The sequence below is a fragment of the candidate division WOR-3 bacterium genome (assembly GCA_039801245.1).
Classification (GTDB): domain Bacteria; phylum Hydrothermota; class Tepidihabitantia; order Tepidihabitantales; family Tepidihabitantaceae; genus JAOABP01.
In genome coordinates this window covers 1-44,558 of sequence record JBDRUF010000009.1, presented here as the reverse complement: position 1 = coordinate 44,558, position 44,558 = coordinate 1, and the positions used below count along the sequence as shown (strand labels likewise).

Here is a 44,558-nt window from a genome sequence, read left to right as displayed (position 1 = left end):
CTATCTCGCCCTGCCTTTTTCCCCTGCTTTAACACAGGGATGGTGATAGATTGCAAGTATCAAAAGTGGGATGCCCCCGGTCCTCGGTCTCCGGTCTTCGGTCTTGTGCAGGCAGAAAGGCAAACAGATTAAGCCGTTCATTCTGACCTTTCTTTCTGTCATTTCGACCGCAGCGGAGAAATCTTTATAACCAGTGATCTCAGGTCAGATTTCAGACCCCAGCCGGCACAAAACGGCATCACCTGCCAAATAGAATCTAACCCATTTTGTACAATTTATCTGGAATAGGTTTTAGTCGCAGAATATATAATTTGACAGGGCTAGGTCTTCTGGTATCCTCAAGGTTATTAGTTGGATAATGAGTGGTCTGATTTTCTGGCTTTTCTCAATTGCGCCGCCGGAGTCGGTGATTGTCAGGGATAATCCCAATGACCAGGGGCAGGCGGTTGTTATCACCTGGAGCCATCCCCAACCTAAATCGGTTCTGGGCTATCGGCTTTTTCGCTCGGATGAACCTGATAAAGATTTTGCCCCTATCACAAGCGAACTCTTAACCAAGAATGACTATCTTGATACCGACTCCCTTTTGCGGAATGGCAAAGAATATTACTATTTTGTCCGTGCCTATTCCCTTTCTGACTCTGCCGATTCGCCGGTTTCTGGTCCAGTTGTGCCTCAGGCTCAGTGGTTCAACACCGGCAGGGTAAATGTCTTGATTCTTACCATCTTTATCAGCGCCATCTTTATCTATTACATCCTGTTGGCGCGGAGAGGGAAAATGATGTTCATCCGCAAAATCAGCGGTCTGGATGCGATTGATGACGCTCTGGGCAGGGCAACCGAGATGGGTAAGCCGATTCTATTCAGTTTTGGTCTTGGGTATATTACCGATATGGTGGTGATTGCCGCCCTGCCGCTTCTGCGCCGGATTGCGCGCAAGGCTGCCGAATATGCGGTCAGGCTGATTGTTCCCAATTCCGACCCGATTGTGATGACCGCAGCCCAGGAGACGGTGAAAGAGGCATATACCGAGGCGGGCAGACCCGACCTTTACAACCAGGACAACATCTCTTTTCTGACATCAGACCAGTTCGGCTATGCGGCTGGTGTTGATGGCATCATCCTTCGGGAAAAGCCCGGGGCAATCTTCTGGCTGGGATATTTCTATGCCGAATCGCTGATTATGGCAGAGACCGGTCATACAACCGGCGCAATCCAGCTTGCCGGCACTACCGAGACGACCCAGTTGCCCTTCTTTGTTGCTGCGTGTGACTATACGATGATTGGTGAGGAAATCTATGCCGCCTCCTGCTATCTCAAGCCCGAGCCGGTGATGCTGGGCACAATCAAGGGTGAGGACTTCATCAAACTCGTCCTGATTGTCCTCATCACCGCATTTGTCCTTTTGGGCACAGCCGGGGCAAAAATCCCGGTGTTTGAGCGGGTTTTTACCGCAATTGTCAACTGGTTCACACCGCCAACCTAAACTATGCTTAAACGCAACATCCCGCTTTTGATTGTCCTCTTTACAGCGCTTTTACTCATCGTCGCCTTCTTTATTCCGCACAAGCCCTTTGGCGACCTTGAGTCCCGCTTCCTCAACTGGTATGCCATCATCTCCGGTTTCACATTCCTTTTGGGTCTTGACTCCTTGACTAGGCATCATCTCTTAAAGGTCATCCGTAAGGAAAAGGGCTGGTTTTACAGCCTGCTTCTGGTTTTGAGCCTATTTGCCACCCTCGGTCTTGGTCTTTACTCCTGGGTCAGGTTTGCGAGCCCCTTTGCCCTGCGCGCGCCGTTTATGTGGCTTTACAAGTATATGATTATCCCTTTGCAGGCGACGATGTTTGCCACCCTTGCCTTTTTCATCTTCTCCGCGGCGTATCGGGCGTTTCGGATTCGTAACCTTGGTGCGAGTCTGCTGTTGATTGCCGCCTGCCTGGTGATGCTGGGCAATGTGCCTTTGGGTAGTTCCATCTGGCAGGGAATTAGCCAGTTCATCCACCTAATCTTCCCTAAAACCGACCCTGATGCGCTGAAAAGGGTGGAACTTTTTGCTCTGATAAAGGACTGGCTGATGGCGATTCCGCAGGCGGCCGCAGGCAGGGGGATTGGCATCGGTCTCGCCTTAGGTGGGATTGCGATGTCATTGCGCATCATCTTAGGAATTGAGCGAACCTATCTCTCATCATAGATTATGAATTTCTGGGAAAGAATCTCAGCAATTGACCGCAGGATTCTCTACCTTCTCCTTGCCCTGGTGGTGCTTTTGCCTTTGATTGTCAAGCCGAAGATTTCTGTGAGGGTTTCCGAGCCGGTGCGGAACGCCTTTAATGCGGTTGAATCTCTGCCCGAGAACTCGGTGGTGATGATTTCCATTGACTTTGACCCCTCATCGGCACCTGAGGTGCAGCCGATGCTGATTGCGATTCTGCGCCACTGCTTTAAGAGAAATTTAAAGGTTATCCTGACCGGTCAGCTGGCGCTCGGTTTGCCCATTGGCGAGATCGCCTTAAATCAGGTGGCACCGGAATACGGCAAGGTTTATGGTAAGGATTATGTCAATATCGGTTACCGTCCCGGTTTTACCGCAATGATGGTCGGTATCGGCAGGGAGATTCGGGACTTTTTCAAGACCGACTATCGGGGGGTGCCCTTGGACTCTTTTGAGTTTATGCGCCGGGTACACAACTATCACGACATTGACCTTTTGGTCAGTCTGGCACATGGCGCGGTTGCCGATGCCTGGATTATGTATGCCGGTGCCCGATTTAATCAAAAGATAATTGTTGGCTGCACCGGTGTCAACGCGCCGGGGATGTTTCAGTATTACAGCGCGCATCAGATTGAGGGCATCATCGGCGGTCTGCAGGGTGCATCTGAATATGAGGCACTGGTGGAAAGGCCCGGGGCGGCAACATTGGGTATGCCGGCACAGTCAACCGCACACGCACTTTTAATCATCCTTTTAATCCTTGGTAACCTCGGGTTTATCATCGCGCGCAGAAGGGGCAGGAAGTAGATGATTCTTGACATCATCGGCACCTGGATTGCCGCCACCCTGACAATCGCCATCCTCTCATTTTTATACAAGGACAACCCGCTTTACCGTGCTGCCGAACACATCTATGTGGGCATCTCGGCGGGCTTTGCCGTTATCTATGCCTGGGCTTTTGATGTCTATCCGATGCTTGTTGACACCTTCAGAACCAACCTGAGCGCGCGCAACTACCTTGAGGCATATATTTTGATTCTGCCCGCGCTCTTGGGCATCATGATGCTTCTGCGCTCAATTCCGAAACTGGTCTGGCTCTCCCGCTGGCCAATCTCATTTACCATCGGCATCGGTGCTGGTCTTGGTCTCATCGCATCGGTTCAGGGCTATCTCTTGCCCCAGATATCAGACACATTAAGACCCTTGATTAACCTGAACAATGCGGTGATTTATATCGGTGTGATTACCACCCTTACCTACTTCTACTTCTCAAAGGAGCACAAGGGTCTTTTGGGTGTCCTGTCAAGAATCGGGATAGTTTTTATTATGGTTGCTTTTGGGGCATCGTTTGGCTACACGGTGATGGCGCGTGTCTCCCTTTTGATTGGCAGGTTTTATTTTCTCTTTCATGACTGGCTGCCAATCATCCGCTGAGGATAGGTTTATATAAAAATACACAAAACTCATTAAGGTTAAATTGATTTATCCTGCGCATTTTTAGCAAGTTAGCCAAATGACAATTTTTGCAGGTGATTATCCCCGGGTGATTTTGGACACAATCTTAAGTGTGTGTCCTTAGTGAGCGATGATAAAAGGATTAAAAAGTTATATGTTCACATTCTTGACTTTATCTTATGATGGCTATACTTATGTGCTGTGAGGATTTTGGTAACAAGTGCGCTGCCTTATGCCAATGGTGAGATTCACTTCGGTCACCTTGCCGGTGCTTATCTCCCTGCTGATATCTATGTAAAATATCACCGGCTCAATGGCTCAGATGTTTTATACATCTGTGGCTCTGATGAGCATGGCGTGCCCATAACGATTGCGGCGCAAAAGGAGGGGATAAGTCCAAAGGAGCTTGTTGACCGTTATCACCCCTCAATCAAAAGTTCGTTTGAACAGTTCGGGATTGAGTTTGATAACTATTCCCGGACCTCCTTGCCGCTTCATTACCAGACTGCGCAGGAGTTCTTTCTGAAGGTTTATCAGAAGGGGTTCATAATCCCCAAGACGACCAAGCAGCTCTATTGTCCAAATTGTAGAATGTTCCTTGCTGACCGGTATGTTGAAGGAATTTGCCCAAACTGCTCATCTCCTGGTGCCAGGGGAGACCAGTGCGAGGCGTGCGGGCGCTGGCTTGAGCCCTTTGAACTGATTGAACCCAAGTGCAAGACCTGCGGTGCGACACCAGAGATGAAGGAGAGCACCCACTGGTTTTTTACCCTTTCCCAGTTTGAAAAGAGGTTGCGGGAGTGGATTGATTCCAAGAACAACTGGAAGCCAAATGTCAAAAGGTTCTGTGAGGGCTGGTTCAAAAGGGGTCTTGCTGACCGTCCGATAACAAGGGACCTTTCCTGGGGGGTGCCGGTGCCCCTTCCTGAGGCAAAGGGCAAGGTGATGTATGTCTGGTTTGATGCGCCGATTGGTTACATATCATCAACAAGGGAATGGGCAGAGAAACAAGGTGATGCAGAGCGGTGGCGGGATTACTGGCTGGATCAAAGGACAAGGCTGGTACATTTTATCGGCAAGGACAATATTGTTTTTCATGCGATTGTCTGGCCGGCGATGCTGATGGCGCACGGTGATTATATCTTGCCGGCAGAGATTCCGGCAAATGAGTTTTTGAACCTTGAGGGTGCGAAGCTTTCCACATCGCGCAACTGGGCAATCTGGCTGCCGGATTATCTTAAACGGTTTCCCCCAGACCCGCTGCGTTACTGCCTGGCGCTGAATCTGCCTGAGAATCGGGATGTTGATTTTACCTGGGCAGATTTTCATGCCCGCAATAACAATGAACTGGCAGATGTGTTCGGCAACTTCGTTAACCGGGTGGCGGTTTTTATCAAAAAATATTATCGTGGCAAGGTGCCGGATGCTACTGCCGATGATGAGAAATCACTTGAGGTGTTAAAGACCATTACTGCCGCACCAAAAAAGATTGGCTCCCTGATTGATTCATTCCAAATCAAGGATGCGACAAGGGAGTTGATGAACCTTGCCGCCTTGGGCAATCGTTATTTTGATTATCAGGCGCCCTGGCGCTCGTTTCGGGAGGAAAAAAGGTCTTGCGACCGGACAATGAATGTGTGCCTTAGGCTGGTTTCGGCACTGGAGGTGCTTTCATATCCGTTTCTGCCTTTTACGAGTAAAAAGATAGGCAGAATGCTGGGTTTGGATAAGAGGCGTTGGGATGATGTGGCCAATCCCGCTCTTCCCAGCGAACTCGGGGAGGTGGAGATTCTGTTTGAGAAGCTTGATGAGAGAATCGTAGTTCAGGAAAGAGCAAGGTTAGGTAAGGTAGAGCAGGAAAAGGAGGAGACTCATATGATTACGATTGATGATTTCAAGAAGATTGAGTTGCGGACGGCGAAAATAAAATCAGCGGAACGGGTTTTAGGAACTGCGAAGTTAATCAAGATGGTGATTGATTTGGGGAACGAGGAGCGGCAGATTGTTGCTGGTATCGGTGACAACTATCAGCCTGAGGAGTTACTGGGAAAGGAGATTGTGGTGGTTACCAATCTTCAGCCGGCAAGACTGCGCGGGGTGGAATCAAACGGGATGCTTTTGGCTGCGGTTGATGGCGCAAAGGTTGTCTTGATAAGCCCGGAAAAGCCGGTAAGCCCTGGCTCACCAGTTTCTTGAATATGCCGAGAAGGAGTGCGGCTAACCCGGACGGTTTAAAAATATTTGACACCCATTGTCACTTAAATGACCGGCAGTTTGCCAATGATTTGAATGCGGTGATGAAACGGGCTTATCAGGCGGGCGTTAAGGAGATTTTGACAGTGAGCACAAGTGTGCCTGACAGCCAGGAGAATGTCATCTTGTGTCGCAAGTACCCTAACACCTATTGTGCGGTAGGGATTCACCCCCATGAGGCGGATTCGTTTCGTAGTTTTGATATTCAGACGTTGAAGGATATGTGTATTGAACCCCAGGTTAAGGCGATTGGCGAGACCGGTCTTGATTTCTTTCGCGGATTCTCTACAAAGGCGAATCAGGAAACCGCTTTCCGCGCCCAGATTGAACTGGCAAAGATGCTCAATCTGCCTTTGGTGATTCATATCCGAGATGCAGCACAACCGGCAATGGCAATTCTTGAGGAGCATGGCTATTTTAAGGGCATTTTGCACTGCTTTTCTGATGGCAGGAAGTTTGCCGAGTGGGCGGTTGAGAAGGGTTTTTACATCTCATTTGCTGGGAGTTTGACCTATGGTGAAAAACGATTGATTGAAGTTGCAAAGACGGTCCCTCAGGACAGGATACTTATCGAAACCGATGCCCCTTACTTGATACCTGAACCTGAAAGGGGACCAGGGAAAAGGAATGAACCGGCGTTTATCCGGTTAACTCTGCAATTTCTTGCCCAAGCGTTGAATTTCACGCCTGCGGAGGTGGCAGATCTTACCAGAGAGAATGCTCATCGCTGTTTGCAGATAACCTGATTTCATGCAAATTGACGATAAGACCGATTAAATCCTTAGGGCAGTCCTTTTTAATCCATGAACCAACAGCCGATGCTCTGATTGCGGCGCTGGAATTGAAGCCTGATGATACGGTAATCGAAATCGGACCAGGCAAAGGGATTCTCACCAAGCGGTTGATTCGGGCATGCAATAATGTGATTGCGGTTGAAATCGACTATCGGCTGGTGTGCTATCTTGAGGCAGAAATAGGAGAAAGTCCTAATTTAAAAATTGTGCATCAGGATTTTCTGAAATTTGACCTGAATAAATTTAATGATGCGAAGATAATCGGTAATCTGCCGTATAACATTTCCTCTCCGATTATTTTTAGGTTGTTAGACAACATCAGTTACTGGCAGAGGGCGGTTCTAACAGCACAGCGAGAGTTTGCGGAAAAGGTTTTACTTCCCGCAGGGACAAAAGGAAGTGGCGTTTTAACCGTTTTGTGTGAATACCTGTGCACAAGGAGGCGGCTGTTTAACATCCCTCCCAGATTCTTCAAACCCAGCCCCAAGGTAATTTCAACCGCGTTTACCCTGATGAAACGCCCCAGCCCGGCAGTAGCAATTTCTCACCCCGAATTTTTTTATAAATTGATTAATGCGGCTTTTACCCCGCAACCACGCAAGAGGCTAATAAACAACATTGCATTGAATCTTGGTATCAACAAGGAGATTTTAAAAAATATTTTTGTCCAGTTAAATTTGCCCCTTGATGCCCGAGCCAAGGATCTTACCCTGAATCAGTTTGCGCTAATCGCAGATGTCCTGTTTCCTTACAGCCAGTAACTCCTGATAATAATCAAGCGTTTTTTTTGCGATAATGGGCCAGGCGTAATCTCGGACCCTTTTTAAACCATTGGCAATCAGCCTGTTTCTCAGTTCTTCGTCTGTAAGAACCTTGACAATGCAATCCGCAAGCGCATTGATATCCCCCAGCGGGAAAAGGATTCCATCAATATTATCACGGATGGTTTCGTCATAACCAGGGATTTTTGACGCGACCACAGGAACACCGCATGCCATCGCCTCCAGCAAAACAACACCCTGAGTTTCACCGCCAAGAGCGGGTGAACAATACACATCAGCGCTACGGTAATATCCAGGTAATCTCTCCGCGTCTACCCCGCCGATAAACTCAACCACATCCTCCAGACCGAGCCGCTTTACCAATTGTCGGCACTCTCTTTCCCTCGCTCCTTTTCCGATGGCCACCAAACGCACATCAGCTACTCTCATTTTTACCAGCGGCAGCGCCTGAATTAAGACCTCCAATCCCTTCCTTTTGTCCAGACGACCGACAAAAAGAACAACCTTCTCTTTTGGTCGTTTTTTTAATACCGGCTGAACCTCGGGGTGGAACTTTCTTAGGTCGACACCGGAGGGAATGATGCGGTATTCCCCAGGCAAATAGGGCTCAATGGCTGCCTGCGCCCGTCGAGAAATTGCGATTTTACCGTGGATTTTATTAATCTCGTCGCGAAATAGGAAACGAAATATCCTGTCTCCCCTTTTATGAATTTTAAACCCAGCGGTAAGAAATGTGATCAAATTGGTTGCACGGCTATAGCGCAAAGCCCAGTAAGAGATCTCTGGCCAGAAAAGTCCATGGCAGTGAACTATATCAAACTGGTGGGTTTTGAAGAAATTGGCAACCTGGGCAGGTAGTCTTACTCCAAAAGGTAGCGTAGCATAGGAAAGGTTCATCGGAACAAGGAGTGCTTTTCCAAAACGATAGACATTTGCCGGCTCTGGGGATTTACTCTGCATCGGCTCAAAATGGGGGAATTTTGTGGTTAGGATGGTTATCTCCTGATTAAGTTCCTTAAGCGATTTTGCGAGATTGTAGACGTGTTCACTCACCCCTGAGGGGTAGGGGCGATAAGCAGCAGACACAAGGCAGATATGCAAGGGGTCTTTTTTCACGATAAAGCCTTTTCGTAGAGAGCCTCAATGTCTTGGGCTATTACCGGCCAAGCAAATCGAGTGACATGCCTCAATCCTTTTTGAATAAGGTGTTGGCAAAGTTCAGGAGAGTCTAACAGTTGATTTATAGCCTCGGCGAGTCTCTGAGCGTCTCCAGGAGGAACAAGAATTGCGGTTTCCTTATCGGTAACCACTTCATTATAACCGGAAATGGCAGATGCTATTACCGGCTTTCCCGAAGCCATAGCCTCCAAAAGAACGATTCCCATCGCCTCACCGCTCAGTGCTGGGGATACATATAAAGTGCATCCAGAATAATATCCTGGGAGTTCCTCCGGAGGCACATAGCCGGTAAAGATAACCGATTTTTCGATTCCCAATCGGATACAAAGTCTTTTCGCTTTTGATTCTAATGGGCCAGTTCCAACAACAACAAGGGTTGCTTCAGGATGTGATTTGAGGATAAAAGGAAGTGATCTTATGAGTACTAACACCCCTTTGCGCCAGTCAAGCCGACCAACATACAAGATGTAAGGTTTATCTTTCTCAAGACAATGGGCAGGGTGGGGATTGGTTCGGAAACGGGTGAGGTCAACGCCATTGGGGATAATATGATACTCCCCTAAAAACCAGGCTTGAAAAAAATTTTTGGCAGCTTGAGAGACCGCAATTTTCACTTTAATTTTACGGTTGAGGTCAGGGAAAAGGGCTTGGAAGCCTTTTCTTACAAAGATGGGGAGTTGTTTTCTTAAGGTGTGAAATGTTACCACAACGGGCGCAGAGCTATAGCGAATCGCCCAGTAAGAAATTTCTGGGGGGAAAACCCCGTGACAATGAACAATGTCAAATTGATTCTTGCAAAGGAACTCCCTAACCTGGAGGGGAAGTTTTAGCCCCACAGGGAGAACGAAATGGGAACGATTGGATGGGAGGATAAGGGCTTTGCCAATACGAGCAATGGGGAAAGGGGTTGAGGTTGAGGTGTTTAATTTGGTTTTGGGATGATAATTGGTTGTCAAAATATGGACTTTATGACCACGGCGGTGAAGTTCCATTGCCAGATGATGGACATGCTCACTGACCCCTGAAGGGAAAGGGCGATAGGATGCCGAAACCAAAAGGATGCGCATTTTTAACCTGTGTGACCAAACCCCCTTTCGCCTCGTTTTGTTTTGGAAAGGGTCTTAGACTCTTCAAATTTAACTGAAACTATCCGGGAAAAGACAATTTGGGCGATTCGCTCTCCTTGCCTAACGGTGAAATCTTTATCAGAGATGTTGAATAAGATTACCTTGATTTCTCCGCGATAATCAGGGTCAATTGTGCCTGGGCTGTTTAAGACACCGATGCCGTGATGAAAAGCCAGCCCCGAACGAGGACGAACCTGGGCTTCAATACCCGATGGTAATTCAATGGCGATACCTGTGCCAATTACGCCAAAACTGTGTGCCTTGATTGCCTTTGACTCGGCGGCATAGAGGTCGAAGCCCACAGCATCACTGGTTGCCTTATAAGGTAGGGGGATGTTTTTTTTCAATCGCAAAACCCGAATTTTGACCTGTCTCATTGCCAATTCGCATTAAAAACCAACCACTGGTCAGGATAGCGACGAATAAGTTCGTTGAGCCGGGAGGCGATGAGTAGCGTAAGGTTTTTGATGTCGTTATCCATATCACCAGTGGGATGGAATTCCAACGGAGCTTCAATTACCCCCAGATAGGGAGGGCGGTTTTTCTTTTGCTGTCTGACAAAGTAACCAATTACAATTGGGACATTATAACGCAAGGCGTAAACCGCGGGTCCTTTGGGAAATGAGCGGTGGGCATCAAATGCCGGGCAGAGAATCCCCCTGCCGGTGAGGTCTCGGTCAGCAACCAGTGCCAAAACCCTTTTCTTTTCTATCGCCCTCCTAATCCGCTCCCTTTCGGGAATCGGAATGGTTTCCATTGCACAGGCACGGCGATACCGGTTAAAGGTCTTGGTCCAGCCACGGGGAATGGGCTCAACCACCGCTGAAATCGGGTAAGCCAAAGCGGAGAGAAATACCCCGGCGAGGTCCCAGTTGCCCAGATGTCCTGTTACAAGAATTACCCCCCGTTTTTCTTGCATAACCCTGTCGATTGTTCTGCGGTCAAATTCACCAATCAGAGCGGTCCTTTTTTTCATTACCGGGACCCTCAAGAGGTCGGCATAAAAGACACAAAGATTTTTAAAAGCCCGACGAGCGGTCTTTTTTATTACCTCTTCAGGCGTGTTTTTCCCAAGGATATGGTAGTAGTTTTCCATCAAACGCCTGCGCTGACGGTGGTTAAATTGATAGACAATTACCCCTATAAATGTGGCAATTCTTACCACCACCCAGCGGGGCAGCATGAACTGAATTAAGGTGCCCAAAGGCATCAGCCAGGTTAGAGCCAAATTTGAACCGTCCCTGTTTTTCACAGGTCGCTGTTAACTGGTGTGGGAAGCCGACTTCGCCAGTCGGTCGCTTAGACGGTTTTCTGTGCGCGGCACAAGTCGAATAGTCACATTGGGGAGGAGAGAGAGCAACCGTTTTGCCTGGGCATGCAATTCCTTTAGTTGTTGATTGCGAACCTTGTACCGACCTTGGAGCTGATTGTAAAGCAATTCGGAATCGGTATGAATCACATAATTGTGCCTGCCGATGAGGCGGATCTCATTGAGGGCGGTAATTAGTGCCTCATACTCAGCCTGATTGTTGGTCCTTTTGCCGATGAAGCGGCTGATTTCCTTGACAACATTTCCTTCCGGGTCAATGATGCGGATGCCAATCCCCGCCGGACCCGGGTTGCAGCGGGATGAGCCGTCAATTTGAACGAGATAGGTTTCCTTGCCGTTCACTTATTTGCAGTGCGTTTTGGGTTTGGTGCCGGAAGTAAAATTCTGCCACAGGCTTCACACAGGTAAAGCCTGTTCTGGCGCTCAATCTCCAAAATCCGTTGGGGTGGGATTGGGCTGAGGCAACCGCTACACCGTTCGTTTTCGGTCGTGGCAACTGCGAGACCGCCTTTACTGGCACGGATGCGCTCGTAACGGCGTAAAATATCGGGTGGCAAAAGGCGGGCGACATCCTCACGGCGCTTTTCCCGCTCGGAGATTGCCTTTACCAACTCCTCCCTTTCCGCCTCAAGAACCTGCAGTTTGCTCTGTGTCTCCTTTTCGATTTCCGCAACCGATTTTTCCAGTTCCTTAATTTCCTTTTCCAGTTTATCAATCTCCTCCATCAGGGCAATCATTTTTTCCTCGATCTCGTCCTTCAGTTTCTTCTGCGTCTCAATCTCCTTGATGAATGCCTTGTATTGCTCATTGGTTTTTGCGGAATAAAGTTGCACCGAATAGGTGGCGATTTTTTCTTCAGTGGCGTGCAATTCGACCTCGGCAAGTTTATACCTTTTTCGCTGCTCGGGTAGAGCCTTTTTCTTTACCTCAAGTTCAACCTGAGCGTTTGTGACTGCCTTTTTCAATTCCTCAACCCGCCGGGGCAGGTCTGCTAATCGCTCCTGTAAATTTTTTAGTTCAGTATCAATCTCCTGCAATGCCCGCAGATTAATAAAATGCTCTTCCACTCTTTGTTCCTGATTGGGGCATTTGAATGGGCGATACCTGACTTGAACAGGTGACCTCTTGCATGTCAAGCAAGCGCTCTAACCAAAACTGAGCTAATCGCCCGATTGTGTTTGAACAGTTCAACTTAAATTAATAATATTAACTATTACCCCCCTGTCAAGAAAAGAAGCGTCGACTTGTTGAGTAAGGATAGTAATAAATACCTACACTAAATATAATGATAGAATATTTGGACAGGGTCGCAATTTTCTAAGTTTTTGAAAATTAGTGTTTTAGATAATAACAATCAATTCAGCATCACCATGAGGGGGCATGCCCCGGGCTCCCCCTATGGCAGTATTAAGGGTGGATGTTAAACTGGGGTTCGTCATCAGGGCGGTTCCCGAGTTGAATTTTTCCTTTCAGTCTGATTGACCGCTCGTTGGAGAAGGCTCTTGAAAGTGGGGTTGAGGAATAGGGGTTGGGTGGATGGGAAAAAATACCTTGATTGGAAAATTGTTTGGGGTATAATAAGTTGTATGCAGGCATTCTGCTTGAGTTGCAACGAACGCAAACCCAATCGCTTTTGTCCGGGGTTGGGTGGTATGATTTGTTCCCAGTGTTGCGGGCGGAGCCGGCATAGGAAAATAGCCTGTCCAGATGATTGTCATTTTTTATTAGAGAGGAGGCGGCTGGCATTGCCGAGACTGGTTAAACTGAGCGGTGATGTTGATTTTGAAATCGCCTGGTTTGAGGTGCTTCACAACCTGCGGCTGACACTAATAATGGTCAGGGAAAGAAACAAAATCAGCAATGATGAGGCGGTCACAGCGTTAGCCAACTTGATTGAGAGCAGACGCGTCCATTCCAAAGGAGTGATTTACGAGTTCCGCTCACCTAACCCCAATATTCAGGAGGCGACCGACGCCTTAAGGGCGATAGTTGAGGAGTACGAAAAGGGTAGGGGAGGGGGAAATGGGAGCTATTCCTCAAAGGAACTGGATGGGTGCCTGCGTTATCTCTATCGTCAGGCAAAAGCGGCGAAACAGAAGGGGATTGATTTCCTTGAACTTCTGTCCCTGACTGTCGGTAGCCGTTTGATCGGTCTCGCCGAGCCCTCTGGCTCAACCCCAGTCAAAGCAAATAGAGTTATCCCTGTTACGATGAAGGAACGATTGCTTGGAAAATGATGAGATTGGCTGAAAACTGAAGGAGGTGTTTTATGTGTGCAGAGAAGAGGAGGAATCTCGCGATTCTTATTACACTTTTGGTATTTTCCTCGGGCGGCAGGTCTCAAGAGGGTGTTTATTCTTTGCCCAGCCCTTTTGTTGCCGTTGCTGAACAGGTTTTGCCGAGCGTGGTCAACATCTCCGCCGAAAAGAAAATTCAGGTGCAGCAGCCCTCGCTGCCTTGGTTTGGCTGGCCGTTTGAGGATTTTTTCAAGGAGCTGCCGATACCAGAGCAAAATCTCCATTCCCTCGGTTCCGGGGTCATCATCAGCGAGGACGGTTATATTGTTACGAACAATCATGTGATTGCCGGTTACGAAAACATCGTTGTCAAATTAAATGACGGCAGCGAGTTTAAGGGTGATGATGTTAAGGTAGTGGGTACCGATCCTCAAACCGACCTGGCGGTCATCAAGATAAAAACCAAGGTAAGGCTGAAACCAATCAGGTACGCTGACCCAAAGAGTATCAAAGTTGGTGATTGGGCGATTGCTATTGGTAACCCTTATGGTCTGCAGGGGACGGTGACGGTGGGTGTGATTTCTGCCTTAGGAAGGTCGGGTATCCCACTGCCTGAAGGACCGAGCAGGCAGGACTTTATCCAAACCGATGCGGCAATCAATCCAGGAAATTCCGGCGGCCCTCTGGTGAACATTCGGGGTGAGTTGATTGGGGTCAATACGGCTCTGAGTTCGCCGGTGGGAGCAAATGTTGGGATAGGATTTGCGGTACCGGTCAGTTTTGTCAAGTCGGTAGCAGAACAGTTGATTCTTTACGGAAAGGTTATCAGGGGGTACCTTGGCATCAGGCCCCAGGAGGTCACGGAGAAAATCAGGGAGGCTTTGAAGCTGAAGGAGGGGACCGGGGTGCTGGTCAGCGAGGTTCTTGCCAATACCCCAGCAGAAAAGGCGGGTTTACAGGTCGGGGATGTGATTGTTGAGGTTGATGGCGAGCCGGTTAAAGGGGTTGAGGAGTTTCGTAACCGGATTGCAGGAATGAAACCTCAGACCGAGGTGGAACTGAAGATTGTTCGGGAAGGACGGACAATCGCAAAAAGGGTGGTGCTTGCTGAATTTCCAGAGGAGAGTCGGGCGCAGGTACCGGGTTCGGAAGATAAGCGAAAAGGGTGGTTGGGTGTTGAGGTTGCTGACCTGGGGGCTGAAGAACAGGTGAAAGCCAATGTCAGTGGAGGGGTAAAGGTTCTAAGAGTGGCAACGGGTAGTCCTGCTGACCAGGCCGGGATTCAGGTTGGGGATATCATTCTCAAGGTCGGGAACAAAAATATCAAAAACAAAGCAGATTTTCAGGAGTCAGCCAGCAGGTTTGCTGAAGCAAAAGAACCACTCCTTATTTATCTTAAACGTAATGGTGTGCCGATGTTTGTGGCTATTGAGCCAGGTGGTTAATGTTGACTTCCCATCGATTATCTGCCAAAATTTATCAGTGCGAAAAAGGAGGCGTTCCCGAATAATTTATCGTTTTGAATGACAAATCATCCTTGTGAGCGAAAGATAATTTTGCGACCGTCGCAAGTATCTCGTAAAGGGAAAGAAGGGATTTTATTGCTTTGGGAGGTAAAAGGTGAATAATCCCCTTATCCTTAATGGTAAAAGGGTGGCAAAAACCATCCGCAGTGAGTTGGCTGAACAGGTGAGTAATTTAAAATCAAGCGGTATAAATCCCCGGTTGGGGATAATTCTTGTAGGTAACCATCCACCTTCGCTATTATATGTTACCAGTAAGGAGAAGGCATGTACCGAAGTGGGAATAGATGTAAAAACCTTCCATTTACCAGAATCGGCTTCGAAAGAACAGGTGGCTGAAATTATTCATCAGCTTAACGAAGACAGGACCTTCCACGCACAGATATTGCAGTTGCCTTTACCTTCTCATCTGCCGAGCGAGGAGCTGATTGGGATGATTAGCCCCTTCAAGGATGTTGATGGGTTGACGCCAGTCAACTTGGGGCGGCTTGTTGCCGGTCGACCTCTTTATGTGCCAGCGACCCCTTTAGGTATTGTTGAACTGTTGGTGCGGTATTCAATCCCTATTTCCGGTAGGAGGATAGTGATAGTGGGCAGGGGGGAACTTGTAGGAAAACCCCTGGCGAACCTGTTGCTTTTACATGGGACCAGGGGGGATGCCACAGTAACGATTTGCCACAGTAAAACCACCAATTTGGCGCATTTCACCAAGGAGGCAGAAGTTCTTGTTGTTGCAGCAGGTAGGCCATCTCTGATAACAGGTGATATGGTAAGTGAAGGTGTTGTTGTCGTTGATGCCGGGATAAACCGAAGCGAACATGGTGTGGTTGGTGATGTTGATTTTAATAGTGTCGCGCCCAAGGCTCAGGCAATTACCCCCGTTCCTGGTGGCGTTGGTCCGATGACGGTTGCTATGCTCTTAAAAAATACCGTTCTGGCAACAAAGAAAAACGCTTCCCTTTTATGAATTTGCAAGAGACTATTGTTAAAGATAAGCGGTTAATAAATTATCACTTAAATCGTTACCTAAAATTTGGACCAGGAGTCCCATCTCGCTTGAAACAGGCAATACGCTATGCAGTTCTTGGCCCAGGTAAACGGTTGAGGCCGATTTTTGCTCTTGAGGCCTTTAAAGCCTGTGGCGGTAAAAACTTCTCGTGGATCATACCGGTTTGCTGTGGCGTTGAGATGATTCACAACTTTTCACTGATTCAGGATGACCTCCCCAGTATGGATAACGACGACTTTCGGCGCGGCAGGCTCTCCCTGCATAGGAGGTTTGATGAAGGCACGGCAATTTTAGCAGCCGATGCGCTATTGGCAAGGGCTTACGAGCTTTTTGCTTTAAGTCCAGCCCCTATGGACCGGAAAAACAGGGTGATTCTTTTAATCTCTCAGGCAATCGGAGCTGAGGGAATGGCAGGTGGACAGGTCCTCGATATCATGCCAAAAGGCGAGCAGGGGAAAAAAGCGGAATTGGAGTATTTCCACATTGCGCGTCTAAAGACTGCGGAATTGATAGGGGTCTCAATTTTGACAGGTGCGGTTATTGCTGGAGTTGCGCCCGCAATTGAGAAAAGGCTTTATCGGCTGGGTGTTGGTTTAGGCGTTCTTTTTCAAATAACAGATGACATCCTTGATTTTAAGCAAGACCAAAGACCAAGAGGCATAAATCGAATTCGAGAAGAGGCGGAGATTCTTGCACAAAATACCCAAAAAGGGTTTTCGGCTTTAGGAGGGAAATTTTGGTTCTTTTCAGAAATCGCTACTTATATAGTCAATAGAAAAAGGTAAATGGCAATTATTGAGCAAATAAATTCGCCGGCGGACATCAGAAAGCTTACGGTTCAGGATTTAAAAAAACTGGCGGAGGAAATAAGGGAGTTAATAATCAAGACCACCGCCAAAACTGGGGGGCATCTTGCCCCGAGTCTTGGTGTAGTGGAGCTGACCCTTGCGTTGCATTATGTGTTCAAAACGCCGACCGATAGGATTATTTGGGATGTGGGACATCAGTGTTACGCACATAAAATTATCACGGGCAGAAGGGAAAGGTTTTCTACCCTAAGACAGTATGGCGGGATTGCAGGTTTCCCCAAACGTTCTGAAAGTGAATATGATGTTTTTGACACCGGTCATTCCGGTAATTCAATATCTGTCGCTCTGGGGTTGGTAACGGGTGATCGCCTCCGAGGGGATAACAGACGCACAGTAGCCGTCATTGGTGATGGTTCGATTGTGACTGGGATGGCATTAGAGGCATTGAATCATGCGGGAGCCTTAAAGCAGGACCTCATCGTTGTTCTTAATGACAATGAAATGTCCATTGCCCGTTCCAGTGGTGCGATTGCTAACTATCTTAATCGAATTATTACCGGTAGAATTTATAATCGTCTTAAGGAAGACGCCTGGCAACTTTTAGGGCATCTCCCTCGCGATTTGAGCGATCGAGCGCGCCTCACTGCACGGAAACTTGAAGAGGGGTTAAAGAACCTTATGGTTCCAAGTCTCCTTTTTGAAGAGCTTGGATTTCGTTACGTAGGTCCAATAAATGGTCACAATATTGCCGAATTGATTCAGACATTTCGCCGAATAGAGCATTTAAAAGGTCCGATTCTTGTTCATGTTGTCACCCGCAAGGGGGAAGGGTATTTACCCGCGGTTCGTTATCCTGAGCGTTTCCATGCAACAGGACCTTTTGATATTGCCACCGGTGAGCCTTTGATTACAGCGAGTCCAACATTTACCCAACACTTCGGGGAAAAAATGGTGGAAATTGCTAAAAGGGACAGCCGCGTTGTGGCAATTACCGCTGGAATGTGTCTTGGAACTGGATTGGCGATTTTTCGGGAGAAATTTCCCCATCGCTTCTTTGATGTCGGTATCTGCGAACAACATGCCATAACATTTGCTGCTGGTCTAGCCCAGGCAGGACTGAGACCAGTCGTTGCAATCTACTCCACTTTTCTCCTCAGGGGACTTGACCAGCTGCTTCAGGATGTTTGCCTTCAGAAACTGCCGGTTGTATTTGCGATTGACCGGGCAGGTCTTGTTGGGGAAGACGGACCCACTCATCATGGGGCATATGACCTCAGTTATCTCATAATGCTCCCGGAGATGACCGTTCTCGCACCTCGTGATGAGATAGACCTTAAGATGATGCTTGAATTTGCCGTTGACTATAAGGACGGTCCAGTAGCAATAAGATACCCCAGAGGTGGTTCAGGGCTAACGGATTCTTCGTCTGAGCGAGCAGCAGTTGAACTGGGTCAGGGAGAGTTGTTGCGAGATGGAAAAGACGGCGCAGTACTGGCGATTGGGTCAGGGGTAGCAACTGCCCTGGCAGCAGCACAACTGGTTGCAGAGCGAGGATTACAACTGGCGGTCGCTGATGCGCGGTTTGCCAAACCAATTGATGAAAAACTGATATTGCGACTCACCGCGATAAGAAATAGGTTAATCACGATTGAGGAAAATACCCTTTTGGGTGGCTTTGGGAACGCCGTGAGCCTTTTTCTTGAGCGAATGCACCTACCCTGTCGACTTATGCGGGTCGGTCTCCAAGACCGATTCATCCAGCATGGCCCAAGAGAGGTGTTGCTCGAAGAAGTGGGGTTTACCCCTGAGCATCTCTCCCAGGTCTTTTTAGATTTCTTCCAAATAAAAGGATAGATGAAACACAATACCGACGATCGGAGAGACTATGGTAAAATGAAAATAGATTGGCGTTGGTGGTTTTGGATTAGGGCTTTTTCATTAATCGCCATCAGCTTGGGATGGTCTTATTCGCTCATTGAGCCTCCCCGGATTATCACCCGTCCTGATTATTCTATAGGCGTCGTTTTCTTAGAGAAGTGGTATGGAGATGTTTACCTCGGTTTGGAAAGTATCATTCCTATCGATGAGTATCTAAATTATTCTATCAAAGAGGCGATAATTTCAACTTGGCAGGAGGAGGCGCATCGGATGCTGGAAAGGCGGGAATTGGCGTCTGAGCCTGCTGGACTGATTCCAGACATCCAGTTACCGCGGCTTCCCCTTTTGGGTGAGGGGTCAAAAATAGACATCTCGGGTAGAGACAGGATTACCTTGGGCGGTAGCTCCACTGTCCTTAAAGGGGTAACCAGAACAATGACAGGACAAAGCCTTTTTCCAGAACTCAAGATGGAACAACAACTTGCTGTTACTGTGAATGGTACGATCGGGGACCGCACTAAGATAACAATTGACCATGATTCAGAGCGGGATGAACAACAAAACAAAATTAAACTTCAGTACACCGGAACCGAGGATGAGGTTGTGCGTTCGGTTGAACTCGGCGACACCAGGCTTGATATACCTGGAAGTATCTATACCGGGGATTTACCCGCACATCACGGACTCTTTGGTATTTCTGCGAAAGGTAAAATTGCCGGGATTGATGTGTATGCAATCGCTTCGCGTGAGGGCTCACAAACTCAAACCCAGACCTTTACTGGCAAACGCCGGGTAACCACAGATACAATCTGGGACACAGACTTCATTCAGCGCCGCTTTTACCGATTGCCCGGTGTTGATAGCGCCGAGCGCCTGCTAAATCTCCGTGTCTACATCGACGACAAAAACTCAAGTAACAACCAGGCTTCCTTCAAAGCCATTGCCACCGTTTTCCCAGATAATCCCGACTCTATTATTAGCGACAGCACCTGGTGGAGTTATGACCGCGCTGGTGGCGACTTTGACCTAAAAACGCCGGGTGTTGATTACCTCCTTCAACCCGGCAATATCATTGAGTTCATCACCCCGATTGAGCGCAACCACATAGTCGGTGTCGTCATCTTCAAAGAAAATGATACCATCGGCGGTAAAACCTTGCGCGACTCGCTCATCCTTTGTCTAATCAAACCCGAGGTCCCTGATTCCCTTTCTCGCACTTGGGAACTTCACCTCCGCAATTGTTATCAACTTCGTCAGGGAGATGTGAAACTGGATACGGTGCGGCTCTTTCGATACAATCCCCAAGGACAACATAGCGACTACGAAATTAGGGGTGACACTGTTTTTTCATTTCTTCAACTTTTAGGGCTCGACCCTAATGGTGATGGAAGACTCGAATATCCTGAATTTGAGAGCAAAACAGGCATGATTCGCTTCCCTGCGGCTAAACCATTCATTTCCCCGCTTTTGTCGGTTAAGGACTCAATAATCTATCGCCTTGACCCAGATTTCCTTCCACCAGGCGCTGGGAGGAAATATTTTTTAGTGGTCTCATATTATACAATTACCGAAACTTACTACCTCGGCCAGACTGATATCATCAAAGGTTCGGAACGGGTGATTGTCAATGGACAGCAGAAAATTAACGGAACCGATTACTCGATTGACTACGCTACCGGCGTCATTACTTTTCTTAAACCTCTCCCCCCAGATGCTGATATTCAGGTAACATTTGAGTATCAACCTTGGTTTTCCATTACCCAAAAGTCGCTTATGGGCGCAAGAACCGAATGGTCGTTCCTTGAGAACGGAAAGATTGGGTCAAGTTTCTTCTATCGTAATGAAGGCATTCCCGAAGAAAAACCAGCCATAGGATCAGAACCTTTTCAGAGAATGATAGCCGAAAGTGATATTTCCTATAGCACAACATCGGATGCGGTAACTGCCTTTTTAGACCGTCTGCCAATTTTGTGGGCGCAGAGTCCTTCTCGATTTGACCTTAGGACCGAAGGTGCCGTTTCCCTACCAAATCCTAATACCCGTGGTGTGGCATATCTTGACGATTTTGAAGGAACGGTTATCACGCGCGAGGTCACAAATACGGCGATGCTCTGGTCTTACGCATCGGTCCCGGTTGGTAAAGATACCCACAACTTTGCAAAAATCCCTATTAAATGGACAACACCAAAAGATAGGGTGCGTAAGGATAGTGTATTTGGACCGGCTATAGGAGATGAGGGCAATGAAACCCAGGAGATCCTCAAAGTCATTTTCACACCAGACTCTGCGGACCCGGAGTCTTGGGCTGGCATAATGACCGCCCCAGCTGCGCAGTTAGGGATGAATTTTACCGATATTGAAAATTTAGAGCTGATTCTTCGCACAGGGCACAGGACCGGTAATATTCATGTGACTATAGGAATGGCAATAGATGAAGATGCACCGAGACGCGATCGAAGTGGGGCCATTAAAGGTTATAATGGATTCCTTGATACCGAAGACAGAAATGGCAACGGCGTTTTAGACGAATGGGAGGACACCGGACTGGACACAATTTTTGGTGAGGATTCACTTTGGGTCCCTGATGCCATTGATGATGGTAATGACGATTACGACCCCTACGATAATCAAGGGGGCACAGAAGGCAACCGCCGGCTTGACTCTGAGGACCTCGACCGTAACGGCTTTTCCCGCTACAATCACTATTTTGAATATACGATTCCCATTGGTGAAGACAGATTTATTACACCACTTTTTAATAACTGGCGTCTGTACCGTGTGCCCCTGCGGGACACAACATTGTTTACTAAGGTTGGTAACCCCAAATGGGAGGATATTCGTTTAGTGCGAGTGTGGTTTGATGGTTTTTTGAATCCTGATACGATTGAATTGTATTCCCTTCAGTTTGCGGGCAGCAAGTGGCGCGATCCGAAAATCTATGATATTATTAAAGGAAATTCAGTGCCAGTGGATACTAATGAAAAGGTATGGGTATCACAGGTGTCTAAAAAGACCGATACGAGTTATAGTTCTCCTTTCGAGTTGAAGCGAGACATAACTGGAAGGATTGAGACTGAAGCCGCTTTACTCTTTGGTTATCGGGGTCTTTATCGCGGCCGGCAGGCAATAGTGACTAAAACAAATACCACGAGTGAGGATTATCGCAACTATGGGGAAATCAGGTTTTATGTCCACGACGATGGGAATGGACTGGACTGTTTCATCAGAATTGGCTCAGATTCAGCAAATTATTACGAGTTCCGTTCTCCCATAACGAAAGGGAGAAAAATTACCGGCCGAGACGGGAGATGGTATGAATTTATCGTAGCATTAGATTCGTTACCCAGGTTGAAACTCGCGCGCGACTCATCTGGGGTCATTCCCGACTCGTTATATACCCATGTTAATTCAGACTCAACTTTATATTCAATATTAGGATTGCCATCTTTGGCAAATATTCGGTGGTTTGGGCTCGGTATTGCTAACAGAGAAAAAAATAAAATCAGCGGTGGCGTTTGGTTTAACGATATTAGATTGACCGCTCCCAAAAAAGAACCTGGTTACGCATTTACAAGTCAGGTAAATTTCCAGCTTGCCGATTTTCTCTCCTTGGGGGTACGGTGGTCTTACTCCGACCCCAATTTCTATCGTTTTTCAGAGGGAAGAGGTGTAAAGACAGGTGGTTTTGCTCAAAACATTGGTGCAGACCTGCGAGTTAATTTTGACCGATTTTTACCACGCAACTGGGGGATTGCTATTCCTTTTTCATATTCACGGATGCGGCAGTCCAATTTGCCAAAATTCTCCGCCACCTGGCCAGATTTGAGACTCAATTCTCGTGAGCAGCGCCAACAGACTGGTTATGCTCAGAGCCAGGAAGTTGCGTTTAACAATCTGTCAAAACAACAATCCGGAAATAAGTTGTTCAATTACACGATTGAGGCAATGAATTTCTCTTGGCGTCGTCGCTGGGCTAGCAATTCCAACTATCCCAATTTTGATTCCAGTAAATCAACTGGTTGGCAGTGGAGCTATAGGATTAGACCAGAAGTGAAAATTCCCTTGGGTGGTGAGAGTGAACTTTATTTTCTACCCCGGGATATCAGTGTGGGTATCGGTGGGGCTGATCGCACCGATATCCGTGGTGATACTGTTCGGATTGATACTCTCCATGGGAGGGGTATCATGGGGAGTTTTGATATTGTCCTTTCGCCGTTAGAGGATTTGACAATAGAGTATGGGTGGGATTCGGAAAGAGACCTTTTGGTTTCTAACCCCGATACGATTTTTAGGTTTGTTTTAGGTAGTGAGGCGAATCGTAGTGAAAACATCGGTATTTCTTATGAACTGGAGATCGGGGATATAATCAATCCGTCTGTTGAATTTGATGGTGATTATACTTGTGAGCGACCAAAAATCGGAGCCGGGTATGCCGATTACCGCAATATCAGTAATTCTGGGGAGATAAGTTTGAACGCTTCTATCGACTTGAATGAACTTTCAGAGAAATTGAGTTCTCGAATTGAAAGAACCACCGGATTTCGCCAGAAAGGTTTACTGACACAGAAGGATGTTATGGGGCACGGGGTACCTAAGTTTGCTGACGCTGACACTGTTGAGAAACCGTTTGATTCAACAAAGGCAACATCAGATACGCTGGTGTTTAATCATAAATTTGAGCGCTCTCATGGATCCGGGATAAATTTCATGTCGATGCTCGCTGAGATTACTAGCACCGTTGAACCCATTGAGTTCAATTACAGCGTCTCCCGTTCGAGCGATTACCTCGGGTTTCAGGGTGCAGCACCATGGACTTATAGGTTGGGTTTAAGCGATACCTTCCCATACGATTCATTGCAAGGGCAGTTGAGTAGGACACGAGAATTATCTCGCAGCCTCCGTTTTTCCAGTGGAGTGGGGTACAAGGAGTTTTCCGTGCGGTTAAGTTATGATCAAACTTTTGGGAAAAACTGGGCTCTACTGGGTGCTACAGCCGACCATAACCTCACTTGGCCCAGCGTTGAACTTAATCTTGGGAAGGTTCAGAATCTGTTCAGTAAGTTTGCTACCGATTCCCGGTTGTCAAGTAGTTATCGGCGCAGATTGAGTATTAGGGGAGAACTCCTACCTGTTGCTACTGGTGGCGAGACTCTCACCATATTCGGCAGGACCGAAAATCGTGCTGTCGATTTGGACCCGCTTTTATCTTGGCAGACTACCTGGAAAAAACGAGTTTCCACGACACTAAGCCTCAAATACAGCCGTTCAGGAGCAATTTCTTACCTTAGCGAAACAGGTCGTAATCGGAGTCTTACTGATACCAGGACACAAGGTGGGAACGCCTCTTTAAGTTACTCGTTTTCTGCCCCGCAAGGTCTGAAGTTGCCGTTTTTGCGGAGGGTTAGATTTTCTTCGGATTTAAGCCTGACGTGGCAGTTGCGGTATTCCCAAACAGTTCGTGAGCAGACCGTCTGGAGCGAAAGGGAAGAGAGAAATACAGTTCCCCAGCAAAGGGATAATACAATTGCCACATCATTGGGCGCATCTTACCGGTTCTCCCGTAGTATTGAAGCTGGCCTCAATAGCGGTTACAGTTACAATAGGTCAATTTCTGGCATCAGTAACGAGCGGACCGATTTGAATATCTGGATTTTATTTAGGTTCTGATGAATCCTCGTGAAAGGGCAGCGGTAGTTTTTTTGACCGCGGCATTCCTTATTGGCTCATTGATTTCTGTTGTTAGACATTTTAAGATAAAAAGACAGCTTGAAAACTTTGGGGTAGAGGTTGAGTTGCCAGCAGATCCACTAAAAGATAGTTTGGTGGACATTAACCATGCCAGTTTAGAGGAGCTTGATGCTTTACCTGGAATCGGTCCTGTTCTTGCCCAGCGCATTATTACCTATCGGGAAACGCACGGTGGATTTAAAACGGTTGCCGAACTGAGAAATGTTATCGGTATTGGACCTAAACGATTTGCGGCCATAAAGGAATTCGTAACCTGTAAACCTTTGCTTGGCGAATCCTCAAAATAATTTAATAATAATGGTAATTCCTTGTGAGGTTCAGGGGCAGTTGCACAACGGCATCAATACCATTAAGACAAATGCCCTGTTTTGCTCCGGAGTGAATATAATCGTCGAGGCTCCAACCATCTTGCAATTAGAAGAAAATTACTTATAACCGATAAGTTTAAAACGATAAATCCCCAATGATGAAGCCCGAGTTTATTTATATAGATACTAATCTTCGGTAGTATTAATAGCGTATCTTTTGAAAAATGCGGAACTTAAATAAATTTCAATTGTTTCAGGGAGATTGTCCCCCGGGAAAATTTGAAAACTGGGGAGGGTAATGATTTGCTGATGAAGATTTTTATGTTGCTACCGATAAAAAGGTGTAGAGCGATAGATTACGATTGGTGTTTAACTGGCACTCGTGAAAGCGGTCGTAGATATAGGCAAGTTTTTTGCGTAATAATGGCAGCGGATAGTTAATAGCCGTCTCACTTGTAAACTGGGGTAGATAATTGTAACCGAGATGGGCACGGAGAGTGTTCTCGTAGAAAAAAAGGGCGGTATTTACTACGGTAGTTAAGGACGTTTCTGCTATTTCATCAAAGATAGTAAATAAAGTATCATCACCTCTACCCTTTTTGAGGTACTCAATTACTGGTGGGAAGAAAAATTCATCCGGATTATTCAATGCACTCAGAGCCTTACCTATAGAGCCTTGACCAAGGACTGCAGCAAGTTGTAAACCGGTCTTAGCATCTCTTTGTGTTATACCCTGTTTTGTGAGGTACTGGGCTATTAAGTTTTCCGGTATATCGGCGAAACGGATAATGTGGCAGCGGGAACGGATTGTAGGAATAAGGGCGTTGGAGTTTGTTGCTGTGAGGATGAAGAGCGTGTTCGCCTGGGGTTCTTCTAATATTTTCAATAGGGCACTTTGCGCCTGTTCATTCAATTGATGGGCACTGAGGATGATGAAGAATCGCATCCGAGCAGAAACCGGAGGTTTTGCCATTTCCGTTCCCAACCACCGAATGGCATCAATAGGTATCTGAAGGTTGGGAATGGATGGTGGTTGAGGTTTGTCCAAGGTATAATCAGGATAATGTTTAATGATTTCTTCAATCACACCCTTTACCGGTTTATTAGCCTCTTCGGCAGGTTTTTCCGGGATTTCGGTATCCCGGGATTTGGAGGGCTTCCGGACAGGCATAACCAAGCGGACATCCGGATGGTTTAACCTAGCGATATTTGTGCAGACCGGACATCTCCCACAGGCCTTCCCTGTTCCCTTTTCACAGTTTACAGCTTGGGCAAGTTTAAGCGCAACTGTACGTTTGCCGACCCCGGGTTGACCAACAAACAGCAAAGGGATGTTCTTGGTCGTAGCAAGAAGTTTTTCAAGAACCTGGCAGACCCTTTTTTGTCCAGTTATCTCAGAAAATGACATCAGTTCCTCGGATTATTCAAGCCATTCTTTCGGATTGAGCGGTTGGCCTTCCCTGCGAATCTCGAAATGGAGGTAGTCATCAACGGTGCCAATACCACTTCCTTGAGATACTGAAGCACCAACGGCGATTTTTAATGTGCTCAGATTTCCATACAGGGTAAAATAGCCATTCCCATGGTCAATTATAACCAGATTGCCATATCCAATGAATCGGTCGGCATAAGAAACCTTACCTGCCGCCACTACCTTTACTTCGCTGGGCTCCTTTACTTTGATGTCGATACCTGTATTATTTACTTTAGTGTGGTAACGGGGGTGGGTTTGGATTCCAAAGGAGGCGATGATGGAGCCTGTTACCGGCCAAGGTAATCTTCCTTTGTTTTTTTCAAAATCATATTTTTCTTCCTGTGATGAGGCGCGGATTTGGAGGTCAGCAACCAGTTCTTTTAGTCTTTCAGCAGCGCTTTGGAGTTCGTTTTTCAGTGCAGACTGTCTCAGTTTTTCTGTCCGGATTTGCAAGAGCATTCTATTCTCTTCCTCTTTATCTTTCATCAAGTTTCTCCTCTTTTCTTGAGCAGATGCTTCAAGACTCTCGGCCGACATTTGAGCGGCAAGGATACCCTGCCGGTGTAAATTCACCTCTTTATTCAGTTCCATTAATTCGAGAAGAAGTCGGCGATCAGAACGACTGATAAGTCGAAGTGTTATAACCCGACGATAAAATTCGGGCAAGTTCTTCGTAGTAAGAAAGGCTTGAAGGGGAAATATTTTAGAATATTTGTAGATGGTTAGCAGGCGCTGGCTGAGCGAATTGCGACATCTCTGTTCTTCTTTAAGGAGTTTTGCTAACTGGGCATTTAGTTCATTGATTTCACGGTTGTGGCGGTCAATTTGGGCTTCAAGTTGTCTGATCAGATTTTCTGTTAGCGCAATTTTTTCTTGGAGAAGTTCGAGCCGCTCCAATGCGGTTTTTTCTTTAACGGCAAGTTCAGTCACCCTTCGGGTTAAATCGTCAAGTCTTTCGAGGGTTGAATCCAGTTGACGTTGCACAAGGGCTATAGAATCCCTCAAGGTAATACCCTGAGCATTGACGCAGATGTAGATTACTCCCGAGAGAGCAACAGTTCTTACGAAGCCTTTCATTCTCTAAAGCGAACGGAGCCGCTGCGGTTTAGGTTTGGCAATCAAGGTAGAGGGAAGCCGATTGAGTGCCAATATTGAGCCGCCTAGGCCGAACAAAAGTCCTGATAGGAGGGTAGTCCCGAGCACCACCCCCGAGGGGAAAAATGGCGTCGGGATGAAAGAGGTAACCACTTTGAAAATGATGAAAATCAGGAGAAAGGCGATGATGCTACCGAAGGTTCCTTGAAGCAAACCTTGGAGAATAAAAGGGATTCGTATTGCCATTCGGCTAGCCCCCACAAGTTCCATAATCTCTACTTCTTGGGCACGGGTTATAACTGAACTTTCAACCGTCTGAAATGCTATAAAAATGACAGAAGCAGCAACTATGATAAAAATTCCGATGTCAATTATCAACAGGATTTTCAGTGCCCGATTGAGTTGCGCCAATAATTCTTTTCCTGACCAAACCTCGGTGACGCCTGGTAAAAGTAATAGTTTTTGTTCGATGGCACTAACATTTTCCACGTCGGTATAATTGGGATGAAGGGCAAGTCGAATCGATGCAGGGAGAGGATTTTCACCTAATACATCCAGCAAAAGGGTATCAGAACCAAGTTCCGCGCGCAATTCATCAAACGCCTCTGCTTTTGAGACAAAGCGCACAGCAGCTACACCAGTAATATCGATTACTCGCTTGAGAAGTGGTGCTGGGTCATTGGCAATGTCGTCCGTCACAAACGCGTAGATTTCTGCCCATGCCCGTGCCGACGCAGAGATTTTGAGCACATTTAGAGTTATTACAAGAAAAAGTGCGGTTAAAAGGAGACATATAGCCATTACTGCGCTCGCAAGGAAAAATTGGCTGAAATTCCGGGTGATTGTACGCCAAGTCTCCTTCAAGAGGTAACCCAATTTCATTTTATCCCTCGTCGCGGACGATTCTCCCAGCATCAAGAGTAACACGACGTCGCTGGGTTCGTTCTGCAATATCAGCATCGTGAGTTGCCATAATAACTGTTGTTCCCTGATAATTTATATCTTTGAGGATGTTCAAAATATCGTCAGCTGCCTTAGGATCGATATTTCCTGTGGGCTCATCGGCAAGGACAATGTCAGGGGATTTCACCAGTGCCCGAGCAATAGAAACCTTTTGCTGTTCTCCGCCTGATAACTCATGAGGATAGGAATTCTTTTTATGAACGAGACCGAGTTGAGCGAGGGTCTCTTGAATTTTAGCAGGAATCATATCAGGCTGAGTATTTATTGCCCGCAAAACAAACTCGAGGTTTTCATAAACAGTTCGGTCCGAAAGAAGCTTAAAGTCCTGAAAAATTATCCCGAGGCGCCGACGGAGATTTGGTATCTCCTTTTCTTTCATAACCGTGAGGTCATAACCCAAAACTTTGACAGTACCAGCGTCGGGCAACTCGTGGCGATACAGAAGCCGCAGCAGGGTGGTCTTGCCGGCCCCGGTTGCCCCCAAGAGAAAAAGAAAGTCACCTTGGTAAACTGTCAGATTGATATCGGTAAGTGCCGGCCATTCTCCTTGGAAGTATTTAAATACCCCAACCAATTCGATCACCGGCGATGATTCAACTGACATAAACCTTTAAAAGTGTCCAACAGGCAATTAAACCATCTCGCCAGCCGATTTTTTTTCCTCGGCTTCTCCCGTGATATTTTATTGGCACTTCAACAATCCGGTAGTGTTGGCGGAGGAGTTTGGCAGTGATTTCCGGTTCAATTTCAAATCGCTTCGCTTGGAGATTAAGTTTTACAGCCGCTTCTTTTCTGATTAATTTGTAACAGGTCTCCATATCTGTAAGTTTACCACCGAACAGGGCGTTTGTTATAAAGGTAAGAAAGATATTAGCCAACCGGCTGAGAAAAAGGAACCTACCTTTTCCTTTGAATCTGGAACCATATACTGCTATAACCTTTAGGTCTTTGAAAGGCGCAACCAATTTGGGATAATCTGAGGGATCGTATTCAAGGTCGGCGTCTTGGATTAAGATGATATCACCTGAGGCATGGGGAAGTGCAGTACGGATTGCGGCACCTTTGCCCTGATTATAGTTATGGATGAAGAGTTTGATACCGGTGACATCTCGCAACAATGTTACTGTTTTGTCCGAGGAACCATCATCAACGACCACAATTTCTTTCTGTATCGGAACCGATTTCACCTGTTCGATTATTTCCAAGACCGAGTTCTCCTCGTTGTAAACCGGGATTATTACTGAGAGCATTTAACCTCGTCACCCTCTTGGGAAAGAAGGGTGAGACACCTAATTACATTCAAACCTAATACCCCGTCGCTCAAGGGTCTTGCCCGAGTATAAGAACAGCGAATAAAGTCAGAGCACATCCGACTAAGGGGTAAGTTGGACTTCAATCCCTTCGCTCCAATAGGCTCTTGAAATTGATAAACCCTTTCTCTCGTATAAACCTTAAATTCCCGGTGGAACGGAGGGTCGGACCACGAGGCAATGCCAATAAATTCAATATCATTATTAAAAATCATTTTATATTGGCAGGTATGGTGTTCGCGTCTAATGGTTTTTGCCTTCTTAGGAAGGCCAAACAAGGATATCGCCATTGCCAAGTCATGGCAGGCAAGGTCCCAGAGAACATCACTACCATTATTTCTGCCTTGGGAGGTTCTAACCGCTTCAATTCTTATAATATCCTTTTTCGCTATCCCTTCGATTTGAGATTTTAGAAGGTCAAAAGAACAGGAATAAATCGGGGTATGAGCAATAGCAATAATTCTTTTCCGGCGTTGGGCAAGGAGTAGCATTTCTTCCGCTTCTTCAACAGAGAGCGCCATAGGTTTTTCTACGAGAACATCCTTTCCGGCTTCAAGTGCTTGAACTGCTAAGGGAAAATGGGTGTTGTCTGGGGTAGCAATGATTAAGGCTTTAATGCCGTCGTGCGCAAGGAGTTCCGGAAATGAAACTACTCGCACGTCCTGAAGCCCCTTTAAGTTTTTCTCAGCAACATCAGCGACAAAGATTTGACAAGCATTAGATTCCGCAAGAGTTCTTACATAATTTCTACCCCACAAACCCACACCGACTATTCCTATCCCTAATTTTTCCATTGATTCCATTTTAACTCATTCTCGCGAAACCATCTTATCGTGAGTTCTAACCCTCTTTCTAAATTAACCACGGGACGCCAGTGGAGAAGTTTTTGTGCACGGGTGATGTCGGGTCTCCGGCGATTAGGGTCGTCGGGAGGGAGAGGTTGGAATATAAGAGGACTATTTGACTTTGTTAGTTTTTTGACCAAACGGGCAATCTGGAGAATGGTAAACTCCTCAGGATTTCCAAGGTTAATAGGATAAGGGTCTCGGCATTTAATTAATCTGTAAAGAGCCACTATCATATCTCTTATGTAGCAGAGGCTACGGGTTTGCCGACCGCTGCCGAATATCGTCAAAGGTTTCCCTGTGAGCGCCTGGTAAATCAAGGTAGGGACAACTCTACCGTCATCAAGTTTCATCCTTGGTCCATAGGTGTTAAAGATCCTGGCGATACGAACCTCCAGATTAAATTTGCGGTGATATGCCATAATTAAGGCTTCGGCGAATCTTTTCGCCTCGTCGTATACCGAACGCTCTCCGATGGGGTTAACATTCCCCCAGTAGCTCTCCTGTTGAGGATGTTTGGTGGGGTTACCATAAACCTCTGAAGTAGAGGCATGAACGAATATCGCCTGATTTCTCATACTTATTTCAAGAAGATTTTTAGTTCCTTGTGCCCCAGCCATAAGGGTTTCTATAGGGAGAGCCCTATAATCCTTTGGTGAAGCAGGGGAGGCAAGATTAAAGATGACATCCGCCCGAGGTAAGCACTGAGGTTCTAAGATTAATTGGTCACTGATATCCATTTTAATAAACCTGAATCTGGGGTTTTTCTGTAAATGAAGGATATTTTCCATTCTGCCAGTAATAAGGTTATCGACACAAACTACATTCCATTGCTTTTTCAGTAGTTTCTCACAGAGATGAGAACCGATGAATCCCGCTCCCCCCGCGACAATAGCCACACGCAGTTTTCTGGTTTTCATCTACCAACGCCAATATAGGTAAACCCCAACCGTTCGAGCCTTGATCTTTCGAATATGTTTCTACCGTCGCAGATGATGGGCAGACGCATTTTTTCTTTAATGCGGATGAGGTCAAGGTGTTTGAACTCATCCCATTCTGTTACGATTGCTAACAGGTCTGCGTCTTGGGCAACATCTTCAGCTCTTTGACAGTAAATGATATCGGGAAGGATTTTTCGGGCATTCTCCATTGCGTGGGGGTCATAGGCACGAACCTTCGCCCCTTCTAAGAGCAACGCTCTAATGATATCAATGGATGGGGCAAGACGCATATCATCGGTATTTGGTTTGAATGCCAGACCTAAAATGCCGATATTCTTATCACGCAAATTCCACAGTACTTGGCGAATCTTTTTGACAAAGCGCTGTTTTGTCTCTTCGTTAATTCTTTCCACCTCTCGCAGCAACTTAAAATCATAACCCAATTCCTCAGCAATCCGAATAAATGCCCGTAAATCCTTGGGAAAACAGAAACCGCCGTACCCCACACCAGCATCAAGAAAGGCCCTGCCGATTCTTTTATCCATACCCATTCCATCAGCTACTTTCATAACATCAGCACCTGCGGCCTCGCAGATTATTGCGACAGCATTGATAAAAGATATTTTCATTGCCAGAAAGGCATTAGAACAATGTTTGATCAGTTCTGCGGATTCGATATCGGTCACAAGCACGGGGGCTTTAATGGGCTTATAAATTTCAAGGAGCAAATCTCGTGCCCGTTCGGTTTCCACCCCAATGACAATGCGGTCAGGCTCTAAAAAATCTCGCACCGCTGAACCCTCTCGCAAAAACTCGGGGTTGGAGGCGACATCAAAGGGAATTTGTTTACGGTTGTAGCGTTCGATCGTCTTTCTGACCCATTTTCCCGTCTGGACAGGCACGGTAGACTTCTCTACAATCAGACGATATCCGTCCATGCTAAAGGCAATATCCCGGGCAACACTCTCAACATAAGTCAAATCAGGTTCTCCGCTTTCGAGAGGGGGCGTGCCCACGCAAATGAAGCAGACCTCGCTTTCCTTAACCGCCTGGGAGATGTTGGTGGTAAAAGAAAGCCGGTTTGCCCGGACAGCCTCGTCGATAACCTCCCTAAGTCCAGGTTCATAAATTGGAATACCGCCACGGTTTAGCACAGTGATTTTCTCTTCATCATTATCCACGCAGATAACCCTGTGCCCAATTTTGGCAAGGCAGGCGCCAGATGTTAAACCAACATAGCCTGTTCCGATTACCGCAATGTGCATAGTGCTAATATAGGAGGAAAATGGTAAAAGTCAATTTATTGTCACTCTCGGGCAAGTCTCTGCAGTTCGGCAAGTAAACTCAACGCTGCGAGAGGAGTGAGTTCGTTTATATTTAAACTCCGCAATCGTTCAATTACAGGATGGATAGAGTGGTCGCTCGCAAACAGAGTTTCCGCAGGTAAATTAAATCGTTTGAGGTTGATTTCTGTTTGTTCTGTAAAATGGATGAGCATTTCCCTCGCTCGATTGATGACCGATTCGGGAAGTCCAGCGAGTTTGGCAACTGCGATACCATAACTTTTATCGGCAGGTCCGGGTTTGATTTTGCGGAGGAAAAGTACTTCATCACCTCTTTCCCGTACAAGGAAACTATAATTTTTAACACGGGGGAGGAGTTTAGCAATATCGGTGAGTTCATGGTAATGGGTGGCAAAGATTGTCCTCGGAGAAAACTTCTCATTGCCATGGAGGTGTTCAACCGTGGCCCATGCAATTGCCAGACCGTCGTTGGTGGCAGTTCCCCGTCCGACCTCATCAAGTACCACCAGGCTGCGGGAGGTGGCGTTATTTAAAATATTGGCGGTTTCAATCATCTCAGCAAGGAATGTGGAAACACCTCGGGCAACATCGTCTGAGGCGCCAATCCGGGTGAAGATTTTATCAACAATACCGATACGGGCATAAGCGGCAGGCACAAATGACCCCATCTGTGCCATTATCACAATCAGCGCCACTTGCCGAAGATAGGTTGACTTACCCGCCATATTGGGACCGGTAATAATAAGAATTTGCTCTTTGGCACTATCAATAATTGTGTCGTTAGGTATGAACGGTTCCTTACTTAGTGCCTCTACAACCGGATGTCTGCCAGACCTGATTTCGATACTACTGGACTCATCCACAATGGGGCGGGTGTAATTTCGTTCGTTGGCAACGGCGGCAAGAGCGGCAAAAACATCAATTTCGGCAATGAGAAGAGCCGCTTCAAAGATTTTATCGGTAGAAGGAGCAATTCGGCGGCGCAATTGGGTGAAAAGTTCATATTCGAGCGCCTTGATTCTCTCCTCAGCATTTAATACCTTGGCTTCGTATTCCTTAAGTTCCGGGGTAATAAACCTTTCACCGTTAGCTATGGTCTGTTTTCGGATGTAGTTTTTGGGAACAAGTGATAGATAGGATTTGGTTACTTCAATGTAATAGCCGAATACTGAATTATACCCGATACGCAAATTGGGTATGCCGGTGCGCTGGCGTTCGGTTTCTTGAATGCCGGCGATAAACTCCTTGGCATTGCCGGCAATGGCACGTAACTCATCCAGTTCTTGATTATAACCTGGGCGGATTAGCCCGCCTTCGGTTATGGCACCGGGCGGGTCATCCACAAGGACTCGATCGATGTCATCCACAACGGCTCCAAAGTCCTGGAGGGAGTTGTAAATATACATTAGTCTTTCAGCCCGGAATCCAGAGAGGAGTTTTTTAATTTCTGGTATAACCTTCAGCCAGTTACGTAACGCTATCAAATCCCGCGCATTTGCCCGCTCTAAGGCGATCCGAGAAACAATCCGTTCTATATCCCCAATTTTACCCAATAGGTCTTGCAGTTCTGAAAGTGAAGCAACATTTTCTTTGAGTTCAGCAACAGCATCTAAGCGCTGGTTAATCTTTTTTACCGAGAGGAGGGGGGCAAGAAGCCAGCGTCGCAATAACCTTGCACCCCCCGGGGTTTTTGTTCGGTCGAGGACCCCTAACAATGTTTTTGAGGGTTCGCGCCGGTTTTCCTCAGGATGGAGGCTTTCAATCAGTTCGAGGTTGCGCCGGGATATCCGGTCAATTAATAGATATTCACTGAGTATATATGGTGTAACACGACGAAGATGGGGAAGCGCGCTCCGCTGCGTATGTTCAAGGTAATGGAGAATTGCACCGGCCGCACAAATCCCTTCGGTGAATTCCCCAATACCAAAACCGTCCAGGTTCATTACACCTAAATGGGAGGTGAGTTTATCAAAAGCGAACTCTTCGGTAAAATAATAGTCATCGAGACGGGTGATGCGGTTTTGGTATTCAATGGGCAATTTATCACTCCAGTTCTGAGGAATGAGGATTTCCGCAGGTCCGATTTTGGCTATCTCCTCAACAATGTTTGCCGATTTAATTTCTCCTACAACAAACTCACCTGTTGTCAGGTCGGCAAAGGCCAATCCCCAAATTTCGCCTGCAGGTGATAGCGCCATAAGATAGTTGTTCCGCTGTTCATCTAAAAGCGGGGTACGCGTAATGGTCCCCGGTGTGATGACCTCAACCACATCACGATGGACAACCGGTTTATTACGGTTTGGTTCCTCTAACTGGTCGCAGATGGCAATCTTGAAACCCTGAGCAACGAGCCGGGCAATATAACTGTCCAGCGCCTTGACAGGAATTCCCGCCAACGGCACACGGATATTAGGACCATGGGGTCTTGAGGTTAGGGTAAGGTTCAGGGCGCGGGCACCAATCTCAGCATCCTCATAAAACATCTCATAAAAATCACCTACTCGGAAAAGCAACAGGGTTTCCGGGTAGCGCTCCTTTATCCTTCGGTACTGGGCAAGGAGAGGTGTCAGCCTTTCTGCCACAAAAGCTCGGGATGCAATTTAAGCACTTAATCTAAATCTTCCTGCCAGGTGTGACACTCGGGACACTGAAAATCAGCTTGTGACAGTTTTTTGCCACAGCCGCAACAGTCGCTAATCCCGGCGGTTAATTCTCGCACCGCTATGTCAAGATGTTCTTTCGCCTCGGTTAAATTACCTTGACGCAGATATAGTTCTGCCAGGGCGATGCCGATTTTTGCATCTTGGTTTTTACCTGAGTGCTCCAAAAGGTGAATCGCTGCTGCCAGGTCCTCCTTTTTGGCATAGATTTCGGCGAGGGCAACAGCCAGGCTGGTATCATGCGGCACCCGGTGCAACAACCGACGGTAGAGTTGTGCCACATCCTCATAACGACCAAGTTCATAATAGGCACGTTCAAGCCGCTCGCGCACAAAGCGGTTCTTCTCCGGGGCGATGTCTAACATTTTTGTCCAAGTCTTGATAGCCACCTCTGTTTCCCCCTGGGCGAGTTGGAGGTCACCGAGGTAAATATGGGCAAGCCCCGATTTCGGATTTATCCGCAACGCCTCTTCAAGCCACTGGATGCCTTTTTGGGGGTTTACCTTCCCAAAGGCATAACCAAATTGGGCATAGAGCCTGGCGACGCGGGGAGAACGAATCCGTCCGCATTCTTTGAGGAGGTTTTCTGCCTTTTCCCAGGAGTCGTTTTCAATATACAGTTCAAGAAGATTTTCAATACTGTTAAGGTCAGAGCGGTCAGCCCGAACGATTTCCTCCAAGAGGGGTATGGCTTTTACCCGGCGGTTGGTCTTTAAGTAGTCACGAACCAGCGCTCGGTATACCTTTAACTCCTCCTCCCTTTTAAGATTGCGCCGGAGCGCTAGGCTTTCGTGAATCTGCAATGCTCGCTCAAAATCCCCCTGGTCAAGAAAGATGTTGCCCAGCCTCACATAGGCGTCAACATTGCCGGTGTCCTCCTCCACCGCTGCCTTTAATTTTATTTTTGCCCTCTCGACCTCGCCGTCAAGCAATAGTTGGAGACCTTCAACATAATTGGGTAAGGTCTTCTTACGTTGCCGGAGGAAGTCGCGAACAACCGGATAAAGGGCAACAATTAATAAAGCAAGGATGACAATAATCAGGGGATACATTTAATCCTCTTCCTTTTCTTGAGCCGGTTCGTTTTTTTCTGTTTCTGCAATTACACTTAAGGGAGCATTTCGCAGGGCACGCAACTCTTCGGTAAGGGCGTCAATCTCATGCCGTTGCCGGCGCAACCGGGCTCGCAACCTGATTTCGGAGATGATGGTGAAAATCCCCACGCAGAGGCCACCAAATGCAAAGGAGTAAAGCATAACCAGGGCAATCGGCACATCGTAAAAGGTGCGAAAGAACACCCTAACCTCACTGACAGGACACTGGTTCTGCCAACCCAGGATGAAGAGAATCACAAATGCCAGCAGGATCAGAATTATCCTTAATGTCACCATTTTTCAACCTCCTCGTTGCAAGACAGGGTTAATCTTTAGGCTGCAAGCGGCTCCGACAAATGCTGGATTGTCAACTGGTATTCCAACTGGCGTCCAGCCACTAATAGCCGTTATCTTCACTCTTATAAGATTACCGTTATTAACCTCTTGGTCAACGATTACCACCTTACCCTGAGGCGTTCTGCCCAGAGCGCCGTTTCCCTTTGGGCTCTTGCCCTCTATCAGGAGTTCATATTCCCTGCCAACCATTGCCGAACTCAGCTCCTTTGTTATCCGGGTTTGAGTGGCTATCAATCGGCTCAGGCGTTCGCTCGCAACCGGTAAGGGAACCAATGGCTTAATCTCCGCTGCCCTGGTGCCGGGTCGGGGAGAAAATCTGAACATATAGGCATAATCAAATCGCACCCCTTCAAGACAGGTCAGGGTGGCTTCAAACTCCTCTTCGGTCTCGGTGGGAAATGCGACAATGATGTCGGTGGTAAGGGAGACCTCAGGGAGGTATTTCCGCACCAGCGCCACCTTGCTCAAATACTCCTCAACGGTATAGCCGCGGTTCATCAAATTTAATATCCGGTTGGCACCGGATTGCAATGGCAGATGCAACTGCGGACAGACCTTAGGCAGGGATGCCATTGTCCTTACCAAGCGCTCATCCAGATCCCTCGGATGGGAGGTGAGAAACCTCACCCGCCTGATTTCCGAGAATGCGCAGACCTTTTCCAAAAGGGCACAAAAGTCAACCCCCCGGTGATTATAGGCAAGGACATTCTGCCCGAGGAGGGTAATCTCTTTCACCCCCATTTTTGCGAGGTGGTGAACCTCTTTTAATATTGATTCCACCGGTCTTGAGCGCTCTGGTCCTTTCACATAAGGGACGATGCAGTATGAGCAGAAGTTACTGCAACCGCGCATTATCGTGACAAACGCGGTAACACCAACCTTTTTTTCGGGCAGGATATTTTCATAGCACTCATTGGAAAAATCCACCGCTATTTTGGGTCCATCACCCCTAAGACAACTAACAATAAACTCGGGCAGAAGTTGATACCGGTCAGGACCTACAACAATATCCGCCTGATGCTTTTCCACAAGTTTTTCCTTAAGGTTTTGTGCCATACAGCCAAGAACACCAACAACCTGGGCTTGCCCTTTCTTCTTCAGACCGACAAACTGCGCCAGCCTGCCCAGCGCCCGGTTTTCTGCATGGGCGCGCACCGAACAGGTCATCATCAATAGCACCTCGGAATCAAACTCATTGTCCGTTTCTTCGTAACCAGCCTGATTCAGAATGGCACGCACCAAATCCGCCTCATAAAGGTTCATCTGGCAGCCGTAAACCTGCAGGTAATACCTCACGCTCATTTTATGATATTTTAGCCGCTTTTAAAAAATGTCAAGAAATAACTGCTGCGGAATGAGTTGCTCGCTCATATATTTAGGGTAAAGACTCGACTTGACAAATGTCATAAAATTGGTATAATTGATTTATAAAGGGAGGTAAAATGAAAAGATATGTCCTGACAGTGGTGGTCGTTTTTCCTTTGACCGCGGTTGTTTATGCGGACTCGCTTAACTGCCGGGAGATTGGCTATTATGATACACCAGGCAGGGCTGTGGGTGTAGCGGTTTCTGGAAATTACGCCTATGTTGCAGACGGTTATTCTGGACTTCGAGTCATCTCAATATTAAATCCAACAAGTCCACAAGAGGTTGGTTATTACGATACTCCAGGGTATGCTTGTGGTATAGCGATTGCAGGAAATTATGCTTATGTCGCAGACGATTTTTTTGGTCTGCAGGTGATTTTGGTATCAGACCCCACAAATCCACATAGGGTTGGTTCCTATGATACTCCAGGGTATGCCTGTGGTGTAGCGGTTGCAGACAGTTATGCCTATGTTGCAGACTATGAGGATGGTTTGAGAGTTATTTTGGTATCAGACCCGACAAATCCACAAGAAGTCGGTTATTATGATACACCAGGGGGTGCTTTTGATGTAGCTGTTGCAGACGATTATGCTTATGTGGCAGACTTTGAGGGAGGGCTTCGGGTGGTATTGGTGTCAGATCCGAGAAATCCACAAGAGGTGGGCTATTATTACACACCAGGCGATGCCTTGGGTGTAGTGGTTGCAGACGATTATGCTTATGTGGCTGATGGTTATTATGGTCTTCGGATTGCATTGGTGTCAGACCCGACAAATCCACAAGAAATTGGTTATTGTGATACACCAGGCGTGGCTTGGGGTGTGGCGGCATCAGGAAATTATGCCTATGTGGCAGATGGAGAGGCTGGTGGTTTGCGGGTGATTTTGGTCTCAGACCCTACACATCCTGTTCAGGTTGGCTATTATAACACACCGGGCAGGGCTTTGGACCTCACGGCGTCAGGAGATTATGCTTATGTTGCAGACGGGGATTCTGGACTGCGGGTGATAGAGTTCTATGGGGTTGGGGTTGAGGAACGCTTCCAGAGAACGGCTAATGGCTCACCGCTAAATGCCACAATTGTCCGCAATGTGTTAAGATGGGAGAAGACAGGAGACCGAAGACCGATGACCGATGACGGGTCAGAGGCGTTTCTCGTTGATGTCACCGGTAGAAAGGTGCTTGAACTTAAGCCTGGCGAGAATGATGTCCGGCATCTTTCACCTGGTGTCTATTTCATAAGGAGCGGTTCAGGAATAGATAGAAGGGTTGTGATTGCAAGGTAGAAAGGGTCTTAGGGCTCTTTTAATCCCTGTCAGTTTTGTATACTTATAAGTATACAAGAAGATTTCGGGAAAAATCAGGTTAAGTTTCAAAGATAAATAACTTAGCCGAACTCATCACTTTTTCAGACCCCTCCCCGGGGATTACCCCCTTAATAATTTTTCAGATTGGATTGAACAGGGTTTTTGCGATTGGCTCGGTTTTGGGGTTGTCTGTTGATTTGAAATAGGAAACGAGGCTTCTTAGCTTTCCTTGACTGGGTTTGAGATTTGGGTATATTAATAAAGTTACAATTTTAACAACCTTCTTTTTAGGTAACCTTTAATGACAGGAAATATCATTGGCATCAGGCGTGAGGACAAAAACATCTGGGAGCGCAGGGCGCCTTTAACACCTTTTCAGGTGGGTGAACTGATAAAAAGGGAGGGGTTGAGGTTTCAGGTTCAGCATTCGGAAATCAGGGCATTTTCTGATGATGAGTATCAGAGGGCAGGGGCAGAGGTGAGAAAGGATATTTCAGATTGTCCGGTTGTTCTTGGAATCAAGGAGATGCCTTTGGATTTTTTTAGACCGGAAAGGAGCTATCTTTTCTTTGCCCATGTTATCAAGGGGCAAGCGAAGAATATGCCGATGCTGAAGCGGATGATGGAACTGGGCTGTTCGTTGATTGATTATGAGAAGATTACCGATGATGAGGGGAGAAGGCTGATATTTTTTGGCAGGTTTGCCGGGATTGCCGGAATGATTGATACCCTTTCAGGTCTTGGCAAAAGGCTTGAGGTTTTCGGTCTGAAAACCCCTTTTCTTGAGGTGAAACTTGCCCATGAGTATGAAAGGGTTGAGGTTGCCAAAAATGCGATTGCCCAAATTGGCGAGCGGATTCGCAAGGAGGGGCTGCCGGATAGGTTGGTGCCGTTTATTATTGGGGTGACCGGGTATGGCAATGTTGCCAAGGGTGCCGGCGAGGTTTTAAGCGCATTGGGCACAACCTTAATCACACCTGACGATTTGCCGGAGGTAATTAAGGGCGGTGATGCCAAAACCATTTATCAGGTTGTTTTCAAGGAAAGGGATACGGTTGAACCCAAGGAACCCGGGCACAGTTTTGACCTAAATGAGTATTATGCCCGACCTGATTTGTACCGGTCAAGGTTTGAAAGATACCTGCCCTATCTTTCGGTTTTGGTGAACTGCATTTACTGGGACAGCCGCTATCCAAGGCTGGTGACAAAGGAGTATTTGCGCCAGGCTTTTAGAGCGGGTGACCTGCGGCTTATTATCATTGGCGACATCTCCTGCGACATTGAGGGCTCAATTGAGGCAACAATCAGGGCAACAAATCCGGGCGAGCCATTTTTCGTTTATGACCCTGTTAGTGACAAGGCGCTTGATGGTATTAAAGGGGAGGGGATACCGATTATGGCGGTTGACAACCTTCCCTGCGAACTGGCGGTTGACTCTTCAGCCGAGTTCGGTCAGGCGCTAATGCCCTTTGTCCCGGTGCTGGCACAAACCGATTTTAAGAAGGATTTTGATGCGCTTGATTTGCCCCTGCCTTTGAAGCGGGGGTTGATTGTTCATAAAGGGGTATTAACCAAGGATTATCAGTACCTTGAGAGGTTTTTAGAGAGGAGCGATAGATGAAAAGGGTTCTGATTTTGGGAGCGGGTCTGGTTTCAAGACCGCTGGTGCGCTATCTTTTGAACCTGCCCGATGTTGAGACAACAGTGGCAACGCGTACAGTAAAAAAGGCGCAGGAGTTGATTGAAAATAGTCCCCGCGGAAGAGCAGTTGAACTGCTTGTTGATGATGAGCCTTCTTTGCACCGGCTGGTTAAGGGGAGTGATGTGGTTGTCAGCCTCCTGCCCTATGTTTATCACACGGTGGTTGCCAAACACTGCCTGGCACTCAAAAAGCATCTGGTCACCACCTCCTATGTGAGTGATGGGATGCGTGCCCTTGATGATGAGGCAAAAAGGGCAAATCTGATTTTTTTGAATGAAATCGGGCTTGACCCCGGGATTGACCATATGTCGGCAATGGCAATCATTGACCGGGTCAGAGCAAACAACGGCAGAATTGTCAGTTTTATCTCCTCCTGTGGGGGTCTGCCCGCACCTGAGGCGAACAACAACCCTTGGGGTTATAAGTTCTCCTGGAGCCCGAAGGGGGTTCTGATGGCAACAAGAAACAACGCCCTGTTTCTCAAGGATGGCAAGGAGGTGATGGTCCCGGCAAGCCGGCTCTTTGCCTCATTCTGGAGGGTCAAGATTGAAGATGCAGGAGAGTTTGAGGCATACCCGAACCGCAACTCTTTGCCTTATATCGGTCTCTACGGTCTGGAAGGGGTCAGGACGATGATAAGGGCAACCCTGCGCAACCCTGGCTGGTGCGAGACGATGCAGGCGATAGTTGATTTGGGGGTTCTCCAGGAGGAGGGGATAAGAAATGACATTATGAGTATGACCTATTCCCAGTGGCTTAAGGGGTTTGTGCCGGGCAGTGGTGATTTGCGTGCCCTTGTTGCCCGGCGTCTAAACCTATCTCTTGACCATCCGGTTATTGAGCGGTTCGCCTGGCTCGGTCTTTTTGATGATAGCCCAATCGGGCTTGAGAGCGGCTCTAATCTTGACATCCTTGCCAAGGCGATGCTGGCGAAGATGGGGTATCAGCCAGGTGAGCGGGATATGATTGTCCTGCATCACCAGTTCGAGATTGAGTACCCTGACCGGAAGAGGGAAAAGGTTGAGTCCACATTGATAGACTACGGCGAGCCTGATGGTGATTCGGCAATGGCAAGGACCGTCAGCCTGCCCGCAGCAATTGCGGTAAAGATGATTCTTGAAGGGAAATTGCGCCTGAGCGGCGTTCAGATTCCAGTAAAAAAGGAGATATACCAGCCCGTTCTTGAGGAACTGAAGAAGTTGGGGATTGAGTTCAAGGAGCGGTCGGAGTTTATCGCCTAAGGGTTCGCCTCAAGTGTAAACTCCTGAAACCCAAACCAGAAACCGGTCTTCTGAATATAATCAATCTCCGCCTGAATCAGTTCGCTGTGCGCCTGTTCCATCTGGGCGAGGCGGAGAAAGACTGCGCGCACTGATTCTGGTCCGGCTGTTTCTGCCTGCTTTTGGTAAAAGTTGCGGGCATTAATCTCAAGGTTGAGTGCGGTTAAAAGGGCGTCAAGCGCAGATTGCCCTTCCTTTCCTTTGACCCGCAGGCTTTTGTCACCAATTTTGGGCACAAGTTTCTCAATAACTGTTGGTGGGGTTTCAACAACTGAACAGGTGCCCTTATCTTTCAGTTCTTCAAGCATCCTCTTTAACAACCTTTGATGCATAAACTCATCCTGGGCCAGCCTGATGAACATATTCTTTCCGTTTTCATCCTTGGTTCCTATGGCAAACTCAAGATATCTCTTTAAACTTTCCTCTTCAGCTGAAATAGCCAGTTGGAATACATCGGATAGGGTTTCCTCATGCATAAAATCAATAGATATTATCAATACAACGCTCCTGGTCAATAGGTTGCGTTAAGAGCCAAAATGTTTAGGTAAATATATACAAAATTCAGTGAGGTGAAATGGAGTTATGTCTTGGGAGTTTCTTAACTTAGCCGAATGACAATTTTTGACAGGATATAGTCCCCTTGTTAATTTGGGAAAATGATTGACCGGTCGATAAAAATTCAGGTGGCTGGCTGATTTTATTAACTTGACTCCTGGGGAGATTAATCTAAAATATCATTTCAATGAACATTGGTGATTTTAAGATCTACCCGCTTTTTGACGGGTTTTTCGGTCTTGATGGCGGGGCAATGTTTGGGGTTGTGCCCAAGCCGCTGTGGGAGAGGACCAACCCACCTGATGAAAAGAACCGCATCAGACTGGCATTACGACCGGTTTTGATTTTAACCCCGCAGGAAAGGGTTGTTATTGATACCGGTATTGGTGATAAGTATGATAAAAAGTTTGCTGAGCGGTATCGGGTTGAGAAGCCTGATAGTTTACTGGCTTCACTTGCTCGCATTGGTTTCAGACCTGAGGATATAAGTCTCGTGATTTTGACCCATCTCCATTTTGACCATTGCGGCGGCTCAACAAGGGTTGAAGGGGATAGGGTGGTGCCGACATTTCCCAATGCCCGTTATGTGGTTCAGGAGGCGGAGTGGCAGGAGGCATTAAATCCAAACAGGCGCTCACGCGCATCTTATCTGAAGGAAAACTTTGTGCCGTTGCAGGAGATGGGGCTTTTGGAAATTGTTAACGGTTCAATGGAGCTTTTGCCAGGAATTGAGCTTGTCCACACCGGTGGTCATACAAAGGGGATGCAGGTTGTTAAAATAAGCAGTAAGGGGCAGACCGCAATTTACTGGTCTGATATGATACCGACGCGCGGACACATTCCGGTTCCCTATATTATGGGTTTTGACCTTTTCCCTTTGGAGTCGATGGAGAAAAAGGAGCGTCTTTTGAATCAGGCGGTTGCCGAAGGCTGGATTTCCTTTCTTGAGCATGACCCTGAGGTTTTTGCCGGAAGAATTATTAAGGAGAATGAAAGGTATCTGTTTGAAGAGATTAAGATTTAAGGAGGTTTATGGGTTCTGTTGATTGGAAGTCAAAATACGGAAATAAGATAAAGAGCCCGGAGGAGGCGCTCGCTGTGCTTGAGCCGGGTGACAGGGTTTTTGTTGGTTCGGCTTGCGGGACACCGCAGAAACTTGTGAGGGCGCTTGCTCAGCGTCCGGTTGAGGATGTGGAGATAACCCATATCCTCACACTCGGGGTGGCGCCTTATGCTGAGGAGGAGCTTGCCGGTCGGTACCGGGCAAACTCATTCTTCATCAGTGCCAATGTGAGAGAGGCGGTCCATGAAGGCAGAGCAGATTACACACCCATCTTCCTTTCTGAGATCCCGCGTCTTTTGCGCTCTGGTCGCTTGCCGATTGATGTTGCCTTGATTCAGGTAACACCGCCGGATGAGCATGGGTTTTGCAGTTTAGGGGTCTCGGTTGATATTACCAAGCCGGCTGCTGAGGTCGCCCGGCATGTGATTGCTGAGGTCAATCCCAAGATGCCGAGGACGCTTGGTGATAGCTTTATCCATATATCACAGATTGAGACGATAGTGGAAAACGATGCACCTATCTATGAGTTTGTTACTCCGGGGGAGAGTGAGGTTGCCCGGCGGATTGCCAAGAATGTTGCCGATTTGATTGCT

Annotated in this window: 39 protein-coding genes and 1 tRNA gene; 19 read left to right on the top strand and 21 right to left on the bottom strand. The window is 47.2% G+C overall.

Going from position 1 to position 44,558, the window contains the following annotated elements:
- Positions 1 to 162 carry a hypothetical protein gene (locus ABIK47_02460; GenBank protein ID MEO0019487.1) on the bottom strand — a complete coding sequence of 54 codons (162 nt, stop codon included), beginning with the start codon at positions 160 to 162 and terminating at the stop codon, positions 1 to 3.
- A gap of 196 nt (positions 163 to 358) precedes the next feature.
- On the opposite strand from ABIK47_02460, the gene ABIK47_02455 reads away from it, so the two are divergent.
- The 7 genes from ABIK47_02455 (at position 359) to rsmA (ending at position 7,478) form a co-directional block, all read left to right on the top strand.
- Complete coding sequence (locus tag ABIK47_02455; GenBank protein MEO0019486.1) at positions 359 to 1,486, top strand: fibronectin type III domain-containing protein; 1,128 nt, start codon at positions 359 to 361, stop codon at positions 1,484 to 1,486.
- Positions 1,487 to 1,489: 3 nt separating this feature from the next.
- Positions 1,490 to 2,194 (top strand): hypothetical protein, encoded by a 705-nt coding sequence (locus tag ABIK47_02450; protein MEO0019485.1) that lies wholly within the window; start codon positions 1,490 to 1,492, stop codon positions 2,192 to 2,194.
- Between the two features lie 3 nt (positions 2,195 to 2,197).
- Complete coding sequence (locus ABIK47_02445; protein MEO0019484.1) at positions 2,198 to 3,022, top strand: hypothetical protein; 825 nt, start codon at positions 2,198 to 2,200, stop codon at positions 3,020 to 3,022.
- Entirely contained in the window at positions 3,023 to 3,649 is a 627-nt protein-coding gene (locus ABIK47_02440) for a hypothetical protein (protein ID MEO0019483.1), read from the top strand.
- Positions 3,650 to 3,871: 222 nt separating this feature from the next.
- Positions 3,872 to 5,866, top strand: a complete 1,995-nt coding sequence (gene metG, locus ABIK47_02435) for a methionine--tRNA ligase (GenBank protein MEO0019482.1) — start codon at positions 3,872 to 3,874, stop codon at positions 5,864 to 5,866.
- A 2-nt stretch (positions 5,867 to 5,868) separates the two neighbouring features.
- Positions 5,869 to 6,669, top strand: coding sequence for a TatD family hydrolase (locus ABIK47_02430; GenBank protein ID MEO0019481.1), 801 nt, complete (start codon positions 5,869 to 5,871; stop codon positions 6,667 to 6,669).
- Positions 6,670 to 6,680: 11 nt separating this feature from the next.
- Complete coding sequence (gene rsmA / locus ABIK47_02425; protein ID MEO0019480.1) at positions 6,681 to 7,478, top strand: 16S rRNA (adenine(1518)-N(6)/adenine(1519)-N(6))-dimethyltransferase RsmA; 798 nt, start codon at positions 6,681 to 6,683, stop codon at positions 7,476 to 7,478.
- Here the strand turns inward: rsmA and ABIK47_02420 are convergent.
- From ABIK47_02420 to ABIK47_02390, 7 genes are all read right to left on the bottom strand, one after another.
- Positions 7,443 to 8,552, bottom strand: a complete 1,110-nt coding sequence (locus ABIK47_02420) for a glycosyltransferase family 4 protein (GenBank protein MEO0019479.1) — start codon at positions 8,550 to 8,552, stop codon at positions 7,443 to 7,445. The genes rsmA and ABIK47_02420 overlap by 36 nt on opposite strands.
- 59 nt (positions 8,553 to 8,611) lie before the next feature.
- Complete coding sequence (locus ABIK47_02415; GenBank protein ID MEO0019478.1) at positions 8,612 to 9,745, bottom strand: glycosyltransferase family 4 protein; 1,134 nt, start codon at positions 9,743 to 9,745, stop codon at positions 8,612 to 8,614.
- A gap of 2 nt (positions 9,746 to 9,747) precedes the next feature.
- A complete protein-coding gene (dut, locus tag ABIK47_02410; protein MEO0019477.1) occupies positions 9,748 to 10,182 on the bottom strand; it encodes a dUTP diphosphatase in 435 nt (144 codons plus the stop codon).
- Positions 10,179 to 11,033, bottom strand: coding sequence for a lysophospholipid acyltransferase family protein (locus tag ABIK47_02405; protein MEO0019476.1), 855 nt, complete (start codon positions 11,031 to 11,033; stop codon positions 10,179 to 10,181). The genes dut and ABIK47_02405 overlap by 4 nt, the downstream gene beginning before the upstream one ends.
- A 33-nt stretch (positions 11,034 to 11,066) precedes the next feature.
- A complete protein-coding gene (locus ABIK47_02400; GenBank protein MEO0019475.1) occupies positions 11,067 to 11,477 on the bottom strand; it encodes a ribonuclease HI family protein in 411 nt (136 codons plus the stop codon).
- Positions 11,474 to 12,202: a hypothetical protein gene (locus ABIK47_02395; protein ID MEO0019474.1), complete on the bottom strand. Its 729-nt coding sequence runs from the start codon at positions 12,200 to 12,202 to the stop codon at positions 11,474 to 11,476. The genes ABIK47_02400 and ABIK47_02395 overlap by 4 nt, the downstream gene beginning before the upstream one ends.
- 27 nt (positions 12,203 to 12,229) lie before the next feature.
- Positions 12,230 to 12,305 (bottom strand) — tRNA-Val (locus tag ABIK47_02390).
- A gap of 575 nt (positions 12,306 to 12,880) precedes the next feature.
- Between ABIK47_02390 and ABIK47_02385 the strand changes: the two genes are divergently transcribed.
- The 7 genes from ABIK47_02385 (at position 12,881) to ABIK47_02355 (ending at position 24,626) form a co-directional block, all read left to right on the top strand.
- Positions 12,881 to 13,372, top strand: coding sequence for a hypothetical protein (locus ABIK47_02385; protein ID MEO0019473.1), 492 nt, complete (start codon positions 12,881 to 12,883; stop codon positions 13,370 to 13,372).
- 32 nt (positions 13,373 to 13,404) lie between these two features.
- On the top strand, positions 13,405 to 14,817 hold the full coding sequence (locus tag ABIK47_02380; GenBank protein MEO0019472.1) for a Do family serine endopeptidase: 1,413 nt from the start codon (positions 13,405 to 13,407) through the stop codon (positions 14,815 to 14,817).
- 175 nt (positions 14,818 to 14,992) lie between these two features.
- A complete protein-coding gene (locus tag ABIK47_02375; protein ID MEO0019471.1) occupies positions 14,993 to 15,862 on the top strand; it encodes a bifunctional 5,10-methylenetetrahydrofolate dehydrogenase/5,10-methenyltetrahydrofolate cyclohydrolase in 870 nt (289 codons plus the stop codon).
- Complete coding sequence (locus ABIK47_02370) at positions 15,859 to 16,689, top strand: polyprenyl synthetase family protein (protein ID MEO0019470.1); 831 nt, start codon at positions 15,859 to 15,861, stop codon at positions 16,687 to 16,689. Before ABIK47_02375 ends, ABIK47_02370 begins: the two co-directional genes overlap by 4 nt.
- Positions 16,690 to 18,567, top strand: a complete 1,878-nt coding sequence (gene dxs / locus ABIK47_02365) for a 1-deoxy-D-xylulose-5-phosphate synthase (protein ID MEO0019469.1) — start codon at positions 16,690 to 16,692, stop codon at positions 18,565 to 18,567.
- A gap of 39 nt (positions 18,568 to 18,606) precedes the next feature.
- Positions 18,607 to 24,258 (top strand): hypothetical protein, encoded by a 5,652-nt coding sequence (locus tag ABIK47_02360; GenBank protein ID MEO0019468.1) that lies wholly within the window; start codon positions 18,607 to 18,609, stop codon positions 24,256 to 24,258.
- Positions 24,258 to 24,626, top strand: a complete 369-nt coding sequence (locus ABIK47_02355) for a helix-hairpin-helix domain-containing protein (protein MEO0019467.1) — start codon at positions 24,258 to 24,260, stop codon at positions 24,624 to 24,626. The genes ABIK47_02360 and ABIK47_02355 overlap by 1 nt, the downstream gene beginning before the upstream one ends.
- 340 nt (positions 24,627 to 24,966) lie before the next feature.
- Here the strand turns inward: ABIK47_02355 and ABIK47_02350 are convergent, their stop codons facing one another.
- The 12 genes from ABIK47_02350 to miaB are packed head-to-tail and all read right to left on the bottom strand — an operon-like array spanning position 24,967 to position 37,992.
- Positions 24,967 to 26,055, bottom strand: coding sequence for a hypothetical protein (locus ABIK47_02350; GenBank protein MEO0019466.1), 1,089 nt, complete (start codon positions 26,053 to 26,055; stop codon positions 24,967 to 24,969).
- Positions 26,056 to 26,067: 12 nt separating this feature from the next.
- A complete protein-coding gene (locus ABIK47_02345; GenBank protein MEO0019465.1) occupies positions 26,068 to 27,198 on the bottom strand; it encodes a peptidoglycan DD-metalloendopeptidase family protein in 1,131 nt (376 codons plus the stop codon).
- 3 nt (positions 27,199 to 27,201) lie between these two features.
- Positions 27,202 to 28,098, bottom strand: a complete 897-nt coding sequence (locus ABIK47_02340; protein ID MEO0019464.1) for a permease-like cell division protein FtsX — start codon at positions 28,096 to 28,098, stop codon at positions 27,202 to 27,204.
- A 1-nt stretch (position 28,099) separates the two neighbouring features.
- Positions 28,100 to 28,783, bottom strand: coding sequence for a cell division ATP-binding protein FtsE (ftsE, locus tag ABIK47_02335; protein MEO0019463.1), 684 nt, complete (start codon positions 28,781 to 28,783; stop codon positions 28,100 to 28,102).
- The gene (locus tag ABIK47_02330) at positions 28,773 to 29,429 is read right to left on the bottom strand and encodes a glycosyltransferase family 2 protein (protein ID MEO0019462.1); all 657 of its coding nucleotides are present in this window, start codon (positions 29,427 to 29,429) and stop codon (positions 28,773 to 28,775) included. Before ABIK47_02330 ends, ftsE begins: the two co-directional genes overlap by 11 nt.
- The gene (locus ABIK47_02325; GenBank protein ID MEO0019461.1) at positions 29,417 to 30,292 is read right to left on the bottom strand and encodes a Gfo/Idh/MocA family oxidoreductase; all 876 of its coding nucleotides are present in this window, start codon (positions 30,290 to 30,292) and stop codon (positions 29,417 to 29,419) included. Before ABIK47_02325 ends, ABIK47_02330 begins: the two co-directional genes overlap by 13 nt.
- On the bottom strand, positions 30,271 to 31,254 hold the full coding sequence (locus ABIK47_02320; GenBank protein MEO0019460.1) for a UDP-glucuronic acid decarboxylase family protein: 984 nt from the start codon (positions 31,252 to 31,254) through the stop codon (positions 30,271 to 30,273). Before ABIK47_02320 ends, ABIK47_02325 begins: the two co-directional genes overlap by 22 nt.
- Positions 31,251 to 32,540, bottom strand: coding sequence for a UDP-glucose/GDP-mannose dehydrogenase family protein (locus ABIK47_02315; protein MEO0019459.1), 1,290 nt, complete (start codon positions 32,538 to 32,540; stop codon positions 31,251 to 31,253). The genes ABIK47_02320 and ABIK47_02315 overlap by 4 nt, the downstream gene beginning before the upstream one ends.
- 41 nt (positions 32,541 to 32,581) lie before the next feature.
- Positions 32,582 to 35,161 carry a DNA mismatch repair protein MutS gene (gene mutS / locus ABIK47_02310; protein ID MEO0019458.1) on the bottom strand — a complete coding sequence of 860 codons (2,580 nt, stop codon included), beginning with the start codon at positions 35,159 to 35,161 and terminating at the stop codon, positions 32,582 to 32,584.
- A gap of 26 nt (positions 35,162 to 35,187) precedes the next feature.
- Complete coding sequence (locus ABIK47_02305) at positions 35,188 to 36,291, bottom strand: tetratricopeptide repeat protein (GenBank protein ID MEO0019457.1); 1,104 nt, start codon at positions 36,289 to 36,291, stop codon at positions 35,188 to 35,190.
- Entirely contained in the window at positions 36,292 to 36,627 is a 336-nt protein-coding gene (locus tag ABIK47_02300; GenBank protein ID MEO0019456.1) for a lipopolysaccharide assembly protein LapA domain-containing protein, read from the bottom strand.
- Between the two features lie 6 nt (positions 36,628 to 36,633).
- Positions 36,634 to 37,992 carry a tRNA (N6-isopentenyl adenosine(37)-C2)-methylthiotransferase MiaB gene (miaB, locus tag ABIK47_02295; GenBank protein ID MEO0019455.1) on the bottom strand — a complete coding sequence of 453 codons (1,359 nt, stop codon included), beginning with the start codon at positions 37,990 to 37,992 and terminating at the stop codon, positions 36,634 to 36,636.
- 140 nt (positions 37,993 to 38,132) lie between these two features.
- Between miaB and ABIK47_02290 the strand changes: the two genes are divergently transcribed.
- The 3 genes from ABIK47_02290 to ABIK47_02280 all read left to right on the top strand — a co-directional run bounded on the left by ABIK47_02290 (position 38,133) and on the right by ABIK47_02280 (position 42,308).
- A complete protein-coding gene (locus tag ABIK47_02290; protein ID MEO0019454.1) occupies positions 38,133 to 39,344 on the top strand; it encodes a hypothetical protein in 1,212 nt (403 codons plus the stop codon).
- A gap of 322 nt (positions 39,345 to 39,666) precedes the next feature.
- Positions 39,667 to 40,986: a bifunctional lysine ketoglutarate reductase /saccharopine dehydrogenase family protein gene (locus ABIK47_02285; GenBank protein MEO0019453.1), complete on the top strand. Its 1,320-nt coding sequence runs from the start codon at positions 39,667 to 39,669 to the stop codon at positions 40,984 to 40,986.
- The gene (locus ABIK47_02280; protein MEO0019452.1) at positions 40,983 to 42,308 is read left to right on the top strand and encodes a saccharopine dehydrogenase C-terminal domain-containing protein; all 1,326 of its coding nucleotides are present in this window, start codon (positions 40,983 to 40,985) and stop codon (positions 42,306 to 42,308) included. The genes ABIK47_02285 and ABIK47_02280 overlap by 4 nt, the downstream gene beginning before the upstream one ends.
- On the opposite strand, the gene ABIK47_02275 is transcribed toward ABIK47_02280, so the two are convergent.
- Positions 42,305 to 42,823: a ferritin family protein gene (locus ABIK47_02275; protein ID MEO0019451.1), complete on the bottom strand. Its 519-nt coding sequence runs from the start codon at positions 42,821 to 42,823 to the stop codon at positions 42,305 to 42,307. The two genes, ABIK47_02280 and ABIK47_02275, sit on opposite strands and share 4 nt — an antisense overlap.
- Positions 42,824 to 43,089: 266 nt before the next feature.
- Here ABIK47_02275 and ABIK47_02270 point away from each other — a divergent pair, with 266 nt between their 5' ends.
- The gene (locus tag ABIK47_02270; protein MEO0019450.1) at positions 43,090 to 43,926 is read left to right on the top strand and encodes an MBL fold metallo-hydrolase; all 837 of its coding nucleotides are present in this window, start codon (positions 43,090 to 43,092) and stop codon (positions 43,924 to 43,926) included.
- A gap of 8 nt (positions 43,927 to 43,934) precedes the next feature.
- On the top strand, positions 43,935 to 44,558 hold a 624-nt coding region (locus tag ABIK47_02265), incomplete at its 3' end, for a 4-hydroxybutyrate CoA-transferase (protein MEO0019449.1).

Excerpts from the sequence above, each read along its gene's own strand:
- ABIK47_02460 (MEO0019487.1), bottom strand. The coding sequence starts at position 162 with ATGACAGAAAGAAAGGTCAGAATGAACGGCTTAATCTGTTTGCCTTTC.
- ABIK47_02455 (MEO0019486.1), top strand. The coding sequence starts at position 359 with ATGAGTGGTCTGATTTTCTGGCTTTTCTCAATTGCGCCGCCGGAGTCG.
- ABIK47_02450 (MEO0019485.1), top strand. The coding sequence starts at position 1,490 with ATGCTTAAACGCAACATCCCGCTTTTGATTGTCCTCTTTACAGCGCTT.
- ABIK47_02445 (MEO0019484.1), top strand. The coding sequence starts at position 2,198 with ATGAATTTCTGGGAAAGAATCTCAGCAATTGACCGCAGGATTCTCTAC.
- ABIK47_02440 (MEO0019483.1), top strand. The coding sequence starts at position 3,023 with ATGATTCTTGACATCATCGGCACCTGGATTGCCGCCACCCTGACAATC.
- ABIK47_02430 (MEO0019481.1), top strand. The coding sequence starts at position 5,869 with ATGCCGAGAAGGAGTGCGGCTAACCCGGACGGTTTAAAAATATTTGAC.
- ABIK47_02415 (MEO0019478.1), bottom strand. The coding sequence starts at position 9,745 with ATGCGCATCCTTTTGGTTTCGGCATCCTATCGCCCTTTCCCTTCAGGG.
- dut (MEO0019477.1), bottom strand. The coding sequence starts at position 10,182 with ATGAGACAGGTCAAAATTCGGGTTTTGCGATTGAAAAAAAACATCCCC.
- ABIK47_02380 (MEO0019472.1), top strand. The coding sequence starts at position 13,405 with ATGTGTGCAGAGAAGAGGAGGAATCTCGCGATTCTTATTACACTTTTG.
- ABIK47_02370 (MEO0019470.1), top strand. The coding sequence starts at position 15,859 with ATGAATTTGCAAGAGACTATTGTTAAAGATAAGCGGTTAATAAATTAT.
- dxs (MEO0019469.1), top strand. The coding sequence starts at position 16,690 with ATGGCAATTATTGAGCAAATAAATTCGCCGGCGGACATCAGAAAGCTT.
- ABIK47_02360 (MEO0019468.1), top strand. The coding sequence starts at position 18,607 with ATGAAAATAGATTGGCGTTGGTGGTTTTGGATTAGGGCTTTTTCATTA.
- ABIK47_02355 (MEO0019467.1), top strand. The coding sequence starts at position 24,258 with ATGAATCCTCGTGAAAGGGCAGCGGTAGTTTTTTTGACCGCGGCATTC.
- ABIK47_02350 (MEO0019466.1), bottom strand. The coding sequence starts at position 26,055 with ATGTCATTTTCTGAGATAACTGGACAAAAAAGGGTCTGCCAGGTTCTT.
- ABIK47_02345 (MEO0019465.1), bottom strand. The coding sequence starts at position 27,198 with ATGAAAGGCTTCGTAAGAACTGTTGCTCTCTCGGGAGTAATCTACATC.
- ABIK47_02340 (MEO0019464.1), bottom strand. The coding sequence starts at position 28,098 with ATGAAATTGGGTTACCTCTTGAAGGAGACTTGGCGTACAATCACCCGG.
- ftsE (MEO0019463.1), bottom strand. The coding sequence starts at position 28,783 with ATGTCAGTTGAATCATCGCCGGTGATCGAATTGGTTGGGGTATTTAAA.
- ABIK47_02330 (MEO0019462.1), bottom strand. The coding sequence starts at position 29,429 with ATGCTCTCAGTAATAATCCCGGTTTACAACGAGGAGAACTCGGTCTTG.
- ABIK47_02325 (MEO0019461.1), bottom strand. The coding sequence starts at position 30,292 with ATGGAATCAATGGAAAAATTAGGGATAGGAATAGTCGGTGTGGGTTTG.
- ABIK47_02320 (MEO0019460.1), bottom strand. The coding sequence starts at position 31,254 with ATGAAAACCAGAAAACTGCGTGTGGCTATTGTCGCGGGGGGAGCGGGA.
- ABIK47_02315 (MEO0019459.1), bottom strand. The coding sequence starts at position 32,540 with ATGCACATTGCGGTAATCGGAACAGGCTATGTTGGTTTAACATCTGGC.
- ABIK47_02305 (MEO0019457.1), bottom strand. The coding sequence starts at position 36,291 with ATGTATCCCCTGATTATTGTCATCCTTGCTTTATTAATTGTTGCCCTT.
- miaB (MEO0019455.1), bottom strand. The coding sequence starts at position 37,992 with ATGAGCGTGAGGTATTACCTGCAGGTTTACGGCTGCCAGATGAACCTT.
- ABIK47_02290 (MEO0019454.1), top strand. The coding sequence starts at position 38,133 with ATGAAAAGATATGTCCTGACAGTGGTGGTCGTTTTTCCTTTGACCGCG.
- ABIK47_02285 (MEO0019453.1), top strand. The coding sequence starts at position 39,667 with ATGACAGGAAATATCATTGGCATCAGGCGTGAGGACAAAAACATCTGG.
- ABIK47_02280 (MEO0019452.1), top strand. The coding sequence starts at position 40,983 with ATGAAAAGGGTTCTGATTTTGGGAGCGGGTCTGGTTTCAAGACCGCTG.
- ABIK47_02275 (MEO0019451.1), bottom strand. The coding sequence starts at position 42,823 with ATGCATGAGGAAACCCTATCCGATGTATTCCAACTGGCTATTTCAGCT.
- ABIK47_02270 (MEO0019450.1), top strand. The coding sequence starts at position 43,090 with ATGAACATTGGTGATTTTAAGATCTACCCGCTTTTTGACGGGTTTTTC.